The following is a 56,742-nucleotide window of genomic DNA, read 5'->3' as shown; positions in this document are numbered from 1 at the left end:
CGAGCTGGCGGGCCAGGACATCACCGTGAACGCCGTCCTGCCCAGCATCATCGATACCCCCGCTAACCGCGCGGACATGCCCAATGCCGACCATGGCACCTGGGTCAGCCCCCAGGCGCTGGCCGACGTCATCCTGTTCTTGGCCTCTCCCGCGTCCCGCGCCATCACCGGCGCCCTCATCCCGGTTATGAGGGGTGCCTGAACCGGCGCCCCGGCCGCTGGGGATCAGGGAATTTCAAACAGGGCGGCGGCCCCCATGCCGCCGCCGATGCACATGGTGACCACCACTCGCCGGGCCCGCCGACGGCAGCCTTCGATCAGGGCGTGGCCAGTGAGGCGGGAGCCGGACATCCCGAAGGGGTGGCCGATGGAAATGGCGCCACCGTCGACATTCAGGCGGTCGTTGTCTATGCCCAGCTTGTCCCGGCAATAGATGACCTGGACCGCGAAGGCTTCGTTCATCTCCCACAGATCGATGTCATCCACCGTCAGGCCATGCTTGGCCAGTAGCTTGGGCACGGCCACCGCCGGCCCGATACCCATCTCATCCGGCGCGCAGCCGACGACATCCATCCCCTTGAACAGACCCAGGATGGGTAGGCCGCGGCGGGCGGCTTCATCCGCCTCCATCACCACGCAGACGCTGGCCCCGTCAGACAACTGGCTGGCGTTGCCAGCCGTGATGGTACCGCCCTCATACACAGGCTTCAGATTGGACAGCGCGGCCAGCGTGGTGCCCGGGCGGTTGCCCTCGTCCTGCGTCAAGGTCACCGTTTCCTGGCCCGTCACAGCGCCGCCCTTGTCCACCACATTCTTGACCGTGGTGATGGGCGCGATCTCCGCCTCGAACCGGCCCTCGGCCTGGCCGGCCGCGGTGCGGCGCTGGCTCTCCACCGAAAAGACGTCCTGCGCCTCACGGCCGATGCCATAGCGGTGGGCCACGGTGTCCCCCGTGCGGATCATAGGCCAATAGACCTCGGGCAGATGCTCCGCCAGCCATTCGTCCTGGTTCCGGAACTTGTTGCGGTGGGGATCGACCAGCGACACGGTCTCGACCCCGCCGGCAATGTAGATGCCCCCTTCGCCCGAGCGGATGCGCTGCCCCGCCATGGCGATGGTCTGCAGGCCGGAGGAACACTTGCGATCCAAGGTGACGCCGGCGACGGTGACCGGCAGGCCCGCCCGCAGCGCCGCCTGGCGCGCGATGTTGGAGCCCACCGCCCCCTCCGCCCGCGCCGTTCCCAGCAGGACATCCTCCACCTCGCCAGGCTCCAGCCCCGCTCGCGCTACCGCCGCAGTGATGACATGGGCGGCCATGCTGGCGCCGTGGATGTTGTTGAGGGCGCCGCGATGCGCCTTGCCGATGGGCGTGCGGGCGGTGGCGACGATGGCGGCTTCCTTCATGGGGGCGACCCTTTCAGTCACAAGAACTATCGGACCCTAGGTAAGAGGTGCGTCGCCGAGACACCAAGACGGTGCCGGAATCCATCGCGCTTCCGATTATAAGCCCCCCCTGCCTTGACCTCAGGCGGACAGGGGCGGAAACGGGAACGACACGCCCTACCCAGAGGCCATTCCAGGAAGGAAAGCCCGATGACCATTACCGTCGACCAGCGCGACAGCGTCGCCGTCGTCACGTTGAACCGGCCGGAGACGAAGAACGCCATCACCCAGGAAATGCGCCGCCAGCTGTGGGAGGCGTTCGAGGCCATCGCCCTGGACCCGGCCATCCGGGCCGTCGTGCTGACCGGCGCGGGCGGGGAGTTCTGCTCCGGCATGGATGTGGGCAACATGGGCCAGGGCGGCATCAACGGCTCACTGGAGCGCATGCACACCCTGCACCGCATCGCCCGCGCGATCTACCACCTGAAAAAGCCGACCATCGCCGCCGTTCCGGGCATCTGCGTGGGCGTGGGCTGGGCCTATGCCCTATGCTGCGATATTGTTCTGGTGTCGGAACGGGCCAAGTTCGCCCAAATTTTCCGCAACATCGGCCTAACGCCCGATGGCGGATCGGCCTGGCTGCTGCGCCAGCAGGTGGGCGCCATGCGGGCCAAGGAAATCGCCTATTCCGGCCGCATGATCCGGGCCGACGAAGCCGTGAGCCTGGGCCTGGCCCTGGAGAAGGTGGATGGCGAGCACCTGATGGACCGGGCGCTGGAGCTGGCGAACTCCTTCGCCGCCGGTCCCACGGTGGCGCTGGGCCTGGCCAAGCGCCAGTTCGACTTGGCGGCATCCAGCTCCTTCGACCAGTTCCTGGACATGGAATTCACCATGCAGCCCATCGCCAGTCGCACGGACGACCATCACGAGGGCTTGGCCGCCTTCCGCGAGAAGCGGCCGCCCCAGTTCACGGGGGCCTGAGGTCATGCTGCACCCTGAGGAGGAGTGGCGGGCGCATCTGGCCCAGGGTCGCTTCATGATCCAGCGCAGCCGGTCCACCGGCCGCCATGTCTTTCATCCCCGCGTGGCTGAGCCCGGCACCGGCGCCCAGGATCTGGACTGGGTGGAAGCGTCGGGCCAGGGCTGGGTCCATGCTGTGACAGTGGTTCGCAAGAAGGACCCTGCCGAGTCCTACAATGTAGTGCTGGTCGACTTGGCGGAGGGGCCGCGCCTGATGAGCCGGGTGGTGGACATCGCCGCCGACACCGTTCGTATCGGCATGGCCGTCCGTGCCCGCATCGATATTCTGGGAGACCAGCCGACGCTGGTTTTTGTGCCTGCATGACTCATAAGCACGGCTTCCCCCGCGGTAAGACCGCCATCGTTGGCGCCGCCACCTTCGGCATCGGCCGCTGCCCCGGGGTGGCGGCCGTGGATATGGCCGCCCAAGCATCCTTGATAGCCTTGGCCGACGCTGGCCTGACCTTGGCCGACGTCGACGCCGTCTACACCTCAGCCCCCTATGAGGCGCTGGGCGGCATGGAGCTGGTCGAGTATCTGGGCCTGCAGCCCAAGGTGACGGACTGCAACCGCACCGGCGGTTCCGCCTTCGAGGTCTATGTGCAGCAAGCGGCGCTGGCACTGGACGCCGGGCTGATCGATTGCGCCCTCATCGCCTATGGGTCCAACCCGGCCAGTGTTCCACCCAAGGCCGTGGGCATGACCCGCCCCTCGCCCTGGGAGGCGCCTTACCAGCCGCTGGCCCCCATCTCCTCCTACGCGCTGGCGGCAAGCCGGCACATGCATCTGTACGGCACCACACGGGAACACCTGGCGGAGGTGGCGGTGGCGGCCCGGCGCTGGGCCCAGCTGAACCCGGAGGCCGCGGTCCGCGACCCCCTGTCCATCGACGACGTGCTGGGCGCCCGCATGGTGTCCGACCCCTTGAGCGTACGCGATTGCTGCCTGTTCAACGACGGTGCCGCCGCCATCGTCATGGTGCGCGCCGACCGGGCACGGCATTGTCGGAAGGCGCCGATCGCCGTGCTGGGGGCCGCCCATGCGGTGACCCACCGCGAAATCTCGGGCATGCCGGACCTGACCGTCACCGGCGCCGCGCGGTCGGGCGCGCAGGCTTATGCCCAGGCGAAGGTACGGCCGCGCGACATCGACCTGGTCATGCTCTACGACGCCTTCACCATCACCCCCATCCTGTTCCTGGAAGATCTGGGATTCTGCCCCAAGGGTGAAGGGGGGCGGTTCGTCGCAGATGGTGCCATAGCCCCCGGCGGCCGATTGGCCGTGAACACCAACGGCGGCGGCCTATCCTGTGTCCATCCCGGCATGTACGGCCTGTTCCTGCTGGTGGAAGCCGTCCGCCAGCTGCGGGGCGAAGCGGGGGAACGCCAGATACCAGATGCCCATCTGGCGCTGGCCCACGGCAACGGTGGCGTGCTGTCCAGCCAAGCCACCGTGGTGCTGGGCACCGCAGCCACAGTTTAGTCTACGGTTTCAGCGCGGATAGCGGCCCAGCAGCAGATAGGTGAACGACGCGATCAGAAAGCAGCCGGCCGCCAGCCCCAAAGCGGGGTTGTAGCTGCCGAACCGGTCGTACAGCTGTCCGATCACCATGGCGCCGGCAGCGGAACAGACGCCGGTGGCCAGCACGGTGAGGCCGTAGATGGCCGAGAACGCCTGCATACCGAAATAGCGGGCGATCATGTAGCCGATCAGGTCGATCTCCGCCCCCTGGGCCAGGCCGATCAGGACCACGGCGACGGCCGCCACGCCGGTGCCGGGGGTGGACAGGGCCATCAGCGCCGCGCACCCCGCCACCGGCCCCATGGTGAACAGGAAACCCAGGATGGGGGCCCAGATCCGGTCAACGATGGCCCCAGTGATCAGCGTGCCGAGGAAGGTGGAGACGGCCAGCAGGCTCAACAGGCCGGCGGCCGTGGCCGGAGCGACGCCCTTAGAGACCAGCAGCGGCTGCATCTGCGTCAACAGACCGATGGCCGGCCCATAGGTGAGGCCGGCGGCCAGGCACATCAGCAGGACACGGCGGTTGCGCAGCAGGCTAGGCCACAGGCGCCAGCCTGCTGCGGCGACCTGCTGCCGCTCCTCCGCCGTGCCGCGCCGGTCGGATACCAAGGCCCAGCTTACGGGCCACCCGAGCAACAGAATAACCCCGGCCAGCGTGTAGAAGCCGCCCGCGTAGCCCCAGCGGTGTATGGCGCCGTAGATGGCCATGGGCAGGAGGGCGCCGGCGACAGCCAATCCCAGGCGCGACACCGCGAGCGCCAGGCCACGCGACTGCCGGAACCAGCTGGTGACGGCCCGGGTGTAGGAGAGACCCGTCGTCGCCATACCGGTCAGCACCAGGCAGGACATGGCCGCGTAGTAATGGATGAGCGACGGTGTGAGGTTGGCAAGGGCGGCGTAGAACAGGCCGACGATGCCGATGGCCGGCAGCAACACCCGCCGCACCCCGCGTGCGTCCACAAGCGCCCCGATGAAGGGCGCCAGCAGGGCCGCCACCAGATTGGCGTTGTGCGACAGGGCCTGCTGGCCCCGCGTCCAGCCGAAGGCCTGTTCCAAGGGCTGGACGAACAGGCTGGCGACGAAGGGGAAGGCCGAATAGCCGCAGGCCATGCCGATACCGGAGCCCACCACCACGCGCCAATGATTGCGCCACTCCAGCCTGGCCGTGGCCGACAGATATTCCATGCGTCCCCCTGCTTGTTTTTGTGCCCTCAAACGCCGGACGCGGTCGCGTCCTACGCCGATGCCGCCGACATCAGTCCGGCTGCCCGCGCGCGCGCAGGCGCACCCGGCCGTCGCCGAAGGGCGCGTCACGCTGCTTCAGCGCCTCCTTGAGGCCGCTCTCCGCCATATCCTGGCGGAACCGCCGGCGGCGTGGTCCCTGGGAAAGGTGGGCGCGCGCATCCAGCTCGGCGGCGAAGCGCTGCGCCGTCCGTGCGCCGGCCAGTTCCAGCTGCAGGTTCACCACCCGCTTGTGGGTAGCCAGGATCTCCGCGTCGACGTGGGCGATGCGCCGGGCCAGGGCCAGCGCCTCATCGGCCAGCCGGTCCGGCGGATAGGACTCCAGCGCCAGACCGATGCGGGCGGCGTCCAAGCCCGAGATGGTGTCGCCGGTGAACAGCATCCGTTTGGCCCACTGCGGCCCGCAATGGTAGAGCCACAGGTTGGTGGGCGGCGTGCCGTTGGCCCGCGCCGCCGGAAAGCCGATTTTGGCATCGTCCGCCACGATGACCAGGTCGCAGGAAAAGGCGAGATCCGTGCCGCCGGCCAAGCAGTTGCCCTGGACCTCAGCCACCACCGGCTTGTGCAGGTCCAGCAGGATCAGGGTCAGGTCCTGCTGGCGGGCCAGGTTCCAGATGTCGTCGTCCAGGGTGCCGGCACGGGTCCGGTATTGAGCCGGGTCATAGGCCGGTGCCGCATCCCCGGCCCCGCCGTAGCTGCCCATCAGGTCGTAACCGGCACAAAAGTCACGACCGGCACCGCGCATGAGGATGACGTTGACGTCCGTGCGGTCGTCCGCCTCCAGCAACGCCTGCCGGAATTCCTCCAGCATCTGGGCGCCGAGGGCGTTGCGCTTCTCCGGCCGGTTCAGGGTGATGGTCGCAACCCCGTCCGCCACCTCGAACAACAGGGTATCGGCCGACTTCAGCCATTTGCGCTGGTCGCTCATTGTCTTCCTCCCGCCCGGGACCGCGTCAGCGCGGCAAACCCAGGACCCGTTCCGCCACAATGTTTTTCAGCACTTCGTTAGCGCCGCCGGCGATGGTCCAGGCGTAACTCCACAGGTAAGCCTCATAGGGACCCACAGCCTGGTTGCCGTCGCCGGTCAGCCGTGGTCGCGCCACCTGCACCGCCGGTCCGCCACGGTCCAGCAGGAAAGCGGTGTGCTCGTGCAGCAGTTCCGAGTAGAGAAGCTTCACGTAGGTCGGCAGGGGAGAAGCGCCCATATGGGGATCAGCCGCCACCTCCGCCATCATGTCGCGGATGGTGCGCCGCACCGCCAGCATGCGACCGTAATGGCCCATGAAGGCGCGCCGGTGCGCGGAGTCGGACCACCAGCCGACAGCGCCGGTACCGGCTGCGGACAGCAGTCCTTCCATGGCGAAGCGCAAACGTTCCACCAAGTCCACGATGATCAGCCCCCGCTCCGCCGACAACGTGGCCTGGGCGATGCGCCAACCCTCGCCCTCGGCGCCGATCAGGTTCTCCGCCGGGATTTCCACGTCATCCAGGAACAGCTCGCAGAATTCCGCCCCGCCGTTCATCTGGCGAATGGGACGGCAAGTCACGCCCGGGGCGTCCATATCCATGATGAAGTAGGAGATGCCGGCCTGTTTCTTCGGTGCCTGCGGATCGGTGCGGGCTAGCAACAGGCAATAGCGGGCGTTCGCGGCGTAGGAGGACCAGACCTTCTGTCCGTTTACCACGTAGACGACCCGACCATCCTCCCTGGTCCGCTTCTCCGCCCGTGTGCGCAGGCTGGCCAGGTCGGAGCCGGCACCGGGCTCGGAAAAGCCCTGGCACCAGACCTCGCCCCGATCGCGCACACCGGTGAGATAGCGCTCCTGCTGCACCGGCGTGCCGTAGGCGAACAAGGTGGCCGGCAAATGGAAAAGGGACACGGTGAACATGTCCGGCCGCGGCGCGTCCGCGCGGGCCAACTCCTCATTCAGGATGACGGCGTGCGTCAGCGGCAGGTCCTCGCCGCCCCAGGACTTCGGCCAGTGCGGCGTCGCCAGCCCAACCTTCTTCAATTCATCGAACCAGCGGCGCTGGAAGGCGACGTAGTCCTCCTCCGGCGCGCCCAAGAGGCGGCCCTTCCAATCGGCGGGAACAACGGCTGACAGCCAAGCCCGGACGGCCGCCCGGAACGCCTCTTCGTTCGACACGTGGTCAAGGGGGCGAGGCGCGCCGGCAACCGGTGCCACGGCCGGTGCCGGCGGAACGGTGACCAAGGCGGCCGCCGCCAAATCCATCGCGGAATCGTCCCCGCCGAACAGGGCTCGGTTGAGGCGGGCCCGTTTCAGATAGAGGTGGATGTCCAGTTCCCAGGTGAAGCCGATGCCACCGTGAAGCTGCACGGCATCATCCGCGATGGCGACATAGGCGGCATTGGCGCCGGCGCGGGCCAGCTGGGCCAGGCCCAGGGCCCAGTCACCCTCCTCCGCCGCCAACGCCTCGGCCACCAGGGACCGGGCGACCTCCAGCCGCAGCTTGTGGTCGGCCACCCGGTGCTTCAGCGCCTGGAACCGCCCCAGGGGCTGGTCGAACTGCGTGCGGACCTTCAGATACTCGATCGTCTTCTCCAGCACCGCCTGGGCGCCGCCCAGGCTGTCACAGGCCAGCGCCAGGGCGGCGTGGCGGTCGGCGACGGCCGCCGGCACGGGAAGCAGATCCACCGCCACATCCTGCAAGGCCAGATGCGCCATTCCGCGCGTATGATCCACGGCCGGTACCGGCGTAACCGTAAGCCCCGGCGCATCCCGGGCAACCAGGGCCAGACGTCCGCCCTTCAGGCCAAGCAGGAAGACACCCGCCGACGCGCCGTCCAGGACGTGCGTGACCTGGCCGGTCAGGCGGTCACCGGCCAGCCGCGTGGCCGGGGCGTAGGCGGCGAAAATCTCACCCGAGAGCAAAGCCGGCAGCCAGCGGTCGCGCACCACATGTGGCGCCTGGCCCAGAACGTCGGCGACCAGATAGGTGGACAGCAGCGGAATAGGCGCCACGCATCGCCCCAGTTCCTCATGAAGGACGGCCAGGGCTTCCATGCCCAGGCCCAAGCCGCCGTCGGCCTCGGTGACGCCCAGCCCCGCCCAGCCTAGGGACGCGACCGTGGCCGCCAACGCCCTGTCATGAAAACAATCCGCCGTCACCCGGCCTCCAGCCATCGCGCCAGCCAGCCGGTCGACATGGGCGTGGACGCGGACGCTGTCGGCCTCCTGGACCAAGACGTCGCGGATGCTGGCGCGCAACTCCGCCAAGTCGATGCTGTCGCTCATGCCAAAGCCCACCCCATGTCGATGAAGCGCCGACGCTGCTCGCCGGCATTGCCCAGCCAGGCGGACAAGGTCAGAGCCCGTTTGACGTACAGGCCCAGGTCATGTTCGTCCGTGAAGCCGATGGCGCCGTGCAGTTGAATGGAGTCTCGCGCCACCCGGCAGGCGGTGTCGCTGCATCGGCCCTTGGCCCGCACCGCCGCCAGCGGCAGGGTGGCCGGGTCGCCGCCGGTGGCCAGACCGAACTGCAGCGCCGCCGCCGCGCGTTCCTTGTCGATGTAGAGATCGACGGCCTTGTGCTGCAGCGCCTGGAAGGAACCAATCAACTGGCCGTACTGCTTGCGCACGCCCATGTAAACCAGGGTCATGGCCAGCATATGCTCCGACAGTCCCAGCAAGCCGGCGGCCACGACGATGCGGGTTTCATCCAGGGCGCGTGCCACGGCCGTCTCCGCCGCCGCGGGCGTGGCCAACACCTCACCATTCCCAACGACCACCTCGGCCAGCGCGACCTGCCCCAAGGGCGTGTCGTCCGCGCGCCAGAGATGAGCCTTCGTCACACCGGGGCTGTTCGCCGGCACGGCGAACAGGCGCACCCCATCCGGTGCCTGGGCGGGCACCAGCAGATGGGTGGCGGAAACCCCACCCACGACGGAGCCGGCCTGACCGGAAAGGCGCCAGCCCCCGTCGGCGGGAACGGCGGTCACGGCCGGCAAGGCGCCATTGAAATCCAGGGCCAGGGCCGCCAGGCATTCCCCGGCCGGTACCTGGGCCAGCAGTGCCGCCCGGGCCGGGCCGTCGCCATGAACCAGCACCCGGGCGCCAAGGACCGCGTAGGGCAGCAGCGGCTCCCCCATAAGGCCCTTTTCCAATTCCCGCACCACGGCCGCCATCTCAGGCAAGCCCAGCCCGATGCCGCCATCCTCCTCCGGCACCAGGATGCCCAGCCAGCCGAGATCCGTCAGCAGTCCGAGAGAGGACGGGTCGTAGCCGGGCAGCTGGCTACGCCGGGATCGCGCGCCGGTGGGCCCCGGCCCGTCGGCGACCACCCGCTGCGCGCTGGCCGCCAGTTCCGCAACAATGTCGTTTTCCGTCGCCATGGTTGGTCTCACGCCGGCAGGCCAAGCACGCGCTTGGCCAGGATGTTGCGGTGGATCTGCACGGTGCCGCCATAAATCATGGGCGCCCGCGCCGTCAGGTAGTCGCGCAGCAGGTCGGCCTTCCCAAGCACAAGGGGCCCATCGGCGAAGGGCGCCTCCCCCGCCAGGCCACCCTGTTCACCCGCGATCTCCAGAGTCAGCTCGGTGATGCGGGCATAGGTCTCGGTGGCCACGATCTTCAGGGTCGACACCTCGAAGCCGAAGCTGTGTCCCGCGCGGATTTCCTGGGCCAGGCGCTCGTACATCTCGCTATTGTCCGCCAGGTCGAGCTGCAGCTGGGCGATGCGATCAACAATGGCCGGGTCACGGTCCCGTCCCGCCAGCCGCGCCACGCGAACCATCCGATCCATGGCCTGACGGCCCATATGCGGGGAGCCGGCCCAGACCCGCTCGAACCCCAGCAGAGATTGCGCGACCCGCCAGCCGTTGTTGAGGCCACCCACCAGATTGGCCACCGGCGCGCGCACGTTGTCGAGGAAAACCTCGGCGAATTCGGCATCGCCATTGACGGTGACAATGGGCTTCACCGTCACGCCCGGCTGGTTCATGTCCACCAGGATGAAGCTGATGCCGGCCTGCTTCTTCACCGTCTTGTCGGTACGGGCCAGGACGAAGATGTGGTTGGCGTCGACGGCACCGGAGGTCCAGATCTTATGGCCGTTGATGACGAAGGTGTCGCCTTCGATACGCGCTTCGGTGCGCAGGCCGGCCAGGTCTGATCCGGCGCCGGGTTCGGAGAAGCCCTGGCACCACAAATCCTCGCCCGACAGGATGCGCGGCAGGTAGTGGGCGATCTGGTCCGGCGTCCCGTGCGCCAGCAACACCGGCCCCACGTTCAGCACACCTTGCTCCATCACCCGCGAGATGCCGGCACGCGCCCACTCCTCCAGATAGATCAGGTGCTTGGCCGGCTTCAGCGCCATGCCGCCGTGCTCCACGGGCCATCCCGGCGCCAGCCAGCCGTGTGCCGCCATGGCGTGGTACCAGTCCTTGGACTGCGCCCAGCGCACATGCTCCTCCCCCCGCCGCAAATGGGCCGGGCAGTGCGCTTCGATGAAGTCCCGGGCGGCAAGGCGGAACGCCTCGTCGGACAGCGCATTCCAATCACGCATCGTCTTCCTCATGAAACAGGGCTGGGCAAAGCGGGCCAGGGCGCCTAGACGCCCATCAGATCCAGCACTTCCTTCCGGCTTCTTTCGTCGTCGCGGAAAACGCCCATCATGCGGCTGGTCTTCATGGCGACGTTGGGGGTGTTCACACCGCGCGAGGTCATGCAGCCGTGCGTCGCCTCGATCACCACCGCCACCCCCTGGGGCTTCAGGTGTCTCCAGATGCAGTCCGCCACCTCGGCCGTCAGGCGCTCCTGAACCTGTAGGCGGCGGGCGTAGGCGTGCAGCACACGCGCCAGTTTGGAGATACCGACCACGTGGTTGCGCGGCAGATAGGCGATGTGCGCCTTACCCACGATGGGCGCCATGTGGTGCTCGCAGTGCGACTGGAAGGGGATGTCCTTCAGCAGCACGATCTCGTCATAGCCGCCGACCTCATAGAACACGCGCTCCAGATGGCGGGCGGGGTCCTCGGCGTAGCCCCGGCAATATTCCCGCCATGCCCGCGCCACGCGCCTTGGCGTGTCCTCAAGGCCTTCACGGCTGGGATCATCGCCGGCCCATTCGATGATGGTGCGTATCGCCTGCTGGACGGGTTCCGGCACGTCGGCCGGGTTGGTGTGGAGCGGCATCATGGGTGTCGTTATCCTGTCCGGCACGGAAAGTGCCGGCTCTCATGTCCCTATGATCCTAGAAAGCGCCACCTGGTCCGGACCAGCGGCGGTGCGGAAAGCAGGCGCCTTATCGCCTATCCGATCATGCCCCCGTCACGCGCGCCGGCCGCCGCAGACCTCCGTATCGGTGCCGGTGATCATGGCGGCATCGTCGCTGCATAGGAAAAGCACCGTGGCCGCGATCTCCACCGGCTGGACGGCCCGGGCGATGGACTGGCCGCCGCCCGCGATCTCCGCCTGCTGTTCCGCGTCGAACATCCGGGCGATGACCGGCGTCGCCACCAGGCCGGGCGACACGCTGTTGATCCGGACGCCGCGCGCCGCGTACAGGGCCGACGCGTAGGCGGTCAGATGGATCACGCCCGCCTTGGCGGCGCCGTAGGCCGGCGGGGCTGCTGGCGTGACCATCTTGCCCGACATGGACGCGGTGTTGACGATGGCGCCCCCGCCATGGGCCAGCATCACGGGCAGTTCATGCTTCAGACCCAGCCAAGTGGCGGTCAATGTCGTGGCCAAGGTCCAGTCCCAGTCCTCGCGCGTGGTGGTCTCGACCGTGCCAGGTCGCGAGAGACCCACGTTGTTGACCGCATGCGCCAGGGGGCCGAACGCTCCGACCGCCCCGGCGACCAGCGCCGCCACGTCGCCTTCGATGGTGCAATCGGCGGCGATGAATTGCGCCGTACCGCCGGCGGCCTGGATCTCATCCACCACCGCGGCCCCGCCCGGGGCATCCAGGTCGCCGATGGTCACGCGGGCCCCTTCGGACGCGAAGGCCAGGGCCGCGGCCCGGCCGATTCCGGACGCGCCACCGGTGACCAGCACCGAGCGCCCGGCGAAGCGTTGCTTCACCATATGGGTTCCTCCGTCAACGCCGCGACGGCGGCGGGGTCGCTGCCTGCCCAGAAGTCACGCCAGCGCGGGAAGTCGCCCGGCAGCCGGGGCGGATGATCGTGGGTCGGCCAATCGCGGAAGGGTGCCGCCGGGCGGGTGACCCAATCGGCGCTGTACCAGTGCCTTTCCCGCCGCCGGCTGAAGAACCAGCGTCCGTCCCGGCGGACATAGTCGTCGAAGTAGACGATGGCCATGACGACCCAGCGACCGGCGTCCTCATGCTCCGCCCGGCAGTAGACGGCGCCGCTTGCCTGGTCGGCGTCCGTCAGATCCACTTGGTGGCCGCAGATCTGGTGGATGGATCGGTAGAAGGTGCGCAATTGCGGCTCGATGATGCTCCGCAGCGCGGCACGTCCCTTGCCATGGCGGCCGCAGTCCACATCGTCCACGAACAATTCCACCCAGGCGTCCAGATCCCGACCATCCACCGCCAAGGCGTAGCGCACGGGCAGTTGCTGGATGGCGGCCAGGGATTCCAATCGATCAAGTCGCCGCAGGAGATCGTCCATGGCCATTCTCAGGTCAGCCGATGCAGATTGGCGGGATCGAAGGGCTTGAAAGGCACACCAGCCTGGGCCTTGAGCAGCCACTCGGGATCGTTGAGCAGCGCGCGTCCCACCCCCACCAGATCGAATTCCCCGCGCCCGAAGCGCTCGACCAGAAGGGGCAGGTTGTTGTCCACCGCCTGGCTGTCGTCGATATGCCGGGCCAGGCCACGGCTCTTGCCGAAGCCCACGCCTCCCACCGTCATGGCCAGGCGCCCCGTCAATTTGCGGCACCAGCCGGCCAGGTTCAGGGTGGAACCCGCGAACAGCGGGCTGTCGAAGAAGCGCTGGCTGCCGTCAAAGACATCCACACCGGCCTCCGCCAGGGGCGCCAGCAGGGCACCCAATTCATCGGCCGTATCGGCGATGCGGGCCGTGTAGTCCTGCATCTTGAACTGTGAGAGACGCAGCGCGATGGGCACTTCCTCCCCAACCGCCTTGCGGACGGCGCTGATGACGGCGGCGCCGAACGCCGCCCGCCCCCGTGCGTCCCCGCCCCAGCGATCTTCCCGCCGGTTGGTATGGCGCCAGAGGAAGCTGTCGATCAGGTAACCGTGGGCACCATGGATGGCGATGCCGTCGAAGCCCAGCGCCCGCGCCCGCCCCGCGGACCGGGCATAGGCGTCGATGACGTCCTGGATGTCGTCCTCGGTCATGGGCGATGTGGCGGGCAGCGCCCGGAACCGCGCCTCATGGGGAAGGGAGATGATGCCGTCGGCCGGCCCCCAGATGCCGGATGGCCGCAGGCCGGCGCTCGTGTCACCGGCATATTCCACGTTCCACATCGGCCCCTGATGCCAGAGCTGGGCCCAGATGACCCCGTCGGCGGCGTGCACCTCGTCCACCACCATCCGCCAGCCGGCCAGGGCCGCGTCGCCGTGGAGACGGGGAACGCCCGGATGATCCACCGCCCGCGGATGGTCGATGCCCACCCCCTCGGTGATGATCAGGCCGACGCCCGCTTCCGCCCGGCGACGATAGTAGGCGGCAACATCCGCGCCCGGCACCCCGCCGGGGCAGTGATAACGCGACATGGGCGCCATCACCACGCGGTTGGCCAGGCGGTTCCCCCGGATGGTGAGGGGCTGGAACAGCGCGTCCATGGCGTCAGCGCCCGACGAAGACAGGCGCGCGCTTCTCGAAGAAGGCCTTGCGTTTTTCCGCCGTGTCCTCGGTCGACTGGCTGATGAAGATGGCGCGGTTCTCCAGCTCTATCGCCGCCTGCAGGCTGCCAGCGTCGGCGTTCAGCCACAGGGTCTGCTTGGTCAGCGCGATGCCGATGGGGCTGTTGGCCTGGATGGCGGCGGCCAGCGCCAGCGCCTCGTCCGCCAGCCGGTCATCCTCGACCATCCGCAGCACCAGGCCGATGGCGGCCGCCTCCTCCGCCGGGACCGGCCGGCCGGTCAGCAGCAGTTCCGCCGCCCGCTGCGCCCCGATGGCCCGGGGCAACAGGTAGCTCAGCCCCAGCTCATGCCCCGTCCCAGCATTGTGGAAGGCGTTGACGAAGCGGGCGGAGCGGGCGGCAATGGCGATGTCCGCCGCCAGCGCCAGCGAATAGCCGGCACCGGCCGTGACGCCGTTCACCGCCGCGATGACGGGCTGCGGCAAGGATCGCATCAACAGGGGAATGTTGCCTAGCTTGGCCAGGATGGCGCGGCTGGCCTGCGCCTTGCCTTGCCCCTCGGCCACCCAGCTCGGACTGCCGCCGCTGCGCAAATCGTGGCCGGCGCAGAACGCGCGGCCGGCGCCAGTCAGGATGACGACCTGAATCGTGGGGTCGAAACGCACCGCCTCGAGCTGGCTGATCAGCGCCTCATAGGTGCTGTAGGCCAGGGCGTTCAGCGCATCGGGACGGTTGAGCGTGAGGCGGCAGACGCCCGGCGCCGGCATGTCCCGAAGTATGTCATCCATGCTCCGCAGTCCTCCCCTTGCCGCCCTTCGACCGGGCGGTGCAGCGGATCTACTGCGCCGATGGCCCGCCGGCGAGCCTGGGCGGCTTGAAAGCCCCTCACATCATGGGGGTGATGGGTGCCGCCGGAAACGGCCGCCGCCTTGCCAATCATGGCGGGACGGTATGGAACGGCAGGAAGGCAGGCGCACCCGCGCCGGTTTCGGAAAGAGGGAAATAACGCATGGCCATTCTGCCGTTGAGCAATGTCCGGGTCCTGGACCTTTCGCGGGTGTTGGCGGGGCCCCTGGCCGGGCAGATGCTGGCCGACCTGGGCGCCGACGTGATCAAGGTGGAACGGCCGGGCACGGGCGACGACTCGCGCGTCTTCGGTGCCCCCTACCTCACCGGGCCGGATGGCCACCCGACGCGGGAGAACGCCTTTTACCTGTCGGCAAACCGCAACAAGAAATCAGTCACGGTCAACATCGCCTGCGCCCAGGGCCAGGACATCATCCGGCGATTGGCGGCCAAGGCCGACGTGGTGCTGGAGAACTACAAGGTCGGCGACCTGAAGCGCTATGGACTGGATTACGACGCCATCCGGGCCCTGAACCCGGGTGTCATCTATTGCTCGGTCACCGGGTACGGCCAGTCGGGCCCCTATGCCAAGAAGCCGGGCTACGACGCGGTCTTCCAGGGACAGAGCGGCCTGATGAGCGTGACCGGCCTGCCGGACCACAAGCCGGGCGGCGGCCCCATGAAGGTCGGGCCCAGCATCGCCGACGTCATCACCGGCCTGAACGTGTCGAACGCCATTTTGGCGGCGCTGTATAGCCGCGACGCCAACGGCGGAACGGGTCAGTTCATCGATGTCGCCCTGCTGGATTGTATGGTGGCGGCACTATCGCATTACGCCCAGATCTATCTGACATCAGGCGAGGTTCCCGTGCGTCGGGGTACCCAGGGCAACGGCGGCATGCCATCCACCCTGTTCCCCTGCAGCGACGGCGCCATCATGCTGACCGCTGGCAATGATGTTCAATATGGCCGCCTGTGCGATGCGGTGGAGCGGCCGGACCTGGCCGCCCATCCTCTGTTCCACACCAACATCCTGCGGGTGGAGAACCGCGACGCCCTGACGGCGGAGTTCGACGCCATCTTCCGCCGGAACACCGTGGCCCACTGGCTGGAGCGGCTGGAGGCCTTCGGCATCCCCAGCGGCCCCATCAACACCCTGGACCAGGTCTTCGCCGACCCGCAGATGCGCCACCGCGGCATGGCCGTGGCAGCCCCCCACCCCCTGGCGCCGGACCTGCAGGTCCTGCGCAATCCCCTGCATTTCTCCGCCACCCCTATCACCCGCTACGACGCCCCGCCCATGCTGGGGCAGCACACTGACGCCGTGCTGGCGGACGAACTGGGCTTCGACGCCGACACGCTGGCGCGGCTGCGGGCCGAAGGGGTCATCTGACCCCTTCTCGCCGGAACCTCAGGCTGAATCCTCACGGATCATGTCGGCTGCCTTTTCCGCGATGACCACGGTCGGCGCGTGGGTATTCGCCGAGACCAGGCTGGGCATGACGGAAGCATCCACCACCCTGAGACCTGAGACACCGCGCACACGCAGCCGCGGATCGACCACACCGCGGTCATCGCCCCCCATAGCGCACGTACCGACCGGATGATAGGCGGTCGTCCCTGTCTTACGGGCAAAGGCCAGCAGTGCTTCGTCTTCCTGCCGCTCGGCTCCCGGAACCAGTTCATGGTCCAGATAGGGTGCCAGTGCCTGCTGGTTCAGTACCCGGCGGCACCACTTAAGGCCCGCAACCATGACACGCCGGTCCATTTCGTCCGACAAATAATTGGGCACGATGGCAGGCGCGTCATTGGGATCGGAACTGCGAGCATGCACACTGCCGCGGGATCGGGGCCGCATGACATAGCTGGCAATCGTCAAGCCCGGCTCGTGCTCCATGGTGATCCGGCCCGTCTTCAGCGTGGCCGCCGAATCCACGGTGCCGGGACTGGCAAAGAACTGCAAATCAGGCAGATCCAGTACCGGGTCGGACTTCAGAAACGCCGTGAGGTTGGAGCCCCCAAGTGCAAGCAGCCCCGAACGGCTGACAACATAGCGCAACATCTGCCCCAGCAGGCCGGTTCCACGCGACAAGGCGTTGAAACTGGGCGCGCCCGTCCGCAGGCGCGCCTTGACGGAGCAAGAGTAGTGGTCGGCCAGGTTCTCACCCACGCCCGGGCTGTCGACGACCGGCGCGATGCCCAGCTCCCGCAGCCGCTGGGCCTGGCCGATCCCCGACAGTTCCAACAGCTGCGGCGACGCGATGGCGCCGCCGGACAGCAGCACCTCCCGCCCGGCCGTGGCCGTCACCAACCGGTCGCCCTGGCGATATTCGACGCCCACCACGCGCCGGCCGTCGAACAGCAGCCGGGTCGCCTGGGCACGTGTCTCGACCCAAAGATTGGACCGGCGCAGCGCCGGGTGCAGGTAGCAGACGGCGGTGGACCGCCGGCGGCCCCCGCTGATGTTCAGGCGCGCCCGCATGACCCCTTCGCGCGAGGCGCCGTTCAGATCGGGGCTGAGCGGCGCCCCCGCTTCCTGGAAAGCCCGCAGCATCGCCTCCAGCATAGGATGATCGATGGGCGGGTCGCCCACATCAAGGGGCCCACCCTTGCCCGCGCCAATGTCGTCCTCCCGCCCCGCCTGGTTTTCCACCCGGCGGAACAGTGGCTCCAGGTCGGACCAGGCCCAGCCGACGCAGCCCAGCTGCCGCCAGCCGTCGTAATCCTCCGGCAGGCCCCGCATGTACAGCATGCCGTTGATGGAGGACGAGCCGCCCAGGACCTTGCCCCGGGGGACGGCATATTGGCGACCACCCGTGCTGGGATCCGGCTCGCTTCTGTAATTCCAGTTGACCCTGGAATCCGACAGCAGCCGGGTGAACCCCGCCGGCAGGTGAATGTTGACGGTGCTCAGGAAATGCGCCGGATTGCGCCAGGGACGGTCGTCGCCGCCCGCCTCCAGCAGCAGCACCCGGGTGCGGCCATCCGCGGACAGCCGGTTGGCCAGGACACAGCCCGCTGAGCCCGCGCCAATGACGATGTAGTCCGCCTCCACCGGCGCCATGATTCCTCCCATCGCGAATTTTTATGATTGAGGCTCAAGCCCTGCATAAGGCGGGCATGCCTTTGGTGCTGATGCGGTACAGCAGGCGTCGCTCGCCCTCGGCATCCGAGTAGGCGACGGGTGTCGCGCTGTGGACCGTGCTGTAGTTGTCCCAAAGCACAATGTCGCCCGGCAGCACCTTGTAGCTGATGCGGAACTGCCGCTGGGTGATGTGGGCGCGCAGGAAGTGGATCAAGGCCATAGCCGCCTCCTGGTCCATGCCCTCGATACCGCAGGCTGTGCCCGAGGTGAACAGGGCGCGCCGCCCGGTCACGGGGTGTCGTATGACCAAGGGATGCCGCTGCCGGGGCATGTCCCGCTTGGGCCGGTTGGGATCGGGCGGGGTCTCCCCTTCGATCCAGGGGGCCGCCCCCAACTCGTGGATGGCGACCAGCCCTTCCAGCGTCATCCGGCGGCCGGCGGGCAGCGCCTCGAACGCGGCGGCGGTGCTGGCGAACAGCGTCTCACCACCCTCGCGCGGAGCTTCCTTGCCGTACAGCATGGTGACCGCCGCCGGTTCCGCCTCATAACTTCCGTCGGAATGCCAATGGACAGCGCCGTCGCGCAGGGCGGGTGGGGTCGCCGGATCGTTGTTGATCCGGATCATTTCCGGATGGTCCTGGCGGCGGTGTTCCTTGATGAAGAACTCCAGCGGCCGGCCCCACTGGCGGCCGAAACGGACATAGTCGGCGTCCGACAGGTTCTGGCCCTTGATGACCAGGACGCCGCGCTGGTGCAACAGGTCGATCAGGGCCCGCATGGTCCGCGCATCGTCGGTGCAACGGCCCAGATCCAGGCCGGTGATGACGCTGCCCAAGGCGGGGCTGAGGGGCGTCGCGGCAAGCGCGGGCGCGGCGGCGGAGACCAGGGACACGGGCTGACAAAGCTCCCAGGCGGGTGGATGTGGCCGTCCTTGTCTACGCCCGCCTCATCATCGCCGGGGAGTCCCCCGCCCCCAATCATCGCCGCTGTGATGACTGGCGCCGGCCTGTTTCCAGAAAAGCGAGGCGCGCTTATCAACCGTCCGACATGGATGGAGAGATGAAGATGAGCGCGCTGTTTTCATTGGCCGGTCGTACCGCCCTGGTCACCGGTGCCTCTCGCGGTCTGGGCCGGGCCATCGCGCTGGGTTTCGCCCAGGCGGGCGCGAACCTGGTCGTGGCGGCGCGGGACACCGCCAAGCTGGAAACCGTGGCCGATGAAATCCGCGCCCTGGGCGTGAACGCCCGGATCCAGTCCTTCGACCTGGGCGACCTGCCCGCCGTCGAGACGGCCGCCCGGGCCCTGGAAACCGATGGCCCGGCCATCGACATCCTGGTCAACAACGGCGCCATCGCCGGTTGGGGTCCGCTGGCCACATCAACGCTCGCGGACTGGCAGCGGATGTTCGACGTCAATGTCGCGTCCATGTACCTGCTTTGCCGGGCCTTGGGGCCCGCCATGGCGGCGCGCGGCTGGGGCCGCATCATCAACTTCGCCTCGTACGTCGCGGAGACGGGGCGCCCCAACCTGTCCGCCTATACAGCCAGCAAGCATGCCGTGCTGGGACTGACCCGCGCGGTCGCGGCGGAGTTCGCCCCCCAGGGGGTCACCTGCAACGCCATCTCGCCCGGCTTCTTCGACACGGACATGGCGGCTCCCACCGTCGGCCACCCGCAACGGGCCCAGGTCTTCCGCGACGCCATCGCCATGGGGCGGTTCGGCGACGCCGGTGAGATCATCGGCCCGGCCCTGTTCCTGGCCTCCGACGCCTCGTCCTACGTGACGGGACACGCGCTGCATGTGGATGGCGGCGTGGACGGCATCATGTCGCTGCCCGTCGTGGTGGAGACCTGAGGCAACGATTTTCCACCCTATCGAAATCGCCTATCCGATCCCTCACCATTCGGGGTAACCGGCCGCTTCCGGGTGCCACCGTTCCCAGTTAGAAAAGTCCGAGACCTTCATCGCCCAAATGCTCACAGCCTCACCGCAAGAGGTTTGCTGAGGAAGCTTTAATGACATGGCAGGCAAGCTGTCCCCATGGCCTGGGCTCGGTGTTCGGCCAAGTCGATGAAGCCTGATAAATGAAAAAATAGACGGGAGGATTTGATGAAACTGCGACACGCTCTACTTGCAGCCTCGGCGATCACGGCACTCCAGATGGAGGTGCCCGCCAAGGCGCAGCAAACCTCCCCATCCTCCCCCGCACCAGCCGCCGCGCAGGACGCGCCGGCCAATGACGATCTGCTGGCCGAGGTCGTCGTGACGGCCCGCCGCCGCGCAGAAAACCTGCAGGACGTGCCCATCGCCGTCTCCGCTGTTTCGGGTGACGCGCTGACGCGTGATGGCGTCACCAACGTGCAGGACCTGCAGTACCGCGTTCCCGCCCTGTCCATCACCAGCGGCTTCACCCAGCGCAGCAACGCCGCGTTTTCCATGCGCGGCCAGCGGACCCAGGAAACGCAGCTCTTCACCGATCCCGCGGTGGGCACCTACTTCGCCGAAGTGGTGCAGCCCCGCCCCTACGGCTTCAACGCCGGCTTCTACGACCTGGAATCGGTCCAGGTCCTGCGCGGCGTCCAGGGTACCCTGTTCGGCCGCAATATGACCGGCGGCGCCGTGCTGGTGGAACCCGCCCACCCGAAGATGGACACGGTCGAGGGTGAGGTGCGCGGGACCTTCGGCAACTACAACGCTCGCGAAGGCTACGCCATGCTGAACGTCCCCCTGGGGGACAAGTTCGCCCTGCGCATCGCGGGCGATGCCAGCCGCCGCGACGGCTGGGCCACGGACGTGGGTTCGGGCCGCCACTACAACGACACGGACTATAACAGCTTCCGCGCCTCCCTCATGGCCAAGCCGTGGGAAGGGGTGGAAAGCCTGACCATCTATGACTGGTACCGCAGCAACGAGAACGGCACGGCCGCGTTTCTAACCAGCATTGCCCAGCCGTCGGTCATCTCCAATTATGAACAGCTGCGCCAGGCGGGGCTCATCACCACCAACATCCCGGCCGAATTCGCGGCGGCCCAGGCGCTGTTCAAGGCGCATCCCTACACCCTGGACATGGGCGCCGGTGACGGCGGCAACCTGGATGCCTGGGGCAAGCCCTATGAGAAGAACAGCAACCAGGGCATCACCAACAAGACCACCATTGAACTGTCCGATGACCTGACGCTGAAGAACATCTTCGGCTGGCGCCGCCTGACCCGCGACGTCGTACAGGACTACGACGGCATCCCGGCTTTCCTGATCACGCCGTACCAGTTCGCCCGCATCAGCAACTACAGCGAGGAACTGCAGTTGCAGGGCAGCGCCTTCAACAAGGACCTGACCTACATCCTGGGGGGCTATTTCTTCAAGGAAACGGGCATCGACGGCTCCTACGCCAATACCCTGCCTCAACTGGTGTTCGCCGGGGCCCGCGTGCCCCAGACCACACCCGCGTCGCTGTTCATCCAGCAGCAGACCGGCCAGGGCTATTCCCAGTCCTACGCGGCCTTCGCCGCCGGCACCTACAAGATCACGCCCGAAATCAGCCTGTCGTCGGGTGTGCGCTACAATCTGGACCAAAAGAAGATCACCGTCGTTTCCGCCCTGCCCAACCTGAACAGTTGCCAGTTCGACACGGACCTTGCCACGCCGGGCATCCAGTCCGTGCCCATGTCGCAGTGCGCCTTCGGCAATCATGCCGACTTCGCCCAGATCACCTACGACGCCACGCTGCAGTATGAGCCCAGCGACCACCTGACCACCTACGCCTCGTTCCGGCACGGCTATCGGTCCGGTGGCTTTTCCACCCGCGCCACAAACTGGCTGCAGTTGCAGCCCTTCCGGCCGGAAAAGGTGGATGAGTACGAAATCGGCCTGAAGAGCAACGGCCGCCTGTGGGACGGGCGCTGGACCACCAGCGCCGCCCTATTCCTGCAAAATGGCTCGGACGTGCAGAAGCAGCGCGCCGCCAGCGTCGACACCAATGGCGACGGCATCCCCGACACCATCGTCACCGTCATCGACAACACGGCGGAGCAGCGCAACACCGGCGGGGAGCTGGAGTTCACCTACAACACCGATGTGTTCAGTCTGACCGGCTTCTATTCCTATGTGAATGTGGAGATCGAAAAAGGCGCTGCCGTCCTCAACGGCCTGCATGAAATCGCCCAGCGCGGCATGCCCCGCCACCAGCTGGGCCTGACCGGCACCGTGTACGCCCCCATCGACCCCAGTTGGGGCCAGGCGCAGTTCACCGCCAACTTCACCTGGCGCAGCCAGATTTACCTCGATGATTTCGAAATCCAGGGTCGGCAGTCACCCTATGGGCTGGTGAACATGCGGGTGGAATGGAACGACATCAAGCACACCGGCCTGAACGCCGCCCTGTTCTGCAACAACGTCCTGGACAAGCAGTACCGCGTCGGCGTGCTGGGCCTGATCGCCGAAGGACTGGGCTTCCAGTCCAGCGTCTACGGCGACCCCCGCATGTATGGTGTCCAGATCGGTTACAGGTTCTGATTGCATCGGGCCTGGTCAGGGATGAACCCCGCCCAGGCCTTTTCCTTTTCCGGAAATTGGAGCCTGCCGTGACTCATCCCACGCTGGTGAACCTGCGCCACCCCGATTGCCTTTTCATCGGCGGCGACTGGGTCAGCCCCCTGTCCGGCGCCAAGCTGGACATCGTGTCGCCATCGACGGAACGACTGGTGGGATGCGTGGCCGAGGCGGGGCCGGCTGACATGGACCGCGCCGTGGCCGCCGCCCGCCAAGCCTTCGATACTGGCCCCTGGCCCCGCACGACCGGGCTGGAACGCGCCGCGTTTCTGAGGGCCATGGCCGACCGGCTGGAGGCTCGGGCCGATGACTTCGCCCATGCCTGGGCCCTGCAGGTCGGCATCCCCTTGCCCCAGGCCCAGATGTCCGCGCGCCTGGCCCGAGGCTACTTCGACTATTACGCCGGCCTGGCGGCGGAAGGCTTCGAGGAAGTGCGCACGCCGGCCCGTGGCGGCACCTGCGTGGTGGTGCGGGAGCCCGTGGGCGTGGCCGCCGCCGTCGTCCCCTGGAACGCCCCGCTGGCGACCCTGCTGCTGAAGGTCGCGCCAGCGCTGGCGGCTGGCTGCGCCATCATCGCCAAGCCGGCCCCGGAAACGCCGCTGGAAGCGTTGCTGTTGGCCGAGTGCGCGGAGGCGGCCGGCCTGCCGCCCGGCATCCTGTCGGTCGTGCCTTCCCAACGCGAGGCCGCCGACCATCTGATCCGGCATGAGGGTGTCGACAAGGTCAGCTTCACCGGCTCGACAGCCGCCGGCCGCCACATCGCCGCCGTCTGCGCCGGCCGCATGACCCGCGTCGCCCTGGAATTGGGCGGCAAGTCCGCCGCCATCGTGCTGGACGACGCCCCTATCGAGACGATCCTCGGCGGTGTCCTGCCCACGCTGATCGGCCTGTGTGGCCAGCAATGCGCCGCCTTCAGCCGCATCCTGGTGCCGCGCCACCGCCTGACCAACATCACCGAGGCCATGGCCGCCGCCTTTCAGGCCGTCCAAGTGGGCGATCCCTTCGTCTCGGGCACACAGATGGGCCCCCTGGTCGCCAAGCGGCAGTTGGAGCGCGTGCAGAGCTTCATCGACCAGGGACGACGCGATGGCGCCACGCTGGTGACCGGCGGCACCCGTCCCGCCCACCTGGAGCGCGGCTGGTTTATCGCGCCCACCCTGTTCACCCGTGTGGACAATTCCATGCCCCTGGCCCGGGAGGAGATCTTCGGCCCGGTGGGCAGCATCATCGCCTACGACAGCGAGGACGAGGCCGTCGCCATCGCCAACGACAGCCCCTACGGCCTGTCCGGCGGCGTGTTCACCCAGGACACGGACCGGGCCTATGCCATCGCCCGCCGCGTGCGTACCGGCAACTTCAGCCAAAACGGGCGGGTCATCGACTACACCCTGCCCTATGGCGGCTTCAAGCAATCAGGCATGGGCCGCGAAGGCGGCATCGAGGGTTTGCACGGCTTCACCGAGGTCAAGGCCGTCTTCCTGCCCCATGCCCCCTCCCACCTGATCACCCGCTGATTCAGCCCTTCCCAAGGATCGTTGCCTGATGACCACCATTCCCGCTCTGCTCAGGACAGCCGCCCGGAAGTACGGGACCAAGCCGGCGCTCGTCAGCCGGACGGACGGGTCAACCAGCTTCGCCGCCCTCGACGTCCTGGCGGACCGTGTCGCCAAGGCGTTCCTGAGCGGCGGGCTGGCGAAAGGCGACCGGGTCGGGATCTGGGCGCCCAACATGGCCGAGTGGGTGGCCGTGGCCGCCGGCGCCCAGCGCATCGGCGGCGTGGTCGTGCCGTTGAATACCCGGCTGCGGGGCGGTGAGGTGGCGGATATCGTCCGCCGCGCGCGCATAACCCGGCTGATCAGCGTCGGTGACTTCCTGGGGCGCCATTACCCCGACATGCTGCGGACGGAAGAGATGCCCGGGCTGCGGGACATCCTCGTCCTGAAGGCCGACCCCGCCAAGCTGAGGGGACGGGAGCGGGCATGGGACGCCTTCCTGGCCGACGCGGCCGGCGTGACGGACGACCAATTGGCGGCCAGGGCAGCCACGGTCACGCCCGACGACATCGCCGACATCATGTTCACCTCCGGCACCACCGGTCAGGCCAAGGGGGCCTTGTTCGACCACAAGCGCTCCCTGGGTGGGGGACGGGCCTGGCACGGCATCACCGACATGACGGCCGACGACCACTACTGTGTGTTCGGCCCCTTCTCCCACAATGCTTCCTACAAGGCGGGCTGGGTGTCGGGACTGATGACCGGCGCCACCGTCTATTGGCCGGAGGCCTATGACGGTGCTGCGGTCCTGGACCTGATCGCCACCAACCGCATCAGCGTCATGGCGGCACCGCCAACCGTGTGGCAAGAGGTGCTGGCCCATCCCAACCGCGCCGATTGGGACATCAGCAGCCTGCGTTTCCTCAGCACCGGCGGCACCACCATCCCCATGGAGCTGATGCGGAATCTGCGACGGGAGCTTCCCAACGCCACCGTGTCCACCGGCTATGGCATGACGGAGTGCTGCGGCTCCGCCACCCAGACCCTGCCCGGTGATCCCATCGAACGCGTGGCCCGCACCGTGGGCAAGGCCATCCCCGGAACGGAGGTTCGCGTCGCGGATGCCGACGGCCGCCCCCTTCCGGCTGGCCAGGCGGGGGAGGTGCTGATCCGCGACGACAAGCTGCTGATCGAATATCTGGACAGCCCCGAAGCGACCCGCGCCACGCTGGACGCGGACGGCTGGCTGCACAGCGGCGATATCGGCGTGTTCGACGCCGATGGCTACCTGAAGATCACGGACCGCCTGAAGGACATGTACATCGTCGGCGGCTTCAACGTCTATCCGGCGGAAATCGAGCGCCAGATGGCCGGGTTGGCGGGCTTGCGCGCCTGCGCCATCGTCGGCGTGCCGGATGCCCGCCTGGGTGAGGTGGGCCATGCCTTCATCGTGCGCAGTCCCGGCTCCACCCTGACGGAAGCCGAGGTCATCGCGTGGAGCAAATCCAACCTTGCCAACTACAAGGTGCCGCGCGCCGTCACCTTCGTCGATGCCCTGCCCATGAACACCTCGGGCAAGGTCCTGAAATTCGCCCTCAAGCAAATGGTGTGACAGCCACGGCCGCCGGCGGCGGGGAAAGGAGGAGCATGAACATGTCCGCGAAACCCGATCACGTCCCCGGGGATAGGGTCCTCGACGTCAATATCTTCGACCTGCCCGGTGCGGCGGAGAATGCGCACCTTGCCTGGAAGGCGCTGAGCGGCACCCACCCGCTACTGTGGACCCCTCACCACGGTGGGCATTGGATCGCGACGAGTGGCGAGCTGATCGAGAAAATTTACGGCTCGCCCGCGCTGTTCTCGAACCGGGAGGTCGGCATCCCGGCGAAAAAATTCCTGGTCGAGATGCTGCCGATCCAACGGGACGGTGACCAGCACAAGGCCTTCCGCGCCCTCATCGAGCCAGCGCTCCGCCCCGCCGCGGTCCAGCGGTACGGCGTCCAGGCACGGCAGTTGGCGATCCGGATCATCGAGGATCTGCTGCCACGCGGAAAATGCGAGTTTGTCGCGGACTTCTCGCTGGTCATGCCCTTATCCATCTTCCTGTCCATCGTTGACCTGCCGGTTGACGACCGCGAGGAACTGCACGCCCTGGCCCGTGCCTCCTCGCGGTCCCCCACGGCGGAGCAGCGGCACGCGGCGTTCCAGCAGATCATCGTTTATCTGGAGCGGTGGATCGCCAAGCGCCGCGCGGAACCTGGCGACGATCTGCTGTCCACCATCATCCATAGCCACGTCGATGGCCGCCCCCTGACGCACACCGAGGTGCTGGGCATGAGCGTCCTGTTGCTGTTCGCCGGCCTCGACACGGTCGCATCGATGATGGCGTTCGTCATGCGCTACTTGGCAGACCACCCGGAACACCGGCGTTGGATCATCGAGAACCCGCAGCAGGTCTCGTTCGCGGTCGAGGAACTGATGCGCCGGCATGGCGTCGCTAACAACGTCCGCACAGTGGTCCAGGACGTGGAGTTGGACGGTGTTCTGCTGCGGGCCGGCGATCTGATTGTCGCGCCCAACTGCCTGCATGGCCTTGACGAACAGCAGTTCGCACACGCCGACGAGGTGGATTTCAGCCGCCGTCCCACCGCCACCGGCACCTTCGGCTGGGGCCCCCACCGCTGCGCCGGCGCCAATCTCGCACGGATGGAGATGCGCATCCTGCTGGAGGAGTGGCTGAAACGCATACCGGATTTCGAAGTCGATCCAGCAAAGGCGGTGGTGCAGCAGACGGGCACGGTCAACGGCGTGCTGCAACTACCCCTACGTTGGGCAGCCTAAGGCAAAGCGAAGGCCCGGCACCCGACCGTGGTGGGCCCGACAAAAAGCACCAGGGAGGAAAAGACGATGAAAATGCGTGTGGACGCCAAGCCAGCCGACGGCAAAACCTATCAGCCCGGCATGGTCCTGGGCATCGCGGTGGCATCATTGACCTTCATGGCGTGCGCTGTGGTGTTCAACACCGACCTCGATGTCATCACCCCCATCCGCAACCGCATCCGCAGCCAGAGCACCGACTATCTCATGCAACACTTGGTGGACCGGGGTGCGGCCTGCCGCAGCATGTCCATATGCTGAGAGGGGGCGCCGAGCCCCCTCCCGTTTCCCTTATCGAGCGCTCCCCTTATCGCCCCAGCCGCGCCCGGCCATCCTCCAGGATAAGTGCCGCCGCACGCCAGGCCGCCGCCATGATCGGGCCGTTGGTGTTGGCCGACACCATGGCGGGCATGATGGAACCGTCCATCACCCTCAGGCCCGACACCCCCTTCACCCGCAGCCGCGCGTCCAACGCCGCGTCGTTGAAATCACCCATGCGGCAGGTGCCGCAGGCGTGGTAGCCGGCCTGGCCCTGCGCGCGGAAGGCCCGCAAGATCTGCTCATCCGTCAGCAGCGACCGGCCTGGTTCCCGCTCGCCCGCCACCAGGGGAGCGATGGCCGGCTGCTGCATCCAGCGGCGGATAAAGCGGTGCATGGCCACCGTGACCGCGCAGTCATAGGGGTCCGTCAGATAGCCGGCCTGGATGCGCGCCGGTTGATTGGGATCGACGGAGGCGATGCGCACAAAACCTTCACTGCGCGAGCGCAGGGGATAACCGAAAAGCTGAATGCTGTGCCCCGCGTCCGGCATCAGGCGGCCAGCCGCATCGGGTGTGGCGAGGGCGGGGCTCAGCAGGATCTCCACGTCCGGCGTGGCGGATTCCGGCAGCACGCGGGCGAAGGCACCCACGTTGGCGTACCCCGCCGCCATGGGGCCGGTCCGCGTCAGGTAGTAGCGCAGCACATTGACCGCCAGCCGCATGCCTCGCAGCTGCGGATTGTGGCTGTAGGGACCGGCCAGGTCATAGGACATCATGTACAGCCGGTGCTCCAGCATATGCTCGCCCACGCCCGGACTGTCGACCACGACTGGCACGCCCAGCGAGCTGAGCAAGACGGCGGACCCCACGCCCGACCGTTGCAGGATCTGCGGGCTCATGAGGGCGCCGGCCGACAGGATGACCTCACCCTCCGCTTTGAAATCCTGCGCGACGCCGGCGACCTGGGCGCGCACACCGGCTGCTCGCCGCCCATCGAACAGGACACGGTCGACGGTGGCGCCGGTCACGACCCGCAAATTCCGCCGCCCGCGCGCACGCTTCAGGAAGGCCTGCGCCGCGCTCTGCCGCCGCCCCTTCCAGATGGTACGGGTGGTGTAGCCCACGCCTTCCTGCCGGGGCAGGTTGAGATCCCCCACCCTGGGCACGCCCATTTGCTGGCCGGCGGCGATGAAAGCCTCCGTCAGCGGGGTCCGTTCCGTCTCCTGACTGATGCCCAGAGGGCCATCGCCCCGAACCTCGTCGCCGGCGAAGCCGTTGCGTTCAATGGCGCGGAACGCCCGCCCCATCTCGTTCCAGCCCCATCCCGTAGCGCCCAGGGCCTCCCACCCGTCGTAGTCCTGCGGCTGCCCCCGGAAGTACATCATCCCGTTGATGGAGGACGACCCGCCCAGCATCTTGCCGCGCAGCCACGCCTCGGACGGCACATCCTCATGCGCCTCGGTCTGGAAGTACCAGACGTGGCGCGGGTCGCCGTACAGCTTGGCGGCGCCGCGCGGCATGTGGATGAAGGGGCTCTTGTCCTCCGGCCCCGCCTCCAGCAGCAGCACGCGATTGGCCGGATTCTCGGACAGGCGGTCCGCCAGCACGCAGCCGGCGGAACCCGCACCCACGATCACATAGTCCCAGCCGGTCATAGCGCCGCCCGGATAACGTCGCCCACCATGGTGCGGCTGTCCTGGGTGATGTCCACCGTGTCGAACATGCGGTTATGGCAGAACGCCACCGCCAGCTTGAGGTCCGGGTCGGACCAGCCGATGGTGCCGCCCATGCCCGGGTGGCAAAGCGCGCGCATGTTGCGCGGGGCGGACACGGGCGGCGCCTCCGCCCCGCCCAGCCAGAACCCCGCCCAGCCGATGGGCACCTTCATGCCGAAGAACACGGGATCGGCGTCGTCGAAATGGGGCCGGGGACCGGCGAAGCCGGCCACCCGTTCCGCCGACAGCAGGCGCACGCCACCCAGCGTGCCGCCATTGGCCAGCATGGCCCAGAAGCGCGCCATGCTGCGGGCGTTGAAGATGCCGCCCACGGCCGGGATACAGGCCCTGCGCACGTAAGGCCGTTCGAACGGGTCGGGCATCAGATCGACGGCCAGCGGCTGCGCCTCACGCATGGCGTTGCCGTCGGGCATCACATAGACGGCGACATCGTTCAGGCGGGCGATGCGGGATTCCACCGCGGCCGGAATGCCCAGCCACAGATCCGTGGCGCCCAAGGGATCAGCGATCTCATCCTTCACGAACTGGCCGAAAGGGCGCCGCTTTGGATCGGTGCGGCGCACAATCTCCCCCAGCAGCCAGCCGAAGGTCATGGACTGGTAGGAGGAGCGGCTACCCGCCGGATAGGCGGCCGGCATCTCGGCGATGCGCTGGCACATCCAGTCCCAGTTGGTCATCAGCTCCGGCGTGACGTCCGGCGGCATGCGCAGCACGCCGGACACATGGCTCAGCACATGGCGCACGGTGACATCGCCCTTGCCGGCCTGGGCGAATTCCGGCCAATAGGCCGCCACGGGCGCGTCGTAATCGATCAGCCCCCGTTCCACCTGCATGTGCACGGCCACGGCCGTGACGGCTTTGGACACCGAGAAGACGTTGAACAGGGTGTCACCGTCAACCTTGACGCCCGTTTCCGGATCGGCGACGCCGGCCCAGGCGTCGACGATCTGTTCCTCACCCTGCCAGGCGCAAACCTGCACGCCAATCTCGCGACCGCCGGCCACCAGCTCTTCCAGCAGCGCCTGCACCTTGTCGTTCACTGAGGTCATGTCTTCCTCCCCTCAGTCTTCAGGTGCGATGGTCACGCGCAGGCCGTCCAGTTCCGCCGAGACGGTGATCTGGCACGACAGGCGGGATGTGCCGTCGCGGTGGCTGGAGCTATCCAGCAGGTCGTTCTCGTACTCGCTGGCCGGCGACAGAAGGTGGGCGTGCATGGCATCCACCTTCACATGGCAGGTGGCACAGGAACATGAGCCGCCGCACAGGGCCATCAGGTCGTCGATGCCGGCGCCCCGGATGGCTTCCATAAGGGATCGGCCGACCTCGGCAATCACGGGAACCGCTCGACCATCACGGGTGGTCACACTGATAGTGGGCATGATTAATCAATATCCTTGGAGATCAGTCGCCAAAGCGGACGTACAGGTGGTGGGGAACCCGCATCATGGATCCGCGGATTTCGGCCCGGGGCTTGTCAGGGTCGGGACGCAAGCCCGGCAAGTGGTCCAGCACGGCATGCAGCGCGCGGGTCATCTCCACCCGCGCCAGATGCTGGCCGACGCAGATGTGCGGCCCGCGTGAGAAGGAGAAATGCGGCTTCCTGTCCCGGAAAATATTGAAGCGGTCGGGATCGGGATAAAGCGCCGGGTCGCGGTTGGCCGCCCCGGCCACGACATCCAGCAAGGACCCGGCGGGAATGTCGACGCCAGCCAGTTGCGTATCACAGGTGGCCATGCGCAGCTGCACCGCCACCGGGCCATCCCAGCGCAAGGCCTCCTCGATGGCCTGGGGGATCAGCGACCGGTTGGCGCGTAGGGCCTCTAGCTGATCGGGGTTTTCCAGCAGGGCCGTCAGAAGAACACTGGTGCCTCGGTAGGTCGTGTCGCCGGCGGCGTTCATCAGCTGCCGCAGGAAGGAGATCAGGATTTCCTCGGGCAAATAGTCGCCATCGACGCTGGTCAGCGCCAGCAGACTGACCAGGTCGTCCCCCGGCCGGGCCCGCCGTTCCGCCACCAGATCCTTGAAGTACGCGCCCAGTTTGACGCCCGCCTCGATCGCCTTTTCATAGTTGACGTAGTCCGTCTGGCCGATGGCCAGGCGCTGGAAGGTTCGGACATCGCTCTGCGGCAGATCCAGCTGGCGGTAGATGACCTCGAAGGGATAGCGGAGCGTGAATTCCTCGATGAGGTCGGCGTGACCGCGTTCGAGGAATTTCCCCATGAGGTCCCGCACCACGGGGTCGACGATGGTCTCACCCCAGGTGCTGACGTACTGGGGCAGGAAGATCTTCTGGAAAATCTTGCGCCAGCGGCCATGGTCCGGGTTGTCCATGGTGCTGATGCTGCCCTGGCCGAACGTGACGCCCAGGTTGAACTTATAGGCGGCGTTGGAGAAGCGGCTGGTATCGGTCAGGACGGTGTTGATCTCGCTGGTGCCGACGATGATGAAATTCTCCCGGTCGGGCATCAGCGCCGCCGCCAGCCCCATTTCAGGCCGATAAGCGCCCTTGATCACGGGGGCCTGGTCCCGCCACCGCGCGATCTGGGGATAGGGATCGAGATGATCCCCAAAGTTGACCTCGTCGGCCGCGAAAGGGTCGTAGGTGGGGTCGTCGAAATCGCGGATGGCGATCCGGGCTTGCGCAACCATGGCCGTTCCGCTTTCAGCTGATGAGGAAACCACCGTCGACGGCGATCAACTGGCCGGTGACGAAGCTGGAGGCGCCGCTGGCGAGGTAGAGGCAGGCGCTGGCGATCTCCTGGGGATCGGCGTTTCGGCTGCCCAGGGGCACTCGACCCGGCTGCAGGAAGGGGCCGCGCAAGGGATCGCCCACCTGGACGGACGCCACGGCGGCCTCGGTGGCGACCCCACCGGGCAGGATGGCGTTCACGCGGATATTGTGTTCGGCATATTCCAGGGCGACGGACTGCGTCAGCGCGTTCAGCGCCGCTTTCGTCATGGCGTACTGGACGTTGTCGTAGATGCCGGCCTTCAGCGATGTGACGGAGGAGATGTTGATGATGGACCCGCCGCCGGTAGCCTTCATCCGCTTCACCGCCTCTTGCGTGCACTGGAAGACGCCGCGGAAGTTGATGGCGTACATGCGGTCCAGGAACTCGGGCGTCACCGTCTCGAAATTGCAGCGCGGATATATCGCGGCGCAGTTCAGCAGGACATCGACACGAGGAAGCTCTTCATCCAACCGCGCGAAGGCGGCAGCGACGGCCGTCGGGTCACCCTGGTCCATGCGGATCGCGACCGCCTTCCCCCCTTTCGACCGAACCCCGGCGGCGAATTCCTCCGCCTTGTCGATGTTGATATCCAGGGCGGCCACCTGGGCGCCGGCGTCGGCGAACAGTTGGGCGGTCGCCCGCCCGATGCCCGTCGCGGCGCCGGTGATCACCGCGGTGCGGCCCTGCAGGCCGAACAGCCGGTCCAGCTGTGGAACTGCCGATGTCATGTTTTTCCTCCCGTTTTGTTTTTAAGAATCCTGGGTGTTCAGGCGCGGTCACCAGACCAGGGGCAGGCTCAGCACCCCGTTGACCATGCCCGTCGCCAGCACCGGTTTGGCGCCCGGCTTCACCTGGAAGTCTGGGATGCGCCGCAGCCACTCCCGCAGAAATGCCTTGATCTCCCGCCGCGCCAGCACGGCGCCCGGACAGGTGTGGGCACCATTGCCGAAGACGGCGTGCGGAACCGGGAACGGTCGGGTGAAATCCACCCGCAACGGGTCGTCCACCCGCCGCTCATCCAGGCCGTACAGCAGATTGGGTGGCAGGATCATGTCTCCCGCCTTCAGGAACACGCCCTTGAACTCCAGATCGCGGGTCACGACCCGAGCGGTATTGGCGGCACCATGCCGACGCAGCAGTTCCTCGATGGCGCCGTTCAGGAAGGCGTCATCGTCCAGCCGGTCGCACAGCTGGCGGCGATGATCGGGATTGCGCGCCAGGAAATGGGCGATGAACCCCAGGACGGATGCCACGGTGTCCAGGCCGCCGAACAGCACCAGGCTGGCGAAGGCCATGGCCTCGCCGAACCCGATGCGCTCCCCGTCGATGTCGGCGTTGACGATGACCGACAGCAGGTCGTCGCCCGGCCGTTCCCGGCGGGCCGTGACCCAGGGGTGCAGATAGGCGGCCACACCGGCATGGGCGCGCTGCTTCACCTCCATGGTCGTGCCGCGCACCGCGTCCTCGGTCAGTTCCAGCAGGCCCGGGCTGTCCGCGCGCGGCAGGTCGACCAGGTCGAGGAAGACGACGATGGGCAGGATCTTGGCGAAGTCAGCGACGAAATCGCATTCGCCGCGTGGCTTCAACCCCTCGATCAGGCTGACGGCGGTGTCATTGACCTTGGCCTCCAGCGCGTTGACCACCTTGGGCAGCAGCGCCCGGGTTAGCGGTCGGCGGTAGGCGGCATGGACGGGCGGGTCCAATTCCAGCGGAATCTGCGGGGGCATCTCCGGCGGCATCGGCGGCAAGGTCACCCGCCGGTGGGAGAAGCGTTCCGGATCCCGCTGTATGGCCTCGATATCCTCGGCCCGGGTCGCCACCCAGTGGCCGCCATTGGCCGGCGTCCAGAAGATGTCGGGGCAGGACTGCTGGAACGCGCGGTAGGCAAGTTGCACATCCTCGTCGGCCCCCGGCACATCGTAGATGTCGAAGTGCACCACGCGCTCCGCCGGCACATGCTCCGGTCGCACGGGGGCCGGCCGCTCGGCAGCCAAGCTTGCTGTCATCGTTGATCTCCAGACACTAGCTGTGCAGTGACGCTACATAAGCTAGCCCGGGGATCCGTCCGTCGCTGCCTTCGCCGGTGCCAAGGCGCGGATCATCATGAGTCTGATATTGGCGGCCAACCGATCCTGGTCGGGGGCGCCGTCAGGGAACAGCCACTCGCCCATCAGGCTGGCTGAAATCACCATGCCCAAGGCCAGGCGCACCGCGATGTCGGGGTCCAGCGGGCAGGGCTGGCCGGTTTCCTGGTACAGCGCCTCCAGTTGTTTCGCGGCCTCGCGGTAATGGCGCCGCATGCCGTCGAGCCTGGCCTCGCTGCGTTCGTCCGCCGTCTCGGCGATACCTTTCACCAGCAAGTCGCGCAACAGGCGATGATTGCCGTCCAGGAAAGTCAGGAATTGGTCCAGGAAGACCTTCGCCCCCGCGAGATCCAGCGTCGGACCGGGCCCCGTACCGGCGGGATTCAGGAACCGCTGGGCGATATGATCGAAGGGATCGAAGATCACCTGGTCGAACAGGCCGGCCTTGCTGCCGAAATGGCGATAGAGCAGGGTCTCGCTGACATCGGCGGTCGCGGCGATGTCCTTGGTCGTGGTGGCGGTGTAGCCGCGCTCATTGAAATGCTGGTGCGCCGCGTCCACCAGGCGCTGGATCACCTCCGACTGCGTCCGCCGGCGCCGGCGCGGCCGCCGCAAAGGCGGCGATGGCTCAACCTTGGATAAAACCCCTCGCATCACCAGCGGCCTCTCCCCGCCCATTAAAGCCGATGCCTCACCGTTCGGCAAAGAAGCAGGCCACGTTCTCAGCGAAGGCCGCCGGTTCCTCCATCGCGGCGAAATGGCCTACGGACATTGCATGTCCCTTGCATTCCTTCTAATCCACGATCAAGGCGGCGAAGCCGATGGGGGCATGCGCCATATCACATTCATGAATTCTCCAATACCGATGCCACGGCGCGCTTGCCCGGTGCGCCCCCCGGACCGACTCTCCCGTCCGTCCCGTCCGATGTGAGAGTCAAATGAGCGAAACATCCCTGGATCGCGATCTACTGGCCTTCGTCCGCGCGGCCAAGGACCGTCAGGAAATCCAAGATTGCCTGCTCCGCTACACCCGCGGTGTCGACCGTTTCGACCGCGACCTGATGCTGTCCGCCTATCATCCCGACGCCGTCGACCAGCACGGCGTGGCCGAGGGGGACGCCGCCACCTTCGTGGACTGGGCGATCGGCTATCATCGCCAGCATCAGCTGCGCCACCAGCACATCGTCACCAATCACACGGTGGAACTGGACGGCGATGTCGCCCATGGCGAGACCTACTACATCTTCTGGGGGGAGAACCGGGAAGGACCGCCCAGCCTGTGCTTCGGGCGCTATGTCGACCGGTTCGAGAGGCGCGAGGGCCGCTGGGGCATCGCCCACCGGGTCTGCGTCAACGAGAAGGTCGGCACCTTCAACGACGTGGCCCTACCGGCGGATTGGGCCCACGCGCTCAGTTCTACCGGTCCGTGTCGGCGCGACCGGGACGACATCTCCTATGCGCGGCCGCTCGTGGACGGCCACGCGGCGGCCGGTTGACCGGCGCATGGACGGTGCCATCGACACGAACCGGGCCGCCCCCATCACGGCGGGCGGCGTCCTGAGCCTGGACAGGTTGGCGGAGGGCCGCTTCAGGGCGTGGCACACCCAGGCCAACCCCGCAGGCGCGCTTTTCGGTGGCGTCGTGCTGGGGCAAAGCTTGGCCGCCGCCTCTGCCACGGGGCCGGGCTGGCCCGCCCATTCGCTGCATGGCTACTTCCTGCGCCCAGGCCGCGCTGGCCAGCCGGTGGACTACATCGTCGAGACGTTGCGGGATGGCCGGCGGTTCGCCGCGCGCCGGGTGACCGCCCAGCAGGGGGGCCGGACCCTCTTCCATATGCACTGTTCCTTTCATGAGCCGGAGTCAGGCTTCGACCATCAGGCCCCACCCTCGCCCGACATGCCGGCCCCTGAGGATCTGATCCCCATGGATCGCTATGTCGCCAACCAGGTCGACCGGCTGCCGCCTTCCAGTGCCGCCTACATGGCCCCTTTCCCCTTGGAATTGCGTCTGGTGGAACCGGATGACCATTTCCTCCGCCCCACCGACAAGCCACAGCGCGCCTTCTGGCTGCGCATGCCCAGCGCGGCCGGAGTGGAAGATGACAACCAGCAGCGCGCCCTCCTGGCCTTCGCCGCTGACTACTGGTTGGCCGGCGTGGCGGTGGGGCCGGGCCGCCTGTCCACAAATCGCGACGCCCTGACGATCAACAGCCTGGACCATGCCATGTGGTTCCATAGACCGGTCCGCGTCGACCAGTGGCTGCTTTACGTCTGCGACACGCCCTCGGGCAGCGACGGCCGCGGGCTGGCACGGGGCCTGCTTTACGACCGGGCCGGGCGGCTGGTGGCCACGACCAGCCAGGAAGCCCTCTTCCGCGCCACGACCTGATCGAGGAGGCATGAAGCCGATGCAGGCGGTTCGGTATCACGCGTATGGCGACACGAGGCGGCTGCGGCTGGAAGAGATTCCGGTGCCGTCGCCTGGCCCCAATGAAGTGCTGATCCGCCAGGAAGGCAGCTCGGTCAACCCCGCCGACTGGAAATTCCGCGCCGGCTGGTTCCGCGCCTGGGTGCCCTTGTCGCTGCCTTTCGTTCCCGGGGCCGACATCGCCGGAACCGTGGTCGATGGCGGTACCGGGGCCGCCGTCACGCCTGGCCAAGCCGTCTTTGGCATGAACCCCGTGCCGCGGGGCGGCGCCTGGGCGGATTACGTCGTCGCCAAGGTGGACAGCGTGGCGCCGGCGCCGAGGCACATGCCCCTCCATGAAGCGGCGGGCCTGCCCTTGGCCGGCCTGACGGCGCGGATGGCCCTGTTCGACCACGGGGACCTCAGGCCCGGCCAGCGCGTGCTGATCCACGCCGCAGCCGGCGGCGTGGGGTGTCTGGCCGTGCAGCTGGCCAAGCGGGCCGGCGCGGAGGTAATCGCCACCTGCTCCGCCGCCAATCGCGCGTTCGTCACCGGCCTGGGCGCGGATCACGTCATCGACTACCGGACCGAGGATTTCGCCGCCCAACTGCGCGATGTCGACCTGGTGGTGGACAGCGTGGGCGGCGACGTCCAGCGCCAGTCCTTCGCCGTGCTTCGGTCGGGCGGTACCCTGGTCACCCTGGATCCTGCCCCCCTGCCCGCCGACTTGGCGGCCGCCCGGGGCATCCGCGCCCTGACCGTGGCGGTGGCGCCGAACCAGGAGGGTCTGCGCGAGATTGCGGCGCTGGTCGATACCGGGCACCTGCGCTTGCCGGTGAACAGGGTCTATCCCCTGAAGGATGCCGCCCAGGCGATGGCCCACAGCGAAACCGGCCAGGCCCGGGGGAAGATCCTCATCAGGATGCGGGACGACCCGCATTCCGGCCCCGATCATGGCTAGGAGAACTAAGGATGGTTACAGGCAATGACGTCGTTATCGTCGGGGCGGTGCGAACCGCCGTGGGCGGGTTCCTCGGCTCGCTGAAGGACATCACGCCGGCCGACCTCGGCGCCCTCGTCATCGGCGAGGCTCTGCGCCGGGCCGGCACCGCCCCGGAGGGGGTGGGCCACGTCGTCATGGGGCAGGTCATCCCCAGCCACCCCCATGACGCCTATCTGGCCCGGGTGGCCGCACTGCGCGCCGGCATCCCGGCGGCGGCCCCCGCCATGACCCTGAACCGGCTCTGCGGTTCCGGCTTGCAGGCCATCATTTCGGCGGCACAGGCTATCCGGCTGGGGGAATGCGATGTCGCGGTCGCCGGCGGGGCGGAAAGCATGAGCAACGCCCCCCACGTGCTGACCTCCTCGCGCGGCGGCACCAAGATGGGCGACGCCGCTTTGACGGACGCCCTGCTGACCGTCCTGACGGATCCCTTCGGCCACGGCCACATGGGGGTCACGGCCGAGAACGTGGCAAAGCGGTGCGGCATTACACGGGAACAGCAGGACACCTTCGCCGCCGAGAGCCACCAGCGGGCGGCGCGAGCCATCGCCGAGGGCCGCTTCAAGTCCCAGATCGTCCCGGTCGAGATCAAGAGCCGCAAGGGCACCACCCTGTTCGACACCGATGAGCATGTGCGGCCCGACGTGTCGCCGGCGCAGCTCGCGACCCTGCGCCCCGCCTTCCAGCGCGACGGCACCGTCACGGCCGGCAACGCCTCCGGCATCAATGACGGGGCGGCCGCCGTGGTGCTCATGTCCGCCGCGGAGGCCAAGCGGCGGAACCTGCCGATCCTGTCCCGCCTCATATCCTGGGGTCACGCCGGTGTTGCCCCGGAGGTGATGGGCCTGGGTCCGGTAGGCGCCGTGGAAATCGCCTTGAGACGAGCCGACCTGACGGTCGGGGACATGGACGTCATCGAGAGCAACGAGGCCTTCGCCGCCCAGGCCTGTGCCGTCTCTCAGCACCTGGGTCTGCCGCCCGAAAAAACCAATCCGAACGGCGGCGCCATCGCATTGGGCCACCCTCTGGGCGCCACCGGCGCCATCATCACCGTCAAGGCACTGTATGAGCTGGAGCGTATCGGTGGCCGCTATGGCCTGGCCACCATGTGCATCGGCGGAGGACAGGGTATCGCGATGGTGCTGGAGCGCCGGGCATAGAGGGACGCGCTTCACCTGCGGGCGTCCGCTTGCAACAAGCTGAGCTGTGAACCGGCATCGAAGTGGGCCTCCTGGGAAAAGCGAGGCAACGTACTTAAACAGCTGAAGAAAGTGATAATCGGGATAGGGGGCGATCCTTTTGGACCGCGCCCCTCCCACACCACCCGGCATGCGGGTCTGCACCGGGCGGTTCGAAGAGTTGAGGTCAGGAGAGCCGAGGTAGGCCCAGGTGAACCGCCCCGAGTTTACCGGAGGCTGACTGTTGTGAGTCATGCCGCCAAGGTTTGGTTGTCGGCGGCAGCATAGTAGGGCGCCTCGGCCTCGGCTGGCGGGATATTCCCGATGGGGGCCAGCAAACGGCGGTGCTTGAACCAGTCGACCCATTCCAGGGTGGCGAATTCGACGGCTTCCAAGGTTCGCCAAGGCCCCCGGCGATGGACCACTTCGGTCTTGTAGAGGCCATTGATGGTTTCGGCCATGAACGGTTGTTCGAGGGCTGTGAACCACCGTTCATCATCAGGTTTGTGCGGCACGTTCCGGCACAGGGTGTAGGGGTGCACCCGCCGGGTCGGGCCTTGCAAGGCGCGAAAGAATCTTTGTTTTCCTCTCACCTTCCCTGACGATGCGCCGCCACAAGCTGAGCCGTCATCCAAGCAGTCATGGCCGACAAGGTCCAACCGAGATGCCCGTGGCCTGTGTTGTAGTAAACGCCCGCGCGTCCGCCGGGTTGAACGCGCGGCATCATGTCCGGCATCATGGGCCGCAGCCCGGCCCATGGAACCACGCTTTCCACGCTGACCCCGGGGAATAAAGTGCGGCACCAGCGTATCAGCGGGGCGATGCGATCAGCCCGGATATCGCGGTTCTCCCCATTGTATTCCGCGGTGCCGGCGATACGGAACCGTCCGACACCCAATCGGCTTGTTACAATTTTCGTGGCATCGTCCAGCAAGCTGACCCAAGGGGCCGCCTGTTGGCTCTCGGCATCCGACAGGTTGACGGTGATGGAATAACCCTTCACCGGATAGACGTTGACACGGTCTCCCAACTGCGACGCCAGCCATCGGGATCCCACGCCACCACACACGACAATCCGGTCGAAGTGCCCTTCCCCCTCGCCGGTCGCCCCTCGCCACCGGAGTTCGACACCATCGCGCCGCGGCTTCAGCCCGGTAATGAGGGTTTCAAAACACAACTGGCCACCGCGTCGGGCAACAGCCTGGGCCAAGCCGGTGGTATAAAGGTGTATGTCCCCGGTAAAGTCGCTGGGCGTGTAGAATCCGCCCAGGAAACGCTGCTGAAGAGCGGGTTCCAACGCCTGGATTTCGTCGGCGTCGACGGGCCGCCGGTCAAGGCCACCCTCTCGCAAAAGGACGTTGACACGGGTTGCATGCGCCAGCGCCGGCGCATCCCGGTAGACGTGCAGAATACCGCGCTGCTCTAAGGCGAAATCGATGCCTTCCCGATCAGCCATATCAAGCAGGTGCCGGCGTGCCGCGATGGCCAAGCGGGTGGTGGCGATGGTGTTGTCGCGGTAGGACGGCAGGGCCGCCAGAAATTCCGCGAACCAGCTATATTTGTGCCAAGAGGGTCTGGGATTCACCAGCAAAGGCGCATCCCGGCGCAGCATCCACTTAAGGCCTTTCACGACCGTGCCCGCCTGGTTCCAAACCTCGGCGTTCGAGGCGGATAATTGCCCCCCGTTCGCGTAGGAGGTTTCCATGGCGGCATAAGGATGCCGGTCGAATACGACGACGTTCTCCCCGATTTCCTGCAACTGATACGCCGTGGTGATGCCGGTGATGCCGGCCCCGATCACGGCGGTGCGCGATGATGATGTTTCAGCTGTCTGGGACATGGTACGGCTCCATCCGCCGGGCATCCGGCGGAATACGCCCCATCCGTGTTTGGGCCTGAGAGCTTCACGGGCTTTCCCCGGGATGGGGGGGCCGCTTTCTCCTACGGCGGGCCGGTTCCAAAAGGATGGCCACTCTTCGGATGTTGGGCCTGGCGCGGTCCGGGTGCCTGAGAGATTCCGGGGCGGTTGCTCCTTCGGCGATGGCCCTTGGCCATGCTCTCCCGCGCGAGGCACAATGAAAATTACTCTACAGGAAGCAGTGGCCCTGTCCACGATACGTTTTGGCCCGCTCCACCACCTGCCCGTTCTCGATCAGCAGCAGTTCATTGAAGCGCTCGCACAGCTCGCCCGCCTTGGCGTGCCTGAATAATACCGGGTCGCCGATCCGGAGTTCTTCAGGCCCATCATAGACAACGGGTGTCTGAACCTCACCGGCCCCCTCGTCGGGGATGAGCCGGCTTCCCTCCGGCAACCAGGGGATCGGAGCCCTGTTCAAGCCACTGGGACCGGAGGCCGGGTACCCGCCCCCGCTACAGGTGAAGACATCCCTTTTGGGCTGGCGGGCGATGCGGACGGCGAACCCTGCGGCGGGCTCAAGCTTGAAATTACGGTAGTGATCAAAGAGAGCGGGTGCGTAGAGCGCCGATCCGGCCGCCAGTTCCGTCACGCTGGGATCGGTCCGCGTGCTCTCAAAGCTGCCCGACCCCCCACCATTGACAAATCGCAGGTGGATCCCCGCCTTCTTCAACATATGCACGCTGTCGTCCCGGCGGGCGTTCACCTGGGGGCCCGACCAGGCTTTCAGCCTGCGCAGGATAAGATTTCGCAAGCCCTGTCCTGGAACGTCGTCCATAAGTCCAGCGATTTGGCCTTCGTAGCCCATCAACCCCATGAGCCGCACCCCGGTACATCCATCAATGCGGCGGGCCAGGGCCAGAACATCCGATGGTGTCGTCAGGGGAGAACGACGGACGCCGAAATGAAGCCCCGGCAAGTCCGATGACATGTCCAAATCGATGGCAACCCGGAAGACAGCGGCGCTTTCCCGGGCCATACGGTCCAGATGGTCCACCTGCACCGGACTGTCGACCATCAAGACGATGTTCCGACCCAGCCGCAATTGCCGGATGACCCCCGCCAGGTCGGCGGTCTCCGCCGACGGATAGGCGACCAGGAGATCGTCGAAGCCCTCCTCCGCCAACCAGGCCGCTTCAGCGGGTGAATAGCACATGAGGCCGGAGAGAAAAGGGCCCTTGCCATAATATCGGCGCAGGATGGAAAGGCATCTCACCGACTTTGTCACCAACCGGATGGGTAAGCCCGCCGCCCGCTTGGCCAGCGCGTCAACATTGCGCTGCATCACCTCAAGGTCGACGAAGGCCACGGGCAGCCGTTCCTGCGCCAATATCGCCTTGTATCGCTGGTATTGATTGCCGGCCGTATTGGCCGCCACATGAAAACCATCCATGAGCATCCCCCGTTAAGCGCCAGCACAGGACTGGCGTCTCCGGGAATGTTACTCTGGACAGAAAAATAGTAAATGCTATATTTTTGTCTCTTCGGTGCGGACCAACCCGTCCATCAGACCGCTGATCAGATACGCAGCTTCCCGGAAAAGAACGTCCGAAGGCAGGCGATCCTCCTCCAATGCCAATTCGTCGATGACATAGCCGAATTCGGCGCCGATACGCAGGCGATACCAGAGAAGGTCGGGAGGAACCTGTGGCCATAACCGGCGCGCGAGCTCGCACATTTGATCCGTGAATTGCCTTTGAGATTTCAAACGAATATGCGCCAGATTTGGCAACGCGCGCAGGGCGCGGATGGTCCAGATTCCTCCGGGCTCTTTGGCGACAATATCGGCAGCGGTCCTGAACCAGGCTTCGAGGGCAGCCACGCGATGCGCGGGCTCTCCCCAAGCCCCACCACGGAAAAGCCAGACGGCAAAGGCGTCATTCTGCTTCTTCAGCAGACGCTCCGCCAGTTCCTCCAACACCTCGTATTTATCGTTGAAATATCGGTAGAAAGCCGGCGGCGTCACCTGTACCCGCGCGCAGACGGCGTTGGATGTCAAGCGCTCGAAGCCGACTTCGGCCAGCAGCTCTCCCGCTGCCGTCACCAGCTTCTCATATGTTTCCAACGCCCGCCCGGCCGTCGGGCGGGGCGGGCGGGGCCTTGCCTCCGGATTGTCGCGCTTTTCGGCAGACTTGGCGCGGCGGGAAATAGGGCCAGCGGATTCAGTATTGCTCACGTCGATCATCATAAAGCTATGGACAGCGCAAGATAGTAGACATTACCGGCGCCGATCCCAAGCGCTATCCTCAGGCGGCACGCCGCTGGGACCAGGCGAAAAGAAAAAATGTCACACCCAGGCCTGCCATACCGAGAAACACGGCGGGCCGCGCATCCACGTCGCCGACCAGGAATGAGGCCAGCAACGGCCCGCCGGCGCTGCCCAAAAGCTGGGCAGCAGGGAGTTGCAACGCCGCCCGGCGGCTATCATCGACCTTTACCAGAAGAAGCAGTTGGTAGGGCAATGCGAACAACCAGACGAAGCCGAAGATGGCCGCCCCCGCCAGGAAGGCCCCTGGTGATGGCGCGTATGCGAGGATGAAAAATCCAAGAATGCCAAGCAGGCTCGCTCCCCCGAGGACTGGCAGTAGTGGCGGACGCGACCCCAGCCATGTCGCACTGGCCCCACCCGCCACCTGGAAAGCGAGGAATACGGACATCGCCGTTCCCACGACCGTTGCCGGCAAATTCAGCTGGGCCCCCAGCTGATCCAGGTAGACCCAGGTGGCGCTCATCGCAGCCAGAAAAACAAACACACCCAATAAGGCAATCAACGGTTCCATCGGCAGACGACTACCGGGGATCGCATGCTGTGGCACAAGCAGAGGGTAGTTATCAAGGTTCAGTGAACTGAACAGCGCGGCCATGGCCGAGAGTACAGCCATACCAGCCAGGGCGCCGTTCGCACCGAAGCGCGGGACGACCAATGTGGACAAGGTGGTCACGACGATAAGCTGGAAAAGCGTTTCGCCTGTCAGGAACGAGCCGGACCATCGTTCGGGCTGGCTGGTTCGGGCGATCATGCCCATGGCTATCCACAACAGGATGCCCGCGGCAAGCCCAGCGATCGCCCGGCTGATGACGATCTCAAGGCCAGACGCAGCCATGGCGGCCACGCTGGCGAGCGCGTGGACCATGCCCGCCGCGCCGCCAATCATGCGCAAATATCGGGGCTTGAATATCCAGCCCGCGACGGCCGCCCCAATACCGACCATCAGCAGTTCCGCCATGGCCGTCAGCCCGATCTCGGAGGCCGTCAGGCGCCCCTCTTGCTCAAGTTGCCCCAATACCAAAGGCTGCAAGCCGGTGATCAGCAACGCGATGGCGCCACCGTAGAGCGCGGCAAACGCTTGTAACGGCTTGGGACGTACAAGGGCCATATCCTCCCGCCCCTCCATCTCCGAAACTTCGATTGCCGCAGAGTCCCGCAAAGGTAAATCCGCCATGTTGGTAACCCCGCCCATGAAGCTAGAAATGGAGGGTGGCTTGAATGCCAACCGTCCGGGGGGCGCCCGCGACCTGCTGAATAAAGCCGAAGGGATTGGACAGGTCAGCACCATAGGTTATGTATTTGGTCCCCGTCAGGTTCTTGGTGAAAACGCCCAAACTCCAGCGACCGCCGGGGCTGGAATAACGGACTTGAGCGTCCAACAGCCAATAGGCCCCCTGCACCAGCAATGGATTGTTACGAATATCGAAGAACTGCCGCGTGCGATACGAGGCTGAAGTCCCGATGGTCACCGTCGCTTGGTTTGCCAAGGGAATGGCGTAGTCAGCCATCGCAATCGCGGTAACACGGGGTGACGAAGGCAGGCGATTACCGGTCAGGTTCTCCAAACTGGTGGTGACGCCGCCGAGGTTAAAATTCCCCATACGGGCGTCCAGATACCCTAAATTCAAGCTGGTGGTCAGCCCGGACAAAGGCTTCGCGCTCAGTTCAAGCTCCACCCCCTTGATGGTTGCCGTGGGGGCATTCACCAGGACGGAAACCGGCAGGTCGCCGGGATTGCTGGCCGGGGTCAAGTTATAGACCTGCATATTGGTGTAGTCATAATAGAAGGCCGCACCATTGAACCGCAGGCGACGGTCCAGCAAATCGGTCTTGAAACCCACCTCATACGCCGTGACCTTCTCCGGTTGGATAGGCCGCAACTGGGTTGCCGCGTCCACCGGATTTGATGCCAGGAACCCGCCATTGTAGCCGCCGCTTTTGAAGCCGGTCGCAACGCTGGTATAGACGTGGATGTCAGGCTCCACCTCATAATCGAGAGCCGCGCGCCATGAGGCTGCGTTATTCTCCAGCTTCTCGTTCGCCGCATAAATCGGCGTGGCGGCGGGAAACGCTCCATTCGTCTCCAGACTGAGCGCCCCGATTGTGGCGAAGGTCTTTTCCTCGTGGGTAAAGCGTCCACCCAACGTAAGACGGAGCCCGTCGGCGACATCGAAGTCCGTTTGCCCGAACGCGGCGTAGGCCGATGTCCGCTGCCGGCTTGTATCACCGCCCACCAGCGCCACCCCCTCGCCAGCGCCGGGGCCAAAAACCAGATCAAGGTCCTGGAAAGCACGGCTGGTCTGGTTCTGCCAAAGTATCTCATTCATGTAATACAGGCCACCGACCCAATGCAGCGCGGCATCCCCGCCAGCAGCACGGAATTCCTGGGAGTAGCTCTTGGATGTGACACCCCAATCGATCTCCAGCAGGCGCAGCGGCTCGCTGTCGGAGTCCTCCGGATCGGTCCGACGGCTGCTTTCATAGGCCGTGATCGAGGTCAGGGTTACATCTTCCAGGGAGTAATCGGCCCGCAATGATGCGCCGTTGGCAGCGACCGTCGTTTCCTCGGTGCGGTTGTAGTTACCCTTATAGAGGTTGGATGGACCATGGTAGCCGTAGGCGTCGACACAACTGCTCGCCTGCACTTGGGCCGTGGAGCAAAAGCCTCCCGTCGAAGGATCAAGCGTCCCCACTTCGTGATAGGGGGTGGGCAGTGTCTGCTGTCGCCCCCAATGAAGGTTCAGCAGCAGCGTCAGGTCATCAGACGGTTTGATTTCAAACAAAGTCCGTACCGCATAGTCATCAGTGCCCCCCTGGCGCTGGCCGGTTTGGAGATTCTTCATGAATCCATCCGAACCGTTGTGATTAAAGGCGATCCGGGCGTTTACACGATCGTCCAATGGGCCATTCACAAATCCATCGACTTGGTAGGTATTGTAGGATCCGTAGCTGGCATGAACACTGGCGCTTGGCTCATCCGTCGGCCGGGCCGAGATATAGCTGATGGCGCCACCGGTGGTGTTCCGGCCATACAACGTTCCCTGGGGGCCCTTCAGCACCTCCACCCGCTCCAAGTCAAAGGTCTGGAAGCTCTGAGAAGCGGGAGAGCTCATATAGACATCATCAATATAAACGCCGTTGGGTCCCGCGTTATTGGTACTCACATCATTCAACCCGACACCTCGGATTGTTATAATGGGCTGGCTGCCGACACCATAAGGTAAGCTAATCTGAAGATTAGGGACGAATTCGGCAATATCTTCGCTGGATGTCACACCACGATTCTTTAAGGTCTGGCCATCAAGCGCGTTAACGGCAATTGGAATATTTTGAATGTTCTCGCTGCGATGCTGGGCTGTCACCACAATATCCTGCAGAACGTCTTCCGAGCCCGACCGAGCATCGCCTGAGGCTGCATTCTGAGCTTCCGCCGAGTTCGCGGCAAGCAACACCCCCAGCGCGACCGTGCGCATCAGCACATCATTGTACCGCATCATCTCTCTCCCAGGCCCCCTGTCGTGGCCTATTGTGGTTACATTGTTATTCTACTTGCATGCGATCGAGCACATTCTTGACGTTGCTTCCAATCGCGAAATAAAATATGAGAATCGGGCTTGTGTGCCCTTAGCAGGCCTTCACTATTTCTAAACGGTGGACAAGCCGCGGATAGGACAAAGGGCAGACGGGGCCGTTCCGCCAAGGCGTAAACGCACCCTGCGAGCCGAGCGCGAGTTGCCCTTGCTGTAATCAGGTCGCCCCCCTAACCTTCAAAAGGACTGAGAGTCGACGTCCCTGGGCTGCCCAGTGTAATAGTTGGCGTACTGCAGCCTGCACCGCTCCAGCAATTCGAGCGTCGGTATTCCTTGGGTAAAGCGGGCTGGAGACATTACCGACATATCCAGGTCCGGTGATTTACCTTCAGCAATCCAGCCCGCCAGCACTTCTCCCAACGCTGGAGAGACTGATAAACCGCCGACATTGCAACCGCCGATGATATACAGACCAGAAACTCCGGGGGCCGGGCCCACAAGATGGAAGCCGTCCGGGGTCATCGTCGGTAGGCCACCGCGATGCTCGCGTACTGGCGCGTCCTTCAGTAACGGGAACTGACCTTCGACTGATTTTATAAGCCGTCGCAGAACAGCTATATCCAACGCTAGGTCATCAATCCGGAATTCCGGTCCTCGTTCGGCCAAATCCACAGTTACCGGATCTTGCTCGTATCCCCCGAACATCAAGCCGCCCCTGCAGGGACGCACATAGGCATTGGCGTCAATGACCCGCGCGGTAGGCATGTCCGGGCGTGCGGCCCGCATGGGTTCGGTGATTAGAAGCTGATGGCGAGTGGGCACCACCGGAAGCGATACACCGGCCATATTTCCCACCAGGCGCAGCCAGCCGCCGGCCGCGTCCACCACGGCAAGGGCGTGCAGCTCACCACGTTCAGTGAGCACCCGATTGACGCGGCCGCCTTCCACCACGATGCCCGTCACCCTTGTATCGGGCATGAGGGAGCACCCCAGCGACGCAGCTGCGTTGGCGTAGCCCAAGGCGATCTGCTCCGGCTCCAGATGGAGGTCCGTGGGTGTGAATGAAACGGCATGAATGCCGTCCATCTCCAGAATGGGCATACGGTCCCTGGCCGCCTCCGGGCTTATCATTGCCACGTCCAGACCAAAGCGCCGACCATTCTCGACAGCCAAGTTCAGTCCGGCCGCATGTTCAGGGGTCCGCGCGATGATCAAACTGCCGGCCTGGACATACTCGATGGGCAGCCCCGTTTCCGTTGTGAAGTGCACCATCTTGTCGACGGAACGACGGGCGAGTTCCATCATGATGTCGGTACGGCGCAACTGACCAGTCAAGCCTGCAGCCCGCGGCGACGTCTGTGACCCCAAGGCCGCTTGGTCCACCAACGCCACGCGGCGCCCCGCCTTGGCGAGATGGAACGCGGTACTGGCACCAAAGGCCCCCGATCCAACGACGACGACATCGAACGTGTCCATTTCAACCCCTTTTTATGCTACGTCAGCGGCAATAATGATCCTTGGGGCTTACGGCCAACCCGCGCCGGGGACATCGACGTTTATCGCCAGCAGGCGCGCTGTATGGTGCTCCCGGCAAAATGCGGGTTCGGTACTCTCGGCGGTAAAGACATACAGCGTCTTGCGGTCGACACCGCCCAAGACACAGGCAATCGCTTGCTGATCGGTGGCGATGCGCTCCAGCACCTCGCCGCCCTGTCTTATACGCAGCACCTCATTGGTAGGTGGCGAGGCCACCCAGATTGCCCCTTCGGCGTCCAGACAAATTCCATCAGGAAGCGCGCCATCACCAAGAGCCGCCCATTCCGTGCGGTTGCTCAAGCCACCATTGTCGGCGATGTCGAAAGCGGTCAGGCATTGCCCCCCACTCTCCCCCACAATTAAAGTCCGGCCATCGGGAGTGATGACCATGCCGTTGGGGAAGAACAAGTCTTCCGCCGCGACGGTGACGTGACCGTCGGGTGCCACCGCCGCCAGCACCGCCAACTTGGGCGGTTCCGGGGGAAAGAGGGAAAAGCCGAAGTTTCCGACATAGGCCACCCCTGTCGGCCCTACGATCATGTCGTTGGCCGGGCCGGTCGCCAGTTCGGAGAGATCGGCATGAACCGCCGTCGCACCGTCCGGCTCCAGGCGCAACACACGCTTGTCCAGCATTGAAACCACAAGCATCCGCCCGTCAGGCAACCAGCCCAGCCCCGAGACCGGCCCCGAGGCGCTCATGACGGCTTCAAGGCCCCCGTCACCTCGCAACACCATGACCCTGTCGGCATGAACGTCGGAGAAGTAAAGCCCGTCGGCACGCCAGCGCGGCGCTTCACCGAACGATAAGTTATTAATAACTATATTTATTTCTCTCGCCATGTCATGGCCTCCCGTACGTCATGCTTGGAATCGGAGGTTTTTGGTATTTTTCAGTCGGATTCCCCGCCAAGGACACCCGCCCGCCTTCGATGCTACAGGATAGTTATTGCTATGCAAAGGGCATTGTTGGATAGTCCATCCCGCAATCGCCGCCGCAATGCCAAGGCCGCGATTCCGACAATCTTTGAGGACGAGGACTCCGGCCATGGACGAGACCAAGAGTGAAATGACCGATCATGAGCAAAGCGCCGACAACGCACTGGTGCGCCCTTTGGCCTTATCCCACGTAGGGATTCACGTAAGCGACCTGTCGCGTTCCATTGATTTCTATAGCAGGGTGTTTGGATTCAGAGCCTTCTATGACAATCAGGAGGGGCCTGAGAAAGACCGCGTCGTCATAGGATTAATTGCCAATATCGCGGTGGAACTCATTAAAAAGGCCAAACCGACGGCAACGGAGCCGGATGGGGCGTCGGTCGGCCAAACTCCGCCGTCCACCTACGTCGCCCTTACCTTCAGCGTGCCCGATGTCGATATCGCCTATGGCGAATTATTGGCCGCAGGCCTGGCGAACATGGGTCCGCCCACGGCCATGCCGCCGGACATCCGCATGGTCTTTTTGCGTGATCCGGATGGAACCCTGCTGGAATTGATCGACCTCGGGGGCCCAAAGTCACTGGCGGAGATGGTTGGCTTGGCCTAATCGCCGGGGCGCGAGGATTTGGCCCCATTCCAGCAGTCGGCCGGGAATGGGGCCGGAACCAAATATTAAGAGACCTTCCCCTGAATAAACGGCAGCCACTGAAGGGCGGCGGCGGGATCGCCCTCAATCTTGATCTTGCCCTGTAGATAGGCCATCTGGGGATTCAGCTTTCCCGACGCCAAATTTTCGAAGTCTGAACGGGACACGGTGATGACGGTATCCGCCGCCCCCTCTTGGGCCTCGACGGTCGCGGCATTCGCCAGCACGACACCGACATCCTTGATCTTTATCTTGAGACTTTTGGCAGGGGCAGGTTTTGCTGCTATCGCCGTTTTCAGTTTTCCGACGACGCTTTCGATGAAATCTTCGACAGATACCATGTTTTATTCCTTCTATTGTACAGATTAGTGAGAGTTAGGATTGTGGGACTGGCGACGCTCATGCTGAGCACTGCGCCCAATTTCTTCCATCTGGGCATAAAGTTTACGCATCCGCGGGGCATCTGTTCCCAGCGAACGAATAACCTTCGCCTGCTCCGGCGGCATGAAGACTTCAATTGATTTCCGCCGGATTGCCGTCACCACCGTTTCGGCAACAAACTCCGGTGACACCGGGTCGGCGAGGAAAGCGAAGCCACAGGCGTCGTCCCTTTCCTCCTGCTCCAACATCGGTGTTTCGGTGGCGGTCGGGTGAACAATGGTGAAGTCGACGCCCGTATTCCGCTCCTCGAATGCCAGGGCGTGATGGAAGGCTCTCAAAGCCTGTTTTGAGGCGCCATAACTGGCGATGCCTGGAAAAGGCATAAAGGAGACCATGCTGCAAACGGTCACGACGTGCCCGTGGCCCTGCGCCCGAAACCGCTCCAACGTCGCCAGGGAACCGGTCAGGGGGCCCATGAAATTGATATTTATGGTGCGCTGGTGGTGCGCGACCGGGACATCGCGCGCGTTCCCGGTCACCACAATTGCCGCGTTGTTGACCAGCACATCCAAGGTGCCGAAACGGCTATAGGTCAGGTCCAGCGCCGCCTCCCAGGCGGCCGGCGATGTAATATCCAAAGCCACCGCATCGGCATTGGAGCCGAGGCTGGCGGCTACGTCCCGCACACCTTTCGCGTTGATGTCCGCCAGCATGACGGCATGGCCTTGACTGGCCAGCAGCCGGGCGGTGGCGGCCCCAATGCCGCTGGCTGCTCCGGTGATGAAAAATACCTGTGGCTTTTTCTTTTTCATGATCGCCCCGAGATGCAAGCCGGCCCTCAGCCGGATAAAATAGTAATGACTATATTATCATTGCCGTCAAGTCCCGACTGAGGCCAAGGCGATGGGGCCGAGAAGTTGCGCATTCCAGGCAATCTGGCGCAGGAAAGGCGCATGATCCAGCGCTGGACAGTTCGCCATATATAGCTAATAGTATATTCTGAATAGAAACAAAGCCGCCGGCAAGAATGGGAGAATCTCAATGTGCAGCGACACCTTAGCGCCGACCAGGGTCCCCGAACCCGACAGCGCCGACACGTTGCGGGCATTGCTCGAAAGGCAGCGAAGCGCGCAAATTCAAGCGGGGGCGCCCTCCGCCGCGACGCGGATTGACCGCCTGAGCCGGTGCATCGACCTTCTGCTGAGCAACACCAAGGAAATCACCCAGGCCCTGGCACAGGATTTCGGAACGCGATCGACGGAGGTCAGCCTGTTGATGGACCTTGCGGGGCCGCTGGCGGCACTTAAATTCGCGCGCCGCAACGTCACGCGCTGGATGAAGCCGGAAAGGCGGTGGACCAGCCCTTGGATACTATCGCTGCTGGGGGCGAAGGCGACCCTTCATTATCAGCCGAAGGGCGTTGTGGGCATTGTCAGCCCATGGAACGTCCCATTCCATTTGGTGTTCGCCCCTCTTGCCGGAGTCCTGGCCGCCGGCAACCGGGCGATGATTAAGCCTTCTGAACTGACTCCTGCAACCTCCTCGTTGATGGAGCGGTTGGTCGCCAATGCCTTCTCACCGGACGAGGTAGCGGTTTGCACTGGCGGCCCCGACGTTGCCAAAGCGTTTTCTCATCTCCGATTTGACCATCTGGTTTTCACGGGCGGTGGCACCGTCGCGCGTGATGTTATGCGGGCGGCGGCGGAGAACTTGGTGCCACTAACTCTGGAGTTGGGTGGCAAGTGTCCAGCGATCGTCTCCTCCACCGCCGATATTTCTTTGGCGGCGCGACGCATCATGAACGGCAAGCTGCTGAACGCTGGCCAGACTTGCTTAGCCCCGGACTATGTATTGGTGCAGAAGGACAAGTTGTCAGTCTTCGTCCAGGAAGCCGCAGCGGCGGTCCGGCAATTCTTCCCCACCCTCCGGGACAACCCAGACTATGGCTCAATCATTTCCGACCGGCACGCCAGTCGTCTACGCGGCTATATTGCTGATGCGCGGGCGGGCGGCGCCACGGTGCTGGAACTGATCCCGCCGGGCGAAGCCCCACTACCGCTGCCTGGCCGGAAAATCGCCCCCACCTTGGTCATCAACCCAAGCCAGGATATGGCGGTCCTCCAAGAGGAGATATTCGGCCCGATCCTTCCAATCCTCCCCTACAAGGATCTGGATGACGCCCTCCGATATATCAATCAACGGGAACGACCGCTTGGCCTCTACTGGTTCGGAACAGACGCAAGCGAGCAGGAAACGGTTTTGGCGAACACCACCAGCGGCGGTGTGACCATCAATGACGTCCTCTATCATGTCGCCCAGGACGAGCTTCCCTTCGGCGGCATTGGGGGATCGGGCTTCGGCGTCTATGGCGGACGGGAGGGGTTCGTGGAATTCAGCCACCGCAAGGCCGTCTACCAGCAACTTGGCCGGGACATTGCCCCGCTGCGCGCGTTGCGCCCACCATATGGCCATGGGATCCGCGCCTATTTGGCAAGCCAAATCAAATAGGCGTCCATGAAGAAATGTCGGGGTGGTAGGTGTTGAACTGATGGTGTGGATGCCCCCTTTCCTCGGCATCGGCGGATGCCAGGCTATGATGTCTGCTGGACATCGTTATGGAGGGCACCATGACCACGACGTACTTGGTGGCGATAGACCTGGCCAAGCGGCATTTCCAGGTCTGCACGACGGACTTTTCCGGCAAGGTGTTGTTCAATCGTGCTTTTTCACGGCAGAAGCTGATGGTGTTTCTGAGTGGGCAGTCTCGCTGCATCGTTGCGATGGAGGCCTGCTCGACCAGCCACTACTGGGGTCGGCTCGCCGAAGGTGCGGGGCATGAGGTTCGGCTGATCCCGCCGATTTACGTGAAGCCGTTCGTGAAGCGGCAGAAGAACGACGCGGCGGACGCCGAGGCGATCTCGGAAGCGGCCCGCCGTCCGAACCTTCATTTCGTTGCGGTGAAGAGTGCGGAGCATCAGGCCCGGGCGGTCACCTTTCGGACCCACCAGTGTTTTTGTGAGGCAGCGGACGCAGCTGATCAACGCGTTGCGCGGCCATCTGGCGGAATTCGGCATCGTCGCGCCGGTTGGGGCGACCAATGTCACGCGGCTGGAGGAGGCGATTGGCGCCGAGGGTGACGATCTGCCGCCCGTTGTCCGCGAGATGGCTGGCTTCTACATTGAACAGATCAAAGCTCTGACGGTGAGGATCGACGGCCTGGTTCAGCGCCTGCAATCGGCATCCCGGACGGATGCGTTTCTGCGGCGTCTCTGCACCCTTCCGGGCGTCGGCCCCGTCACGGCCGGTGCGCTTGCCGCCTTCGCGCCGGACCTGCGCACCTTTTCCGATGGCAGGAACTTCGCGGCCTGGCTGGGCCTGGTGCCGAAGCAGTTGTCATCCGGAGGTAAGCCCCGGTTGGGCGGCATGAGCCGAATGGGCCAGGACGATATCCGAAGGCTGTTGATCATTGGCGCCATGAGCCGCATCCGGTGGATTTGCCGGCGCGGCGCGACACCGGATAATTGGCTTGGGCGTCTCCTGTTGCGCAAGCCGCGCATGGTCGCCGCCGTCGCCCTGGCCAACAAGATGGCGCGGACCCTTTGGGCGATGGTGGTCAAGCAACAGGATTATCGGACAGCGTGATCCGGCAGTCGGTAACGGCGCCTGACGGAGCACGTTGCGGGCCTCACGGCCCGGGCAGGAAGATCGACTGACGGTGTAGGCCGCAAGGACTTCAATGTTCAGGTGGGGATAACCAGTCCCGGCGCGCGGGCGACAAAGCTCTCTGAACCGATGTGGACCCCATCTCTCGAACAGCATACCGGCCCGTGGCCCGTTCAGGCCACATCATGAGGCCTGACACACGACCGATAGAACTCCTCGCAACCGATACGACGTCAGAAAATTCCTCTTGCTTAACCGGGGGCATCCACACACGCGCCGGGATTGTACCTGGCGCTGGACAATTTAAGATGCATGGCGGAGGTCCTAGCGGTCTATGATGCGGCCCTTAAGGGCCGGCAGTTGATGGAGTTCGTCCGCGCCCCCTTACCTCAGGATACCGTACCCTTGGAGGCGGCCGAAGCTCTGGACCTTATTCGCAGGCAGCCGGTCGATAAGCTTGTTGATTTCGAACAGCTGGAAGCCCTAGGTCGCGCATATCCTGCCCTTGTCACCACCGATGCGGAATGGTTCTGAACAGCCATTTCTCAATTAGCGCCTCAAGCAGGGACCACGCTGTTGAGCTTTACCCTCACGCCAGCCGCTGAGCCAGCTCCTCCGCATCAACGTGGTAATACCGACTCAGCATCGACAGCGTCTTGTGGCCCGTGACCCGCATCAGTTCGAGCGGATTGGTATAGACCTTTGCGAGCCGGCTGGTGGCCTCGTGCCGAAGGTCGTGGAACGTCAGATCCGGAATTCTCTTCCCCACAGTCCGGGCGAAGGTGATCTTCAAAGTGTTCTGGTCGACCGGGAAAAGCCGGCCAGCCTTGGCCCCGAACCCCGGCAGGGAACGAATGGCCTCCACTGCGGCGCTGGAAAGGGGCACCCTACGCACATCGCCGTTCTTGGAACCTTGGCCGCTCAGGCCACGGATGGTCATGACCCGCTTCTCCAGGTCCACGTCCTTCCAGTCGAGCGAGCACAGCTCGCCCTGCCGCGCGGCGGTCTCGATGGCCAAGCCGGGCCAGCGGCACCGTCAGGGCCGCATGGCGGCCCGCCGCAAGCGCCTTGAACAGGGTTTCCTCCTCCGCGGGACACTCCTCCTGTCCCGCGACGACGCGGGCGGGCTGCAACCGGCGTTCCCGCTTCCGGTCAGCTCCCTTCGGGCGCGCCGTGAGCTTGGCCGACGCCATATTGTCGACTACATGGACACCCCATTCGGACCGGGCGTGGTTGATGACGGTCGCGATAAGGTTCAACCGGCGGACGATGGTGGCCGGAGCGTAAGCGGCGGCGGCCATCCGGTCGCGGAACGCACCCACGTCCTTCGACGCCAGCATGGTCATCCGCATCAGGCTGATCTGGTCGTCCAGGATCACGGCCAGGTGGCCCTTCTCCTTGTCGCCCCCCAGCTTGGTGGTAAGCGTCAGCGGATCGGCGAGCAGTTCAAGGGTTGACGGCCTTCTTCATTCTTGAAGCGCTGGCGATCCGCTTAAGAGTAATGCGGATCTGCTCTTCATCGATATCGTCGGGGTCGTAGGGGCCGCCGTACCAGTCGAGGGCTTCCTTCTTCTTTTTGCTGCCTCTGCCCTTGTCGGGCCCGGCGATGTCATCGAGGAAGTCGTAGTAGCCGGGAACTCCGCCGCAATCCTCGGGCGGGCAGCGCCGCTCGCCACCAAGGAACTGGGGATAGGGCTGGTCCGGCTGAGCGGCCTCGACGCGCTCGATGATGATCTGGTGTTCCCAGTTGTCGCCCATGTCGTAGACGTAGCCGAACGTCTCGACACCGGCATCGAGCAACTTTTGTAGCTTGATCGTGCTGGCGCGCTTGATAGTGCGCCCCCAGTCCATGCCATCGGGATCGGGAAGGCCGTAGGTGGCCCCCTCGACCTCGAACTCCCACAGATGGTAGTCGAGCCAGCCCATGGCGGCCTGGATGATCTTGTGGAGCGCCGCGAGGCTGGTGGTGCCGCGCACGGCAACGCGGCGCCAGACCAGGGGTTCGGTATGGAGCAGTTCGATGCGCAGGATGGCAAGGGTGTCGGCGGTCATGCCGCGAGTTTGTCAGCCCGGCGCATCCAGTTCCAGGGCAGAAGTTCGGCCAGCCGGTTGATCGGATGCCCCTTGGCCATGCGGTCCAGGACATCCGCCAGATAGGCCTCGGGGTCGAGCCCGTTCAGCTTCGCCGTCTCCAGGACGGAGTAGAGGAGTGCCGCCCGGTCGCCGCCCGCCTCGGAGCCCAGGAACAGGAAGTTCTTCCTGGTGATTGCGATGCCGCGCAGGGAGCGTTCGGCGGGGTTGTTGTCGATGGCGATACGGCCATCGGCGACATAGAGGGTGAGCGCCTCCCAGCGGTTCAGCGCATACCCGATCGCCTTGCCCAGCGTGTTCTTGGCCGACAGGCGCCGTTGCTGCGCCTCCAGCCATGGCTTGAGGTCGTCGAGGATGGGAACGGCGAGTTGCCGCCGGGCGTCCCGGCGCTGTTCAGCCGACAGGCCGGTGATCGCGGCCTCGACCTCGTAGAGCCGCCCGATCCGGCGCAAGGCCTCCTCGGCGATGGGTGACCTGGTCTTCTCGTACTGGTCGTAGAGATGCCGCCGCGCATGCGCCCAGCAGGCAGCATGAACGATGCCCGATGGGATGATGCCGGGCTGGACCAGGCTCGATGGCCGGGTCAGTGCCTCATAACCCGTATAGGCGTCCGCCTGGATCACCCCGCTGAACCCGGAGAGATGCTCACGGGGCCGTTCGCCCTTGCGATCCGGGCTGAAACGATAGAACGCCGCTGGCGCACGCTCCCCGCACCAGGGCCGCTCATCGACCAGGTAGGTCCAAAGCCGACCGAGCCGGGTCTGGCCGTTGCCGGGGGCCAGCACCTTGATCGGCGTGTCGTCGGTGTGGATGACTGGCGCCGCCATTACATGGGCACCGATCAGACCGGCCAGGGGGGCCACCCACCAGGCGGCATGGCCGACCCAATCGGCCAAGGTCGCGCGCTCGATCGCGATGCCCTCGCGCGCCAGGATCGCCGACTGCCGGTAGAGCGGCAGCCCGTCCAGGTACTTCGACACCACGACATTGGCCAGCAGGCCGGGCCCGGGGCGGCCCTTCTCCACCGGCAGGTCTGGGGCAGGCGCCTGGAGGATGACCTCGCACGCCCGGCAGGAGAGCTTCGGCCGGATGTGGCGGATCACCTTGAGGCGGGCCGGGATCTTCTCCAGCACCTCGGTCACGTCCTCGCCCAGCTTGGAGAAATGCGTGCCGCCGCAGCCGGGGCAGACGTCACCGGGGGAATGGACGACCTCCTCCCGCGGCAGATGCTCCGGCAAGGGATGGCGCACCGGATGGCGCTGGTCCCGCTGGCGCCGTTCCGGGGCCGCGTTCCCGGCATCCAGCGACGGCGCCGTCCGGGCGGCTTCGCCTTCCTCCAGGTCTTCCAGCATCAGTTCCAGTTGCGCGATCTGCCGGTCGAGCTTCTCCGATGAGCGGCCGAACTGCATCCGGCGGAGCTTGGCCAGTTGGGCCTTGTACTGCTCGATCAGGAGGCGCGCGCCAGTCAGTTCCGCCCGCGCCGTGGCCAGTTCGGCCTCGCGTTCGGCGAGCCGGGCACGGAGCTCGGCGATCTCTGCGGCGGCGGCGGTCATGGGGCGGATTCTACCCGAAAACGCCGCCGTCGGCAGCGTGGTGGACAGCATC

General features: G+C 65.5%; 51 protein-coding genes, 2 pseudogenes and 2 riboswitches (1 of these 55 cut by a window edge). Of the genes and pseudogenes, 20 read left to right on the top strand and 33 right to left on the bottom strand.

The window, feature by feature from the left end; genetic code table 11:
• On the top strand, positions 1 to 202 hold the 3' end of the coding sequence (locus Y958_RS14770; protein ID WP_088872834.1) for an SDR family oxidoreductase. Its footprint begins 485 nt before the window's first position; the window shows 202 of its 687 coding nt (coding positions 486-687); its start codon lies beyond the left edge, outside the window; the stop codon is at positions 200 to 202.
• Positions 203 to 225: 23 nt separating this feature from the next.
• On the opposite strand, the gene Y958_RS14765 is transcribed toward Y958_RS14770, so the two are convergent.
• Positions 226 to 1,404 (bottom strand): acetyl-CoA C-acyltransferase, encoded by a 1,179-nt coding sequence (locus Y958_RS14765; protein ID WP_088872833.1) that lies wholly within the window; start codon positions 1,402 to 1,404, stop codon positions 226 to 228.
• 189 nt (positions 1,405 to 1,593) lie between these two features.
• On the opposite strand from Y958_RS14765, the gene Y958_RS14760 reads away from it, so the two are divergent.
• Genes Y958_RS14760 through Y958_RS14750 form a run of 3 tightly spaced genes read left to right on the top strand, consistent with a single transcriptional unit; the run spans position 1,594 to position 3,885 of the window.
• Positions 1,594 to 2,364 carry an enoyl-CoA hydratase/isomerase family protein gene (locus Y958_RS14760; RefSeq protein WP_088872832.1) on the top strand — a complete coding sequence of 257 codons (771 nt, stop codon included), beginning with the start codon at positions 1,594 to 1,596 and terminating at the stop codon, positions 2,362 to 2,364.
• Between the two features lie 4 nt (positions 2,365 to 2,368).
• Positions 2,369 to 2,728 (top strand): Zn-ribbon domain-containing OB-fold protein, encoded by a 360-nt coding sequence (locus tag Y958_RS14755; protein ID WP_044564021.1) that lies wholly within the window; start codon positions 2,369 to 2,371, stop codon positions 2,726 to 2,728.
• Positions 2,725 to 3,885, top strand: a complete 1,161-nt coding sequence (locus Y958_RS14750) for a thiolase (RefSeq protein WP_088872831.1) — start codon at positions 2,725 to 2,727, stop codon at positions 3,883 to 3,885. Before Y958_RS14755 ends, Y958_RS14750 begins: the two co-directional genes overlap by 4 nt.
• Positions 3,886 to 3,894: 9 nt before the next feature.
• Here the strand turns inward: Y958_RS14750 and Y958_RS14745 are convergent, their stop codons facing one another.
• From Y958_RS14745 to Y958_RS14700, 10 genes are all read right to left on the bottom strand, one after another.
• On the bottom strand, positions 3,895 to 5,109 hold the full coding sequence (locus tag Y958_RS14745) for an MFS transporter (RefSeq protein ID WP_088872830.1): 1,215 nt from the start codon (positions 5,107 to 5,109) through the stop codon (positions 3,895 to 3,897).
• Positions 5,110 to 5,179: 70 nt separating this feature from the next.
• Complete coding sequence (locus tag Y958_RS14740; protein ID WP_044564019.1) at positions 5,180 to 6,094, bottom strand: crotonase/enoyl-CoA hydratase family protein; 915 nt, start codon at positions 6,092 to 6,094, stop codon at positions 5,180 to 5,182.
• Positions 6,095 to 6,119: 25 nt separating this feature from the next.
• Complete coding sequence (locus Y958_RS14735) at positions 6,120 to 8,423, bottom strand: acyl-CoA dehydrogenase family protein (protein ID WP_088872829.1); 2,304 nt, start codon at positions 8,421 to 8,423, stop codon at positions 6,120 to 6,122.
• The gene (locus tag Y958_RS14730; protein ID WP_088872828.1) at positions 8,420 to 9,520 is read right to left on the bottom strand and encodes an acyl-CoA dehydrogenase family protein; all 1,101 of its coding nucleotides are present in this window, start codon (positions 9,518 to 9,520) and stop codon (positions 8,420 to 8,422) included. Before Y958_RS14730 ends, Y958_RS14735 begins: the two co-directional genes overlap by 4 nt.
• Positions 9,521 to 9,528: 8 nt before the next feature.
• A complete protein-coding gene (locus Y958_RS14725; RefSeq protein ID WP_088872827.1) occupies positions 9,529 to 10,692 on the bottom strand; it encodes an acyl-CoA dehydrogenase family protein in 1,164 nt (387 codons plus the stop codon).
• A gap of 44 nt (positions 10,693 to 10,736) precedes the next feature.
• Entirely contained in the window at positions 10,737 to 11,324 is a 588-nt protein-coding gene (gene folE, locus Y958_RS14720; protein WP_088872826.1) for a GTP cyclohydrolase I FolE, read from the bottom strand.
• A gap of 132 nt (positions 11,325 to 11,456) precedes the next feature.
• Entirely contained in the window at positions 11,457 to 12,215 is a 759-nt protein-coding gene (locus Y958_RS14715) for an SDR family NAD(P)-dependent oxidoreductase (protein WP_088872825.1), read from the bottom strand.
• Positions 12,209 to 12,763: a nuclear transport factor 2 family protein gene (locus tag Y958_RS14710; RefSeq protein ID WP_244909524.1), complete on the bottom strand. Its 555-nt coding sequence runs from the start codon at positions 12,761 to 12,763 to the stop codon at positions 12,209 to 12,211. Before Y958_RS14710 ends, Y958_RS14715 begins: the two co-directional genes overlap by 7 nt.
• Before the next feature lie 8 nt (positions 12,764 to 12,771).
• Entirely contained in the window at positions 12,772 to 13,902 is a 1,131-nt protein-coding gene (locus tag Y958_RS14705) for an NADH:flavin oxidoreductase (protein ID WP_088872823.1), read from the bottom strand.
• Between the two features lie 4 nt (positions 13,903 to 13,906).
• Positions 13,907 to 14,710, bottom strand: coding sequence for an enoyl-CoA hydratase-related protein (locus tag Y958_RS14700; protein ID WP_088872822.1), 804 nt, complete (start codon positions 14,708 to 14,710; stop codon positions 13,907 to 13,909).
• A 221-nt stretch (positions 14,711 to 14,931) separates the two neighbouring features.
• On the opposite strand from Y958_RS14700, the gene Y958_RS14695 reads away from it, so the two are divergent.
• Entirely contained in the window at positions 14,932 to 16,161 is a 1,230-nt protein-coding gene (locus tag Y958_RS14695; RefSeq protein ID WP_088872821.1) for a CaiB/BaiF CoA transferase family protein, read from the top strand.
• Positions 16,162 to 16,179: 18 nt separating this feature from the next.
• On the opposite strand, the gene Y958_RS14690 is transcribed toward Y958_RS14695, so the two are convergent.
• Both Y958_RS14690 and Y958_RS14685 read right to left on the bottom strand, forming a co-directional pair.
• Positions 16,180 to 17,832 carry a GMC family oxidoreductase gene (locus tag Y958_RS14690; protein ID WP_211098659.1) on the bottom strand — a complete coding sequence of 551 codons (1,653 nt, stop codon included), beginning with the start codon at positions 17,830 to 17,832 and terminating at the stop codon, positions 16,180 to 16,182.
• A gap of 34 nt (positions 17,833 to 17,866) precedes the next feature.
• On the bottom strand, positions 17,867 to 18,745 hold the full coding sequence (locus Y958_RS14685) for a TauD/TfdA dioxygenase family protein (RefSeq protein ID WP_211098658.1): 879 nt from the start codon (positions 18,743 to 18,745) through the stop codon (positions 17,867 to 17,869).
• 173 nt (positions 18,746 to 18,918) lie between these two features.
• Here Y958_RS14685 and Y958_RS14680 point away from each other — a divergent pair, with 173 nt between their 5' ends.
• From Y958_RS14680 to Y958_RS14655, 6 genes are all read left to right on the top strand, one after another.
• Positions 18,919 to 19,707: an SDR family NAD(P)-dependent oxidoreductase gene (locus Y958_RS14680; RefSeq protein WP_088872819.1), complete on the top strand. Its 789-nt coding sequence runs from the start codon at positions 18,919 to 18,921 to the stop codon at positions 19,705 to 19,707.
• 255 nt (positions 19,708 to 19,962) lie between these two features.
• Complete coding sequence (locus Y958_RS32395; RefSeq protein ID WP_244909523.1) at positions 19,963 to 22,365, top strand: TonB-dependent receptor; 2,403 nt, start codon at positions 19,963 to 19,965, stop codon at positions 22,363 to 22,365.
• Between the two features lie 68 nt (positions 22,366 to 22,433).
• Complete coding sequence (locus tag Y958_RS14670) at positions 22,434 to 23,915, top strand: aldehyde dehydrogenase (RefSeq protein WP_088874003.1); 1,482 nt, start codon at positions 22,434 to 22,436, stop codon at positions 23,913 to 23,915.
• A gap of 28 nt (positions 23,916 to 23,943) precedes the next feature.
• A complete protein-coding gene (locus Y958_RS14665; protein ID WP_211098656.1) occupies positions 23,944 to 25,506 on the top strand; it encodes an AMP-binding protein in 1,563 nt (520 codons plus the stop codon).
• A gap of 41 nt (positions 25,507 to 25,547) precedes the next feature.
• Positions 25,548 to 26,735 (top strand): cytochrome P450, encoded by a 1,188-nt coding sequence (locus Y958_RS14660; protein ID WP_186291410.1) that lies wholly within the window; start codon positions 25,548 to 25,550, stop codon positions 26,733 to 26,735.
• Between the two features lie 66 nt (positions 26,736 to 26,801).
• Complete coding sequence (locus Y958_RS14655) at positions 26,802 to 27,032, top strand: hypothetical protein (RefSeq protein WP_145727924.1); 231 nt, start codon at positions 26,802 to 26,804, stop codon at positions 27,030 to 27,032.
• Between the two features lie 46 nt (positions 27,033 to 27,078).
• On the opposite strand, the gene Y958_RS14650 is transcribed toward Y958_RS14655, so the two are convergent.
• From Y958_RS14650 to Y958_RS14620, 7 genes are read right to left on the bottom strand one after another with little or no spacing between them, the layout of a single operon-like run.
• A complete protein-coding gene (locus Y958_RS14650) occupies positions 27,079 to 28,686 on the bottom strand; it encodes a GMC family oxidoreductase (RefSeq protein WP_088872814.1) in 1,608 nt (535 codons plus the stop codon).
• A complete protein-coding gene (locus tag Y958_RS14645; protein WP_044564001.1) occupies positions 28,683 to 29,816 on the bottom strand; it encodes an EstA family serine hydrolase in 1,134 nt (377 codons plus the stop codon). Before Y958_RS14645 ends, Y958_RS14650 begins: the two co-directional genes overlap by 4 nt.
• A gap of 12 nt (positions 29,817 to 29,828) precedes the next feature.
• Entirely contained in the window at positions 29,829 to 30,146 is a 318-nt protein-coding gene (locus Y958_RS14640) for a 2Fe-2S iron-sulfur cluster-binding protein (protein WP_088872813.1), read from the bottom strand.
• A 22-nt stretch (positions 30,147 to 30,168) separates the two neighbouring features.
• Positions 30,169 to 31,416 (bottom strand): cytochrome P450, encoded by a 1,248-nt coding sequence (locus Y958_RS14635; protein WP_088872812.1) that lies wholly within the window; start codon positions 31,414 to 31,416, stop codon positions 30,169 to 30,171.
• 13 nt (positions 31,417 to 31,429) lie between these two features.
• Entirely contained in the window at positions 31,430 to 32,227 is a 798-nt protein-coding gene (locus tag Y958_RS14630) for an SDR family NAD(P)-dependent oxidoreductase (protein ID WP_088872811.1), read from the bottom strand.
• 48 nt (positions 32,228 to 32,275) lie between these two features.
• Positions 32,276 to 33,505: a cytochrome P450 gene (locus Y958_RS14625; RefSeq protein ID WP_088872810.1), complete on the bottom strand. Its 1,230-nt coding sequence runs from the start codon at positions 33,503 to 33,505 to the stop codon at positions 32,276 to 32,278.
• A gap of 42 nt (positions 33,506 to 33,547) precedes the next feature.
• On the bottom strand, positions 33,548 to 34,159 hold the full coding sequence (locus tag Y958_RS14620; protein WP_211098655.1) for a TetR/AcrR family transcriptional regulator: 612 nt from the start codon (positions 34,157 to 34,159) through the stop codon (positions 33,548 to 33,550).
• A 362-nt stretch (positions 34,160 to 34,521) separates the two neighbouring features.
• On the opposite strand from Y958_RS14620, the gene Y958_RS14615 reads away from it, so the two are divergent.
• The 4 genes from Y958_RS14615 to bktB are packed head-to-tail and all read left to right on the top strand — an operon-like array spanning position 34,522 to position 38,152.
• Complete coding sequence (locus Y958_RS14615) at positions 34,522 to 35,079, top strand: nuclear transport factor 2 family protein (RefSeq protein WP_088872808.1); 558 nt, start codon at positions 34,522 to 34,524, stop codon at positions 35,077 to 35,079.
• Positions 35,080 to 35,086: 7 nt separating this feature from the next.
• Positions 35,087 to 35,971, top strand: coding sequence for an acyl-CoA thioesterase (locus Y958_RS14610; protein WP_186291409.1), 885 nt, complete (start codon positions 35,087 to 35,089; stop codon positions 35,969 to 35,971).
• A gap of 19 nt (positions 35,972 to 35,990) precedes the next feature.
• The gene (locus Y958_RS14605) at positions 35,991 to 36,950 is read left to right on the top strand and encodes an NADP-dependent oxidoreductase (protein WP_211098654.1); all 960 of its coding nucleotides are present in this window, start codon (positions 35,991 to 35,993) and stop codon (positions 36,948 to 36,950) included.
• A gap of 11 nt (positions 36,951 to 36,961) precedes the next feature.
• A complete protein-coding gene (gene bktB, locus Y958_RS14600) occupies positions 36,962 to 38,152 on the top strand; it encodes a beta-ketothiolase BktB (protein ID WP_088872805.1) in 1,191 nt (396 codons plus the stop codon).
• 269 nt (positions 38,153 to 38,421) lie between these two features.
• Here bktB and Y958_RS14595 read toward each other — a convergent pair.
• The 8 genes and pseudogenes from Y958_RS14595 to Y958_RS14560 form a co-directional block, all read right to left on the bottom strand.
• Positions 38,422 to 38,631: pseudogene (locus Y958_RS14595) on the bottom strand (IS3 family transposase); the annotation flags it as partial.
• Between the two features lie 128 nt (positions 38,632 to 38,759).
• Positions 38,760 to 40,010, bottom strand: coding sequence for a D-amino acid dehydrogenase (locus Y958_RS14590; RefSeq protein WP_088872804.1), 1,251 nt, complete (start codon positions 40,008 to 40,010; stop codon positions 38,760 to 38,762).
• 40 nt (positions 40,011 to 40,050) lie between these two features.
• Positions 40,051 to 40,153: riboswitch (glycine riboswitch) on the bottom strand.
• A 2-nt stretch (positions 40,154 to 40,155) separates the two neighbouring features.
• Positions 40,156 to 40,244: riboswitch (glycine riboswitch) on the bottom strand.
• Between the two features lie 13 nt (positions 40,245 to 40,257).
• Positions 40,258 to 41,478: an amino acid deaminase/aldolase gene (locus Y958_RS14585; protein WP_244909522.1), complete on the bottom strand. Its 1,221-nt coding sequence runs from the start codon at positions 41,476 to 41,478 to the stop codon at positions 40,258 to 40,260.
• 75 nt (positions 41,479 to 41,553) lie between these two features.
• The gene (locus Y958_RS14580; protein WP_088874002.1) at positions 41,554 to 42,270 is read right to left on the bottom strand and encodes a TetR/AcrR family transcriptional regulator; all 717 of its coding nucleotides are present in this window, start codon (positions 42,268 to 42,270) and stop codon (positions 41,554 to 41,556) included.
• A 61-nt stretch (positions 42,271 to 42,331) separates the two neighbouring features.
• Entirely contained in the window at positions 42,332 to 43,528 is a 1,197-nt protein-coding gene (locus Y958_RS14575) for an MFS transporter (RefSeq protein ID WP_145727925.1), read from the bottom strand.
• A gap of 22 nt (positions 43,529 to 43,550) precedes the next feature.
• A complete protein-coding gene (locus tag Y958_RS14570) occupies positions 43,551 to 45,851 on the bottom strand; it encodes a TonB-dependent receptor (RefSeq protein WP_088872801.1) in 2,301 nt (766 codons plus the stop codon).
• 270 nt (positions 45,852 to 46,121) lie between these two features.
• Positions 46,122 to 47,360, bottom strand: coding sequence for an NAD(P)/FAD-dependent oxidoreductase (locus Y958_RS14565; RefSeq protein ID WP_088872800.1), 1,239 nt, complete (start codon positions 47,358 to 47,360; stop codon positions 46,122 to 46,124).
• A gap of 48 nt (positions 47,361 to 47,408) precedes the next feature.
• The gene (locus tag Y958_RS14560) at positions 47,409 to 48,260 is read right to left on the bottom strand and encodes an SMP-30/gluconolactonase/LRE family protein (RefSeq protein WP_088872799.1); all 852 of its coding nucleotides are present in this window, start codon (positions 48,258 to 48,260) and stop codon (positions 47,409 to 47,411) included.
• 205 nt (positions 48,261 to 48,465) lie between these two features.
• Here Y958_RS14560 and Y958_RS14555 point away from each other — a divergent pair, with 205 nt between their 5' ends.
• Positions 48,466 to 48,963, top strand: a complete 498-nt coding sequence (locus Y958_RS14555) for a VOC family protein (RefSeq protein WP_186291408.1) — start codon at positions 48,466 to 48,468, stop codon at positions 48,961 to 48,963.
• 65 nt (positions 48,964 to 49,028) lie between these two features.
• On the opposite strand, the gene Y958_RS14550 is transcribed toward Y958_RS14555, so the two are convergent.
• Complete coding sequence (locus Y958_RS14550) at positions 49,029 to 49,343, bottom strand: SCP2 sterol-binding domain-containing protein (RefSeq protein ID WP_004273068.1); 315 nt, start codon at positions 49,341 to 49,343, stop codon at positions 49,029 to 49,031.
• Positions 49,344 to 49,367: 24 nt separating this feature from the next.
• Positions 49,368 to 50,195: an SDR family NAD(P)-dependent oxidoreductase gene (locus Y958_RS14545; RefSeq protein WP_088874001.1), complete on the bottom strand. Its 828-nt coding sequence runs from the start codon at positions 50,193 to 50,195 to the stop codon at positions 49,368 to 49,370.
• A gap of 229 nt (positions 50,196 to 50,424) precedes the next feature.
• On the opposite strand from Y958_RS14545, the gene Y958_RS14540 reads away from it, so the two are divergent.
• The 3 genes and pseudogenes from Y958_RS14540 to Y958_RS14530 all read left to right on the top strand — a co-directional run bounded on the left by Y958_RS14540 (position 50,425) and on the right by Y958_RS14530 (position 53,580).
• On the top strand, positions 50,425 to 51,891 hold the full coding sequence (locus Y958_RS14540) for a coniferyl aldehyde dehydrogenase (protein ID WP_088872797.1): 1,467 nt from the start codon (positions 50,425 to 50,427) through the stop codon (positions 51,889 to 51,891).
• A 119-nt stretch (positions 51,892 to 52,010) separates the two neighbouring features.
• A pseudogene (locus tag Y958_RS14535) lies at positions 52,011 to 53,025 on the top strand (IS110 family RNA-guided transposase).
• A gap of 333 nt (positions 53,026 to 53,358) precedes the next feature.
• The gene (locus Y958_RS14530) at positions 53,359 to 53,580 is read left to right on the top strand and encodes a hypothetical protein (protein WP_088872796.1); all 222 of its coding nucleotides are present in this window, start codon (positions 53,359 to 53,361) and stop codon (positions 53,578 to 53,580) included.
• 55 nt (positions 53,581 to 53,635) lie between these two features.
• On the opposite strand, the gene Y958_RS14525 is transcribed toward Y958_RS14530, so the two are convergent.
• Positions 53,636 to 54,064: a site-specific integrase gene (locus Y958_RS14525; RefSeq protein ID WP_088872795.1), complete on the bottom strand. Its 429-nt coding sequence runs from the start codon at positions 54,062 to 54,064 to the stop codon at positions 53,636 to 53,638.
• Between Y958_RS14525 and Y958_RS14520 the strand changes: the two genes are divergently transcribed.
• Positions 54,057 to 54,503 carry a hypothetical protein gene (locus Y958_RS14520; RefSeq protein WP_145727926.1) on the top strand — a complete coding sequence of 149 codons (447 nt, stop codon included), beginning with the start codon at positions 54,057 to 54,059 and terminating at the stop codon, positions 54,501 to 54,503. The genes Y958_RS14525 and Y958_RS14520 overlap by 8 nt on opposite strands.
• On the opposite strand, the gene Y958_RS14515 is transcribed toward Y958_RS14520, so the two are convergent.
• Positions 54,493 to 55,098, bottom strand: coding sequence for a plasmid pRiA4b ORF-3 family protein (locus Y958_RS14515; RefSeq protein WP_088870540.1), 606 nt, complete (start codon positions 55,096 to 55,098; stop codon positions 54,493 to 54,495). The genes Y958_RS14520 and Y958_RS14515 overlap by 11 nt on opposite strands.
• Positions 55,095 to 56,741, bottom strand: a complete 1,647-nt coding sequence (gene tnpC, locus Y958_RS14510) for an IS66 family transposase (protein WP_088870541.1) — start codon at positions 56,739 to 56,741, stop codon at positions 55,095 to 55,097. Before tnpC ends, Y958_RS14515 begins: the two co-directional genes overlap by 4 nt.
• Between the last annotated feature and the right edge of the window lies 1 nt (position 56,742).

The organism is Nitrospirillum viridazoti CBAmc (genome assembly GCF_000730165.1).
Taxonomy (GTDB): Bacteria; Pseudomonadota; Alphaproteobacteria; order Azospirillales; family Azospirillaceae; genus Nitrospirillum; species Nitrospirillum viridazoti.
The sequence above is the reverse complement of the archived record's forward strand: the minus strand, read 5'-3'. Positions and strand labels throughout refer to the sequence as shown.

Excerpts from the sequence above, each read along its gene's own strand:
- Y958_RS14765 (WP_088872833.1), bottom strand. The coding sequence starts at position 1,404 with ATGAAGGAAGCCGCCATCGTCGCCACCGCCCGCACGCCCATCGGCAAG.
- Y958_RS14760 (WP_088872832.1), top strand. The coding sequence starts at position 1,594 with ATGACCATTACCGTCGACCAGCGCGACAGCGTCGCCGTCGTCACGTTG.
- Y958_RS14755 (WP_044564021.1), top strand. The coding sequence starts at position 2,369 with ATGCTGCACCCTGAGGAGGAGTGGCGGGCGCATCTGGCCCAGGGTCGC.
- Y958_RS14750 (WP_088872831.1), top strand. The coding sequence starts at position 2,725 with ATGACTCATAAGCACGGCTTCCCCCGCGGTAAGACCGCCATCGTTGGC.
- Y958_RS14745 (WP_088872830.1), bottom strand. The coding sequence starts at position 5,109 with ATGGAATATCTGTCGGCCACGGCCAGGCTGGAGTGGCGCAATCATTGG.
- Y958_RS14740 (WP_044564019.1), bottom strand. The coding sequence starts at position 6,094 with ATGAGCGACCAGCGCAAATGGCTGAAGTCGGCCGATACCCTGTTGTTC.
- Y958_RS14735 (WP_088872829.1), bottom strand. The coding sequence starts at position 8,423 with ATGAGCGACAGCATCGACTTGGCGGAGTTGCGCGCCAGCATCCGCGAC.
- Y958_RS14730 (WP_088872828.1), bottom strand. The coding sequence starts at position 9,520 with ATGGCGACGGAAAACGACATTGTTGCGGAACTGGCGGCCAGCGCGCAG.
- Y958_RS14725 (WP_088872827.1), bottom strand. The coding sequence starts at position 10,692 with ATGCGTGATTGGAATGCGCTGTCCGACGAGGCGTTCCGCCTTGCCGCC.
- folE (WP_088872826.1), bottom strand. The coding sequence starts at position 11,324 with ATGATGCCGCTCCACACCAACCCGGCCGACGTGCCGGAACCCGTCCAG.
- Y958_RS14715 (WP_088872825.1), bottom strand. The coding sequence starts at position 12,215 with ATGGTGAAGCAACGCTTCGCCGGGCGCTCGGTGCTGGTCACCGGTGGC.
- Y958_RS14710 (WP_244909524.1), bottom strand. The coding sequence starts at position 12,763 with ATGGACGATCTCCTGCGGCGACTTGATCGATTGGAATCCCTGGCCGCC.
- Y958_RS14705 (WP_088872823.1), bottom strand. The coding sequence starts at position 13,902 with ATGGACGCGCTGTTCCAGCCCCTCACCATCCGGGGGAACCGCCTGGCC.
- Y958_RS14700 (WP_088872822.1), bottom strand. The coding sequence starts at position 14,710 with ATGGATGACATACTTCGGGACATGCCGGCGCCGGGCGTCTGCCGCCTC.
- Y958_RS14695 (WP_088872821.1), top strand. The coding sequence starts at position 14,932 with ATGGCCATTCTGCCGTTGAGCAATGTCCGGGTCCTGGACCTTTCGCGG.
- Y958_RS14690 (WP_211098659.1), bottom strand. The coding sequence starts at position 17,832 with ATGGCGCCGGTGGAGGCGGACTACATCGTCATTGGCGCGGGCTCAGCG.
- Y958_RS14680 (WP_088872819.1), top strand. The coding sequence starts at position 18,919 with ATGAGCGCGCTGTTTTCATTGGCCGGTCGTACCGCCCTGGTCACCGGT.
- Y958_RS32395 (WP_244909523.1), top strand. The coding sequence starts at position 19,963 with ATGAAACTGCGACACGCTCTACTTGCAGCCTCGGCGATCACGGCACTC.
- Y958_RS14665 (WP_211098656.1), top strand. The coding sequence starts at position 23,944 with ATGACCACCATTCCCGCTCTGCTCAGGACAGCCGCCCGGAAGTACGGG.
- Y958_RS14660 (WP_186291410.1), top strand. The coding sequence starts at position 25,548 with ATGTCCGCGAAACCCGATCACGTCCCCGGGGATAGGGTCCTCGACGTC.
- Y958_RS14655 (WP_145727924.1), top strand. The coding sequence starts at position 26,802 with ATGAAAATGCGTGTGGACGCCAAGCCAGCCGACGGCAAAACCTATCAG.
- Y958_RS14650 (WP_088872814.1), bottom strand. The coding sequence starts at position 28,686 with ATGACCGGCTGGGACTATGTGATCGTGGGTGCGGGTTCCGCCGGCTGC.
- Y958_RS14645 (WP_044564001.1), bottom strand. The coding sequence starts at position 29,816 with ATGACCTCAGTGAACGACAAGGTGCAGGCGCTGCTGGAAGAGCTGGTG.
- Y958_RS14640 (WP_088872813.1), bottom strand. The coding sequence starts at position 30,146 with ATGCCCACTATCAGTGTGACCACCCGTGATGGTCGAGCGGTTCCCGTG.
- Y958_RS14635 (WP_088872812.1), bottom strand. The coding sequence starts at position 31,416 with ATGGTTGCGCAAGCCCGGATCGCCATCCGCGATTTCGACGACCCCACC.
- Y958_RS14630 (WP_088872811.1), bottom strand. The coding sequence starts at position 32,227 with ATGACATCGGCAGTTCCACAGCTGGACCGGCTGTTCGGCCTGCAGGGC.
- Y958_RS14625 (WP_088872810.1), bottom strand. The coding sequence starts at position 33,505 with ATGACAGCAAGCTTGGCTGCCGAGCGGCCGGCCCCCGTGCGACCGGAG.
- Y958_RS14615 (WP_088872808.1), top strand. The coding sequence starts at position 34,522 with ATGAGCGAAACATCCCTGGATCGCGATCTACTGGCCTTCGTCCGCGCG.
- Y958_RS14610 (WP_186291409.1), top strand. The coding sequence starts at position 35,087 with ATGGACGGTGCCATCGACACGAACCGGGCCGCCCCCATCACGGCGGGC.
- Y958_RS14605 (WP_211098654.1), top strand. The coding sequence starts at position 35,991 with ATGCAGGCGGTTCGGTATCACGCGTATGGCGACACGAGGCGGCTGCGG.
- bktB (WP_088872805.1), top strand. The coding sequence starts at position 36,962 with ATGGTTACAGGCAATGACGTCGTTATCGTCGGGGCGGTGCGAACCGCC.
- Y958_RS14590 (WP_088872804.1), bottom strand. The coding sequence starts at position 40,010 with ATGTCCCAGACAGCTGAAACATCATCATCGCGCACCGCCGTGATCGGG.
- Y958_RS14585 (WP_244909522.1), bottom strand. The coding sequence starts at position 41,478 with ATGGATGGTTTTCATGTGGCGGCCAATACGGCCGGCAATCAATACCAG.
- Y958_RS14580 (WP_088874002.1), bottom strand. The coding sequence starts at position 42,270 with ATGATCGACGTGAGCAATACTGAATCCGCTGGCCCTATTTCCCGCCGC.
- Y958_RS14575 (WP_145727925.1), bottom strand. The coding sequence starts at position 43,528 with ATGGCGGATTTACCTTTGCGGGACTCTGCGGCAATCGAAGTTTCGGAG.
- Y958_RS14570 (WP_088872801.1), bottom strand. The coding sequence starts at position 45,851 with ATGATGCGGTACAATGATGTGCTGATGCGCACGGTCGCGCTGGGGGTG.
- Y958_RS14565 (WP_088872800.1), bottom strand. The coding sequence starts at position 47,360 with ATGGACACGTTCGATGTCGTCGTCGTTGGATCGGGGGCCTTTGGTGCC.
- Y958_RS14560 (WP_088872799.1), bottom strand. The coding sequence starts at position 48,260 with ATGGCGAGAGAAATAAATATAGTTATTAATAACTTATCGTTCGGTGAA.
- Y958_RS14555 (WP_186291408.1), top strand. The coding sequence starts at position 48,466 with ATGGACGAGACCAAGAGTGAAATGACCGATCATGAGCAAAGCGCCGAC.
- Y958_RS14550 (WP_004273068.1), bottom strand. The coding sequence starts at position 49,343 with ATGGTATCTGTCGAAGATTTCATCGAAAGCGTCGTCGGAAAACTGAAA.
- Y958_RS14545 (WP_088874001.1), bottom strand. The coding sequence starts at position 50,195 with ATGAAAAAGAAAAAGCCACAGGTATTTTTCATCACCGGAGCAGCCAGC.
- Y958_RS14540 (WP_088872797.1), top strand. The coding sequence starts at position 50,425 with ATGTGCAGCGACACCTTAGCGCCGACCAGGGTCCCCGAACCCGACAGC.
- Y958_RS14530 (WP_088872796.1), top strand. The coding sequence starts at position 53,359 with ATGGCGGAGGTCCTAGCGGTCTATGATGCGGCCCTTAAGGGCCGGCAG.
- Y958_RS14520 (WP_145727926.1), top strand. The coding sequence starts at position 54,057 with ATGGCCAAGCCGGGCCAGCGGCACCGTCAGGGCCGCATGGCGGCCCGC.
- Y958_RS14515 (WP_088870540.1), bottom strand. The coding sequence starts at position 55,098 with ATGACCGCCGACACCCTTGCCATCCTGCGCATCGAACTGCTCCATACC.
- tnpC (WP_088870541.1), bottom strand. The coding sequence starts at position 56,741 with ATGCTGTCCACCACGCTGCCGACGGCGGCGTTTTCGGGTAGAATCCGC.